The 56372-nt window shown below is 62.4% G+C and carries 54 protein-coding genes and 2 pseudogenes (1 of these 56 running past the window's edge); 31 read left to right on the plus strand and 25 right to left on the minus strand.

The window, feature by feature from the left end:
* Positions 1-54: 54 nt before the first annotated feature.
* Entirely contained in the window at positions 55-3624 is a 3570-nt protein-coding gene (locus EWV37_RS09105; RefSeq protein ID WP_129701192.1) for a DUF4011 domain-containing protein, read from the minus strand.
* Between the two features lie 235 nt (positions 3625-3859).
* Here EWV37_RS09105 and EWV37_RS09110 point away from each other — a divergent pair, with 235 nt between their 5' ends.
* From EWV37_RS09110 to EWV37_RS09125, 4 genes are all read left to right on the plus strand, one after another.
* A complete protein-coding gene (locus tag EWV37_RS09110; RefSeq protein WP_129701195.1) occupies positions 3860-5020 on the plus strand; it encodes a DUF6361 family protein in 1161 nt (386 codons plus the stop codon).
* An 85-nt stretch (positions 5021-5105) separates the two neighbouring features.
* Positions 5106-6839, plus strand: a complete 1734-nt coding sequence (locus tag EWV37_RS09115) for a phospholipase D family protein (RefSeq protein WP_129701197.1) — start codon at positions 5106-5108, stop codon at positions 6837-6839.
* Positions 6826-10008, plus strand: a complete 3183-nt coding sequence (locus EWV37_RS09120; RefSeq protein WP_129701199.1) for a DEAD/DEAH box helicase — start codon at positions 6826-6828, stop codon at positions 10006-10008. Before EWV37_RS09115 ends, EWV37_RS09120 begins: the two co-directional genes overlap by 14 nt.
* Positions 10009-10077: 69 nt before the next feature.
* Entirely contained in the window at positions 10078-11010 is a 933-nt protein-coding gene (locus EWV37_RS09125) for a DUF5655 domain-containing protein (RefSeq protein WP_129701200.1), read from the plus strand.
* A gap of 61 nt (positions 11011-11071) precedes the next feature.
* On the opposite strand, the gene EWV37_RS09130 is transcribed toward EWV37_RS09125, so the two are convergent.
* Positions 11072-11305: a helix-turn-helix domain-containing protein gene (locus EWV37_RS09130; protein WP_238663187.1), complete on the minus strand. Its 234-nt coding sequence runs from the start codon at positions 11303-11305 to the stop codon at positions 11072-11074.
* 119 nt (positions 11306-11424) lie between these two features.
* On the opposite strand from EWV37_RS09130, the gene EWV37_RS09135 reads away from it, so the two are divergent.
* From EWV37_RS09135 to galK, 3 genes are all read left to right on the plus strand, one after another.
* Complete coding sequence (locus tag EWV37_RS09135; protein WP_129701202.1) at positions 11425-11727, plus strand: hypothetical protein; 303 nt, start codon at positions 11425-11427, stop codon at positions 11725-11727.
* 109 nt (positions 11728-11836) lie between these two features.
* Positions 11837-12964, plus strand: coding sequence for a galactose-1-phosphate uridylyltransferase (gene galT, locus EWV37_RS09140; RefSeq protein WP_129701204.1), 1128 nt, complete (start codon positions 11837-11839; stop codon positions 12962-12964).
* Positions 12961-14319, plus strand: coding sequence for a galactokinase (gene galK, locus EWV37_RS09145; RefSeq protein WP_129701206.1), 1359 nt, complete (start codon positions 12961-12963; stop codon positions 14317-14319). The genes galT and galK overlap by 4 nt, the downstream gene beginning before the upstream one ends.
* Before the next feature lie 235 nt (positions 14320-14554).
* On the opposite strand, the gene EWV37_RS09150 is transcribed toward galK, so the two are convergent.
* Positions 14555-16447, minus strand: a complete 1893-nt coding sequence (locus EWV37_RS09150) for a glycoside hydrolase family 2 protein (RefSeq protein WP_129701207.1) — start codon at positions 16445-16447, stop codon at positions 14555-14557.
* Between the two features lie 142 nt (positions 16448-16589).
* On the opposite strand from EWV37_RS09150, the gene EWV37_RS09155 reads away from it, so the two are divergent.
* Positions 16590-17480, plus strand: a complete 891-nt coding sequence (locus EWV37_RS09155) for an aldo/keto reductase (RefSeq protein WP_129701208.1) — start codon at positions 16590-16592, stop codon at positions 17478-17480.
* A gap of 128 nt (positions 17481-17608) precedes the next feature.
* Here the strand turns inward: EWV37_RS09155 and EWV37_RS09160 are convergent, their stop codons facing one another.
* The 3 genes from EWV37_RS09160 to EWV37_RS09170 form a co-directional block, all read right to left on the minus strand.
* Entirely contained in the window at positions 17609-18406 is a 798-nt protein-coding gene (locus tag EWV37_RS09160; RefSeq protein WP_129701209.1) for an NADPH-dependent F420 reductase, read from the minus strand.
* A 94-nt stretch (positions 18407-18500) separates the two neighbouring features.
* Positions 18501-19250 (minus strand): NADPH-dependent F420 reductase, encoded by a 750-nt coding sequence (locus tag EWV37_RS09165; protein WP_129701210.1) that lies wholly within the window; start codon positions 19248-19250, stop codon positions 18501-18503.
* Positions 19251-19379: 129 nt separating this feature from the next.
* Positions 19380-20228, minus strand: coding sequence for an SDR family oxidoreductase (locus tag EWV37_RS09170; RefSeq protein WP_129701212.1), 849 nt, complete (start codon positions 20226-20228; stop codon positions 19380-19382).
* Positions 20229-20553: 325 nt separating this feature from the next.
* Here EWV37_RS09170 and EWV37_RS09175 point away from each other — a divergent pair, with 325 nt between their 5' ends.
* Positions 20554-21444 (plus strand): dihydrodipicolinate synthase family protein, encoded by an 891-nt coding sequence (locus tag EWV37_RS09175; RefSeq protein WP_129701214.1) that lies wholly within the window; start codon positions 20554-20556, stop codon positions 21442-21444.
* A 93-nt stretch (positions 21445-21537) separates the two neighbouring features.
* Entirely contained in the window at positions 21538-21954 is a 417-nt protein-coding gene (locus EWV37_RS09180) for a hypothetical protein (protein ID WP_016995724.1), read from the plus strand.
* On the opposite strand, the gene EWV37_RS09185 is transcribed toward EWV37_RS09180, so the two are convergent.
* The gene (locus tag EWV37_RS09185) at positions 21928-23625 is read right to left on the minus strand and encodes a thiamine pyrophosphate-binding protein (protein WP_129701216.1); all 1698 of its coding nucleotides are present in this window, start codon (positions 23623-23625) and stop codon (positions 21928-21930) included. The genes EWV37_RS09180 and EWV37_RS09185 overlap by 27 nt on opposite strands.
* Before the next feature lie 113 nt (positions 23626-23738).
* Here EWV37_RS09185 and EWV37_RS09190 point away from each other — a divergent pair, with 113 nt between their 5' ends.
* From EWV37_RS09190 to xdhC, 6 genes are all read left to right on the plus strand, one after another.
* On the plus strand, positions 23739-24086 hold the full coding sequence (locus EWV37_RS09190; protein ID WP_238663189.1) for a helix-turn-helix domain-containing protein: 348 nt from the start codon (positions 23739-23741) through the stop codon (positions 24084-24086).
* On the plus strand, positions 24086-24904 hold the full coding sequence (locus EWV37_RS09195; RefSeq protein ID WP_129701218.1) for an ImmA/IrrE family metallo-endopeptidase: 819 nt from the start codon (positions 24086-24088) through the stop codon (positions 24902-24904). Before EWV37_RS09190 ends, EWV37_RS09195 begins: the two co-directional genes overlap by 1 nt.
* Positions 24901-25515, plus strand: a complete 615-nt coding sequence (locus tag EWV37_RS09200) for a PIN domain-containing protein (RefSeq protein ID WP_095797112.1) — start codon at positions 24901-24903, stop codon at positions 25513-25515. Before EWV37_RS09195 ends, EWV37_RS09200 begins: the two co-directional genes overlap by 4 nt.
* 243 nt (positions 25516-25758) lie before the next feature.
* The gene (locus EWV37_RS09205; RefSeq protein ID WP_095797111.1) at positions 25759-27273 is read left to right on the plus strand and encodes a xanthine dehydrogenase small subunit; all 1515 of its coding nucleotides are present in this window, start codon (positions 25759-25761) and stop codon (positions 27271-27273) included.
* Entirely contained in the window at positions 27270-29816 is a 2547-nt protein-coding gene (xdhB, locus tag EWV37_RS09210) for a xanthine dehydrogenase molybdopterin binding subunit (RefSeq protein ID WP_129701220.1), read from the plus strand. The genes EWV37_RS09205 and xdhB overlap by 4 nt, the downstream gene beginning before the upstream one ends.
* Before the next feature lie 29 nt (positions 29817-29845).
* Positions 29846-30658 (plus strand): xanthine dehydrogenase accessory protein XdhC, encoded by an 813-nt coding sequence (gene xdhC / locus EWV37_RS09215; protein ID WP_129701222.1) that lies wholly within the window; start codon positions 29846-29848, stop codon positions 30656-30658.
* A gap of 92 nt (positions 30659-30750) precedes the next feature.
* Here xdhC and EWV37_RS09220 read toward each other — a convergent pair whose 3' ends face one another.
* Entirely contained in the window at positions 30751-31377 is a 627-nt protein-coding gene (locus tag EWV37_RS09220) for a hypothetical protein (RefSeq protein WP_129701224.1), read from the minus strand.
* Positions 31378-31591: 214 nt separating this feature from the next.
* Positions 31592-32035, minus strand: a complete 444-nt coding sequence (locus EWV37_RS09225; protein ID WP_095797106.1) for a MerR family transcriptional regulator — start codon at positions 32033-32035, stop codon at positions 31592-31594.
* A 92-nt stretch (positions 32036-32127) separates the two neighbouring features.
* Here EWV37_RS09225 and EWV37_RS09230 point away from each other — a divergent pair, with 92 nt between their 5' ends.
* From EWV37_RS09230 to EWV37_RS09255, 6 genes are all read left to right on the plus strand, one after another.
* Positions 32128-33150 carry a zinc-dependent alcohol dehydrogenase family protein gene (locus EWV37_RS09230; protein ID WP_031272401.1) on the plus strand — a complete coding sequence of 341 codons (1023 nt, stop codon included), beginning with the start codon at positions 32128-32130 and terminating at the stop codon, positions 33148-33150.
* Between the two features lie 17 nt (positions 33151-33167).
* Positions 33168-33743, plus strand: coding sequence for a DapH/DapD/GlmU-related protein (locus tag EWV37_RS09235; RefSeq protein WP_129701226.1), 576 nt, complete (start codon positions 33168-33170; stop codon positions 33741-33743).
* Positions 33744-33774: 31 nt separating this feature from the next.
* Positions 33775-34350, plus strand: coding sequence for a hypothetical protein (locus tag EWV37_RS09240; protein WP_129701228.1), 576 nt, complete (start codon positions 33775-33777; stop codon positions 34348-34350).
* A gap of 324 nt (positions 34351-34674) precedes the next feature.
* A complete protein-coding gene (locus EWV37_RS09245; protein WP_129701230.1) occupies positions 34675-35118 on the plus strand; it encodes a hypothetical protein in 444 nt (147 codons plus the stop codon).
* Positions 35115-35534: an NUDIX domain-containing protein gene (locus EWV37_RS09250; RefSeq protein ID WP_129701232.1), complete on the plus strand. Its 420-nt coding sequence runs from the start codon at positions 35115-35117 to the stop codon at positions 35532-35534. Before EWV37_RS09245 ends, EWV37_RS09250 begins: the two co-directional genes overlap by 4 nt.
* Positions 35535-35622: 88 nt before the next feature.
* Positions 35623-36363 (plus strand): SDR family NAD(P)-dependent oxidoreductase, encoded by a 741-nt coding sequence (locus tag EWV37_RS09255; RefSeq protein ID WP_165189354.1) that lies wholly within the window; start codon positions 35623-35625, stop codon positions 36361-36363.
* A 430-nt stretch (positions 36364-36793) separates the two neighbouring features.
* Here the strand turns inward: EWV37_RS09255 and EWV37_RS09260 are convergent, their stop codons facing one another.
* Complete coding sequence (locus EWV37_RS09260) at positions 36794-37744, minus strand: GIY-YIG nuclease family protein (RefSeq protein ID WP_129701236.1); 951 nt, start codon at positions 37742-37744, stop codon at positions 36794-36796.
* A gap of 325 nt (positions 37745-38069) precedes the next feature.
* Entirely contained in the window at positions 38070-38510 is a 441-nt protein-coding gene (locus EWV37_RS09265) for a VOC family protein (RefSeq protein WP_129701238.1), read from the minus strand.
* Between the two features lie 73 nt (positions 38511-38583).
* Between EWV37_RS09265 and EWV37_RS09270 the strand changes: the two genes are divergently transcribed.
* The 4 genes and pseudogenes from EWV37_RS09270 (at position 38584) to EWV37_RS15695 (ending at position 42188) form a co-directional block, all read left to right on the plus strand.
* Positions 38584-39531, plus strand: coding sequence for a quinone oxidoreductase family protein (locus EWV37_RS09270; protein ID WP_129701240.1), 948 nt, complete (start codon positions 38584-38586; stop codon positions 39529-39531).
* Positions 39532-39634: 103 nt separating this feature from the next.
* Complete coding sequence (locus EWV37_RS09275) at positions 39635-40546, plus strand: Cof-type HAD-IIB family hydrolase (protein WP_165189357.1); 912 nt, start codon at positions 39635-39637, stop codon at positions 40544-40546.
* 235 nt (positions 40547-40781) lie between these two features.
* A pseudogene (locus tag EWV37_RS15690) lies at positions 40782-41690 on the plus strand (YeeE/YedE family protein); the annotation flags it as partial.
* A gap of 264 nt (positions 41691-41954) precedes the next feature.
* A complete protein-coding gene (locus EWV37_RS15695) occupies positions 41955-42188 on the plus strand; it encodes a sulfurtransferase TusA family protein (RefSeq protein WP_238663201.1) in 234 nt (77 codons plus the stop codon).
* 244 nt (positions 42189-42432) lie between these two features.
* Here the strand turns inward: EWV37_RS15695 and EWV37_RS09285 are convergent, their stop codons facing one another.
* Entirely contained in the window at positions 42433-42627 is a 195-nt protein-coding gene (locus tag EWV37_RS09285) for a hypothetical protein (RefSeq protein WP_129701242.1), read from the minus strand.
* 58 nt (positions 42628-42685) lie between these two features.
* Here EWV37_RS09285 and EWV37_RS09290 point away from each other — a divergent pair, with 58 nt between their 5' ends.
* A complete protein-coding gene (locus EWV37_RS09290) occupies positions 42686-43330 on the plus strand; it encodes a CPBP family intramembrane glutamic endopeptidase (RefSeq protein WP_238663190.1) in 645 nt (214 codons plus the stop codon).
* 64 nt (positions 43331-43394) lie between these two features.
* Here the strand turns inward: EWV37_RS09290 and fmdA are convergent, their stop codons facing one another.
* The 10 genes and pseudogenes from fmdA to EWV37_RS09340 all read right to left on the minus strand — a co-directional run bounded on the left by fmdA (position 43395) and on the right by EWV37_RS09340 (position 51673).
* Positions 43395-44651 carry a formamidase gene (gene fmdA, locus EWV37_RS09295; protein WP_129701244.1) on the minus strand — a complete coding sequence of 419 codons (1257 nt, stop codon included), beginning with the start codon at positions 44649-44651 and terminating at the stop codon, positions 43395-43397.
* Positions 44652-44714: 63 nt separating this feature from the next.
* Positions 44715-45014, minus strand: a complete 300-nt coding sequence (locus EWV37_RS09300) for an FmdB family zinc ribbon protein (RefSeq protein ID WP_338032821.1) — start codon at positions 45012-45014, stop codon at positions 44715-44717.
* Positions 45015-45068: 54 nt separating this feature from the next.
* Complete coding sequence (locus EWV37_RS15700; RefSeq protein ID WP_238663203.1) at positions 45069-45590, minus strand: zinc-binding dehydrogenase; 522 nt, start codon at positions 45588-45590, stop codon at positions 45069-45071.
* 135 nt (positions 45591-45725) lie between these two features.
* Positions 45726-46013: pseudogene (locus EWV37_RS15705) on the minus strand (alcohol dehydrogenase catalytic domain-containing protein); the annotation flags it as partial.
* Positions 46014-46156: 143 nt separating this feature from the next.
* The gene (locus EWV37_RS09310) at positions 46157-47587 is read right to left on the minus strand and encodes an Nramp family divalent metal transporter (protein WP_129701248.1); all 1431 of its coding nucleotides are present in this window, start codon (positions 47585-47587) and stop codon (positions 46157-46159) included.
* Between the two features lie 243 nt (positions 47588-47830).
* Positions 47831-48847, minus strand: a complete 1017-nt coding sequence (locus EWV37_RS09315; protein WP_129701250.1) for an NADP-dependent oxidoreductase — start codon at positions 48845-48847, stop codon at positions 47831-47833.
* A 676-nt stretch (positions 48848-49523) separates the two neighbouring features.
* Positions 49524-49781 (minus strand): Txe/YoeB family addiction module toxin, encoded by a 258-nt coding sequence (locus tag EWV37_RS09325; RefSeq protein ID WP_095797089.1) that lies wholly within the window; start codon positions 49779-49781, stop codon positions 49524-49526.
* Positions 49782-49783: 2 nt separating this feature from the next.
* Positions 49784-50041 (minus strand): type II toxin-antitoxin system Phd/YefM family antitoxin, encoded by a 258-nt coding sequence (locus EWV37_RS09330; RefSeq protein ID WP_095797088.1) that lies wholly within the window; start codon positions 50039-50041, stop codon positions 49784-49786.
* Between the two features lie 82 nt (positions 50042-50123).
* Positions 50124-51071, minus strand: coding sequence for a DMT family transporter (locus EWV37_RS09335; RefSeq protein WP_129701254.1), 948 nt, complete (start codon positions 51069-51071; stop codon positions 50124-50126).
* On the minus strand, positions 51068-51673 hold the full coding sequence (locus EWV37_RS09340) for a TetR/AcrR family transcriptional regulator (RefSeq protein ID WP_129701256.1): 606 nt from the start codon (positions 51671-51673) through the stop codon (positions 51068-51070). Before EWV37_RS09340 ends, EWV37_RS09335 begins: the two co-directional genes overlap by 4 nt.
* A 286-nt stretch (positions 51674-51959) precedes the next feature.
* On the opposite strand from EWV37_RS09340, the gene EWV37_RS09345 reads away from it, so the two are divergent.
* On the plus strand, positions 51960-52580 hold the full coding sequence (locus tag EWV37_RS09345) for a ClpP family protease (protein WP_129701258.1): 621 nt from the start codon (positions 51960-51962) through the stop codon (positions 52578-52580).
* A complete protein-coding gene (locus EWV37_RS09350) occupies positions 52577-53173 on the plus strand; it encodes a ClpP family protease (protein ID WP_129701260.1) in 597 nt (198 codons plus the stop codon). The genes EWV37_RS09345 and EWV37_RS09350 overlap by 4 nt, the downstream gene beginning before the upstream one ends.
* A gap of 6 nt (positions 53174-53179) precedes the next feature.
* Here the strand turns inward: EWV37_RS09350 and EWV37_RS09355 are convergent, their stop codons facing one another.
* From EWV37_RS09355 to EWV37_RS09365, 3 genes are all read right to left on the minus strand, one after another.
* Complete coding sequence (locus EWV37_RS09355; protein ID WP_095797083.1) at positions 53180-53473, minus strand: helix-turn-helix domain-containing protein; 294 nt, start codon at positions 53471-53473, stop codon at positions 53180-53182.
* A gap of 140 nt (positions 53474-53613) precedes the next feature.
* Positions 53614-54060, minus strand: coding sequence for an SRPBCC domain-containing protein (locus EWV37_RS09360; protein WP_158222910.1), 447 nt, complete (start codon positions 54058-54060; stop codon positions 53614-53616).
* Positions 54061-54142: 82 nt separating this feature from the next.
* Entirely contained in the window at positions 54143-54913 is a 771-nt protein-coding gene (locus EWV37_RS09365; protein ID WP_129701263.1) for a formylglycine-generating enzyme family protein, read from the minus strand.
* Positions 54914-54938: 25 nt separating this feature from the next.
* On the opposite strand from EWV37_RS09365, the gene EWV37_RS09370 reads away from it, so the two are divergent.
* Positions 54939-55313: a mycothiol transferase gene (locus EWV37_RS09370; RefSeq protein WP_238663191.1), complete on the plus strand. Its 375-nt coding sequence runs from the start codon at positions 54939-54941 to the stop codon at positions 55311-55313.
* A 71-nt stretch (positions 55314-55384) separates the two neighbouring features.
* Positions 55385-56372: the 5' portion of an ATP-binding protein gene (locus tag EWV37_RS09375; RefSeq protein ID WP_095797079.1), read on the plus strand. 365 nt of this gene lie beyond the right edge of the window; 988 of the gene's 1353 nt are visible here — the first part of the coding sequence; its start codon is at positions 55385-55387; the stop codon falls past the right edge of the window.

Here is a 56372-nt window from a genome sequence, read left to right on the forward strand (position 1 = left end):
CCACGCGGAGCAGCCTGCTCGAGCATTGACATCAATTTCCAGATAGAAATCCCTCTACAAAACTCGGGGCTTGACAATGTATTGGTTCGCTCGAACGCTGGCCAGCCAGGTGTTTAGCTTGGCCCAGGATTCCATCTTGGGGTAGCGAAGGATCAGAGACTTGGTCTGCTCATCCAACTGGTCGTGCAATGCCAGGAAATTTCGAACGGCAGACAGTACTTGCGTGTAGTTTTCCCCCGCTTTGTCTGTTTCGTTCATCTGCGGTGGGCCAGCTAGCAGCCATGGATCGTCGACCGGGGCATGCGATCCGAGAGCGTCCAGTGCCGTTTCAACGCGCCGTGCTGTGGCCGCGGCACGATCGGTGGCTTCTTTGCTGCGGGATACGCGAGGCGGAACGGAAAGGTCAGAAGTGGATGGTTCTGACACATGGGTGGATAGCTCACGCCGTAGTGCGATGAAGTCTTGGTGAGCTTGCCAGACCGATAGCGGTTGGTTTCCGGTGCCGTGGAGTTTCTTGGGGTAGGACGCCAAGGAATCAATGGACTGTCGGAACTCGTCTTTGAGAGCCCGGAAGGAGGTGGAATTCCCCGAAGCCTCGGCCTCCCACGATTCGCGCAGCTGCCGACGCACGTCTCCCACGGACTGGTTTCGTCCGTGGAGTTGGAGAGTCAGCGGGGTCAGCCCAACTCGGTCCAGGCGGGTGCGCACAACCTCGAGGGCGGCCTGCTTCTCCGCAACGAAGAGGACCTTCTTACCCAAGCTGAGGCTATTGGCGATCATGTTGGTGATCGTCTGCGATTTACCCGTACCGGGAGGGCCTTCCAAAACGAAAGTACGTCCGGCACTCGCCCAGGTGATGGCCTCCAGTTGAGAGCCGTCTACGGGTACTGGGAGAGCCGCTTCAGCTTCCAAAGCTTCGCCCATTTTTGGTTCGGGGGCAGGGTCGGAGAACGTGTCGAACGGCGAATTGACCAGGTGGTCCACCACCGGGTTTTCCAGGAACTCTTCCCAGTGCTCACCCATGTCACGCCACATATCCACGGTGGAGAACTGAAGCATAGACAGCCGAACGTCGGGCTGCACGTGGAAGGAGACCTTTTGCCGCGCCAAGGTTGCCCGGACTTCCTTGAGCACACGCGGCATATCGATTCCGTGCTCGTCCTCCGGCGGTTCCTCGAGAACGGGGATGGTCAGGTTGAAGTCTGAACGAAGTTTCTCGATCAAACACCAGTTGGGCTCGGCTTTTGCGCCTTCCTCGATCGACAGGCGGAACCGCTGCTTCTTACGTCCTTCGAGTCGCACGGGCAGAAGGAAAAGGGGCGCGAGGGCTTCCTGGTCTGTAGAGGTCTTCCAGGACAGAGCGCCGAGAGTGACGAAGAGGTTATTCGCACCGGTTTCATCAATCGACGACTTGGCCTCGCGGCGGAGCTTATCCAGACGGTTTCCGTAGCCGGTGGTAGTCACCCCTGCATAGACGGTCTTCTCGGCTCGAAGGATGCGATCAAGGGCATCGTCGCCAAGCTTTCTGGCGGAGTCGTAACCTGCTGCTGCCCCGAGCTCGTCCAAATCATCTTCTGCTCGCAGCATGAGCTCAGAGTTTGACGCCAGCATGTCTTCGAAAGTTGCGAGAGACCTCTCCGGAACTGCAAGAGGCATAGCCGTCCGGCGCAGCTTCAACAGCGGATTGCGCAGCGACAAATCGAGGAGGGCCTGCCGCCACTTTCGAATTCTGGGCGGAAGGTTCTTCTCTTCGGATTCCCGGTAGCTTTCCGGCTCACCGGTGGCTTCCACCGTTTGAACAGGCAGCGGCGTGGGTGCGTCGCGCTCCATGACGAGCTCGACGACGTCGCCGGTCGCGTCTAGGCGAATGCGCGGAAGGGGACGCACACGACGGTGCGCTGCCGCGACGTCGAGCACGTAGTAAACATCCTCATCGAACCGGGCTGCCGTAGCCCGTTTCGCTGCTTCGAAGTCCATGGCCGGGGAGGACGTGAGAGCCGTGGTCTCAACCGGGATAAGCATTGAGCTTCGGAGAACATTGTCGATCATCCCCCGGTCAGACAGCGCGAGTTCCGCCAGTTGGTAATCCACGGTGAGGAAACCGGTAAAGGCGTGGCCCGGGGTGCGGATGATGACTGGGTTCAACCCCGCCTGCTCCAACGCGGCAGCGTACATGACGCTTAGATCAAGGCACGTGCCCAGCCTGTCGGAAATGACATCCTCAATCCGCCGTACCTTTTGCCCCGTGGTTTCGAAGGACGCGGGAGGGTTGATGTAGGTGATGTCGAGTTCTTGGAGGGCAACGTAAAGTGCCTGGGCAATCTGCCCGGCACGTTCAGAACCGGACTGGTAACCGTCTAAATCCGATGACCCGGTCCACTCGCGCAGGATCTCGCCAGCACGTTGGAGCGTGGGAACCAGAGCTTTGCTATTGGGTGTGACAAACGCGGCGAGTATTTCCGGAATCGAGCGTGCGTACCACTCATCGCGAGCCAGAAGAAGAATGGGACGTGTTTGGGTCTGGCGCTCGCCGTCGATTGTGACGTTGATTCGAAGTGAAGTCTGCGATGCCTCGTCGATGTCGGCGAACTGCCTGGCGGGAACGTGCCACGCCAGGTCGGATCCCTCAAGCTGCCTCATGACCGAAAGCCGGTCCTCGTCTACCTGGGGCAGGTGCAGCGTCGACAATCGGAAAGGATCGGCTTCGATGCGGTGCGATTCGTCACCCAAACTAATGACCACTTCGTTGAGTTCATGGTCTGCAGCTTGGTCATCGTGGAAGGCAGTAACTTTCACGATCGGACTGACCTGGTTGTGGACCAGCGCGAAATTGAGGGCATCACGGTAGATGACCTCGACTACGACGGGCCCTTGCTTGAAAACGGCGACGCTTGAATCGTGCGGTACCTCGTCCTCGTCCGTGAGCATGGAGATGAGGTCCGCTACATGGGGAGCTGCATCTTCCTCGCCGTCAAATTCACTGGAAACTTCCGGTGACTCAGGCTGGTGCTCCGGTTCAAACGTGGGTTCCGATGGCTCGGGCGTTTCCACGGCCGCTGGTTCGGCATCCCAGGTCGTGTACGACTCCGGGGCCACAGGAGGAGCATCGTTGACCTTCTGGGTTTCCTCGGCCGCTGCCGAAGTGATCGGCGCGAGAACAGGCGTCTCGGGGAGACCTTCCAGCACGTCGTCGAAATTGGAGTAGGCGCCGTCGGCAATTGCTTCAATGCGGAACGAGGCCTTCATGGCACCAATGCTCTCCAAGAGCATTTGCATGCTTTCTAGAGCGCTCTCAACGGTCGCGGAGCGAATGCTCGTGGTGGCGCTGGAAGCAAGGTTCAGGACCTTCAGGGCATCGTTGGCCCACTCGATGTCCGCTTTCGTGAACTGATCACCGAACTGCTCAGGGTGAAAAATGATGGTCTTCAGAAGCACCCGAGGGTCGTCCAGAGCATATTCGGTGTCGTAGCGACCAAGCCTCTTGAAGTCAGAGCGCGCAATGAGCTCCAGCCAGGACTGTGGGTCTCCCTCCACGGGCGAATGTCGCTCCACGAAAGGGCGCAATGCGAAGGCAAGAACAGTGCCAGCTTGAAGTGCGATTTCGTACGACTTTGACGCGCTCATCAGGGTTAGCTCTCCAGGGGGACTCGGGGTTTCTTGAGTCTATAGAGGACTCGACCGCCTGGCCCACGTGGAATCTACTGGTCCGTAATAACAGGTGATTGTTACCTCAACCGACGGCGGCCTCAAAGACGGAACCTTAGAGCTGAACTGAGATATAAAGGCCTTGAAGGGATCTAGGGAGCGGTAGTCGGGCTGATGTACACGCTACGGGTCTAAAGCAGGGGAGAGGCGCACCATGGTTGCTGCGATCACGTGGCTCGACGCGTCCAGCGAGGACCAGCGCCGGATGCAAGACATCATTCGGCTCTTCGAGCAGCGAGACAGCCGCGATGAGCTGGGGCTGTCCCAGTTCCGAGATGCCTTCTCGGACGGTCTTTTCCCCGGCACGTCCACACTGCACACTCGCGCGCGGTATTTCCTTTTCATCTCGTGGGCTTTTTCCATGGCGGGAGGCAAGCCGAATAGTTCAGATCGCGCTCGTAGGAATGAGTGGGCCACCATTGACGCCCTAAAAAGCGCCGAAGATAAGGCCGGATTGCTTGGCGCTGAAGCGGGTAGAGCTCTCAAGAGACTGCCCTCGAGCGTCTACTGGCCGGCCATGGCCACCTACGAGATCGTGTCTGATGCCCCAGATAACTCCGACCCGAACACACCCCATGTTTGGCATCCTGGTCTACCCGAACGACCAGAAGGATTCCCCAACAGCATCCCTGAGGGGTTTGCCATGGGATTTGAGGAAGCGTCCTGGCTGCGTGAACGGATGGTGTCGAATGCACCTGACCGGCTTCTTAACCATCTCCTGTTCAACCCTCCCGGCGAGGAGAGTAAAGCGCCGTGGGAGGACCCAGTTGCTCAGCGCGCTCAGGGAGAAGCGAAAAAGCGCCTGGATCTCGCCGCGACGTTCTCCGAGGTTATGCACGGCGCTCAGTTGCTGTACAACGTGATGCTCGCTGAAGAATACGAGTCCTACGGTCTTGAGGGTGCTAGCTATCCTGCCGACGGATACTCAGGCCGGCTGGCGGAGTGGGTAGAGCGCGTCAGCACGAGTTACCGTCCCTCGGAAGACCTCGCCTATGAAATTCGGGCGGAAGTGGATGGCATTCGATCCCGCCCGGTTAACCAGTTCTCCTTCACATTCGTTCGGGAGTGGTTCTCGCTGGTCGCGGACATGGGCCCGAGCGACGTCGTCAATCACCCCGGCGCCCGCGAACTCGTGACCCGGCGCGAAAAACTGGCCAAGGGAGCGCAAGCGCGGCTCGGCAACAAGAAGCGTCTCGCCACATGGGGCGGTGCCAGCGGTGCTGGCCGTCTGACCTACCGATGGACGCAGGTTCGTCGAATTCTCCTCGACATCCACGAGGGCTTGGCGCGCGAAGGAGGCGAAGCGGTTGCTTGAACCACAATCCCGCGCGGCCTTCGCCGAAGAACTCAAACCACCCCCGGGCTTCGACCTCTCCTACGCGGTAGGCACCACGTTCACGTTGGACCTGGCCACGGCGCTGAGCGTTCCGTTGTCTTTCGCCTCCCGACGAGTATCGGCCGCGGACGACAAACTGGGCATCCTCGAAAGCATCCGCCAGTTCACCGATCGCATTGACATCTTCTGCCAGGCCGGCGAAATGAGACTCGGCACCAATAGCGACCTGGTCGCATTACTCGAATCCATGATCCACCCCGTGGACCTCCGCAACCACGGCGGACTTTTCCACCCCAAGGTCTGGTTTCTGAAGTACCGCAATCTGAACGACAAGGACGACGTCGCATATCGCTTTCTCTGCGCGAGCCGGAACCTCACGGACGACCGTAGCTGGGACATCCTCCTCAGACTCGACGGCCGCCGGGTGGACACCCCTAACGCGGAGCTCCGAGCCCAGAACGAACCGCTTGCACGCCTGCTGCGCAGCTTGCCCGATTGGAGCATCAACCCGCTTGATCCGGCACGCGCAGGGCGCGTGAAGAGATTTGCCCGGTGGATCCGTGATGTGGAATGGGAGCAACTGGATGGCGCGGCCCCAACGTTCCACTTCTTCGACGGGACCGGCGCGTCAACGTTGGATATCCACGGGACTCGCGCCCTCGTCATTTCTCCGTTCATCAGCGACGACGGTCTGGCGCACATCCGTTCCAAGCTCAGCGGCGCCGTAGCCCTGCTTTCACGAGAAGAACAGATCGACCGTCTTTCACCGGAGAGCTTGGATGCGAAACTTCACACGTACGTCTTGAACAAGGCGGTGCTCGAGGGCGAAGAGGAGGACGCCGCCTCACGTCTCGTAGGTCTCCACGCCAAAGCTCTGGTGCTGAACGGCAACCGGAAAGCACGCGTGGTGGTTGGCTCGGCCAACGCCACTGGTGGGGCCTACTCGCGTAATGCAGAGATGATGGTTGAATTCGAGCTTTCTCGAGCCAAGTACGGGCTCGATGCCACGTGGGAGGCCTTAGGGGAGCTCAAGGAGCCTTATTTATCCGATGGCGGCAAAGAAACCCCTGAGCAGGAGAAGCTCGAGTACGAGCTCGATTCGGTGGGGCGTCAATTGGCGTCAGTCCGATTCTGGGTGCAGCGTGTTGACGAGAAACCGCATGGTGTTCAGGTGTGGGCGGATTCGGCGATCCAGGATGTCTTGCGGCGAGCCTCGCGGAAGGGCATTACTGTCCGATGGGAGATGCTGTCGAACCCGGCTGTGAGCAGTTATGAGTTCGCCGTGACGGAAGAGTCTGCGGGACTTTATGGCGGTTTGGACCTGACTGACATCAGTCCATTCCTACGGATAACTGTCACGGCCGAAAACGGCACCAAGCAGACCACCATTCTCCTAGCCGAAATGCTCGGCGATCTCGATGAGCGCCGGGATGCCATCATTGCTCGGCAGCTCACGGACACCAGAACCTTCATGCGATTGTTGGCGCTCATGCTGGAAATCTCAGGTCTCTGGATGGATGAACCCGTGAACAAAACCGGGGCGGGATTCCTCTTCAACGGATCCGGGCGGAATGATGAACCTGCCTTGATGGAAGCGATTGTCCGAGCCGTGGCGGGGAAGTCGCAGGGCCTGGAAGACGCGAAACGGATCATCGATATCATCCGCAAGAAGGATCAGGACGGAACTGGCGAGCCGATCCTCCCGCCTGGATTTGATGAGCTGTGGAAGAACGCCTGGAAAGCCCATCGTCTGCTTCAGAAGTTGAACAAGACGGGTAGCGCTGATGGTCAAGGTTGATGTTAACGGCGTGCTGGCTGGGCTTAAGAAGTTCCAGCGGGACACCGTGGAGCATGTCTTCGAGCAGCTCTACGGGGACTCCTCTGCCACGGGATCACATAAGTTTCTGGTCGCTGATGAGACGGGTCTGGGTAAGAGCATTGTCGCGCGCGGGCTGATCGCTAAGGTCATCGAGCACCTGTCAGCTGAAGAGTCCGCTGCCGATCACATCAACATCGTGTACATCTGCAGCAACATGGACCTCGCGGCGCAGAACTTAACCCGCCTGAACGTCACCGGGGACAGGCACGTGAGCATGACAACCAGGCTCACGTTGCTGGCGCGAGAGACTCACCGTCTTGCTTCCGAGGAGGGCGGCGCCAAGAAGGTTAATCTGATTTCTTTCACACCCGGTACGTCCTTTAGCCAGGGCGGGTGGAGACAAGGATCTGCCAAAGAGCGGGCGATGCTGGTCTTCTTCCTCGATTTGATCAGCAATAAGGACGATCCCGCCAAGAAGAACGCCACCCGGATCTTGCTCACGGGAAACGTGAAGAGTCCGGAGCGATTCGACCGAAACTACGTTCAGCCACTGATCGATTCAATTGGCGAGACCTATGATCAGCGAATCGAGAACCAGTTCCGCCGTCTCATCACCCGGGATGGAACGTTGGAGCAATTCGAGCGGCTCCGAGATGATCCCAGGCTCCGGGGTGGTGAGTGGAGCGATGAGTACTGGAACAGCGCTCAGAACGTCATGGGACGCTTACGCTCCGCGCTCGCCAAAGCCGGAGTGGAGGTCTTGGAACCGGACTTGATCATCTTGGACGAGTTTCAACGGTTCAAACATTTGCTGGATCCGGCATATGGCGAGGCGGCCGAGCTCGCGCACGAGCTCTTCGACCATCAAGACGCTCGCGTGCTGCTCTTGTCTGCCACGCCCTATAAACCATTTACGGGCTATGGGGAATCGGAGGACGACCACGTCCAAGACTTCTTGGGTACGCTCCGGTTCCTGCTCGGAAAGAAGCCTGGGCAATCAAGGCTTGAGGGCGGCATTGAAGGTAACCAGAACGACGTCGTTCTCCCTGTCCAACGGGCGCTGCGCACCTACCGCACGGCGTTGAGTAACCAGGCCGATGCCAAGGCTGAGGCGGATGACGTGCGCAGGCTGCTGTTGCCCGTGATGTCGCGAGCCGAGCGGCCGCCCATTGGGGAGCGAACGGACCTGGTCCAGGTGAAGTCGCTGGGTACCCCCAGCCCCAGTGCGGAGGACATCGCGGAGTGGGCGCGCCTGGCTGATTTGGGGCGATTAGTGGGTTCACGAGTTGAATTCGAGTACTGGAAATCGATTCCGTACTTCGCCAACTTCATGCTGGGTTACAAGGTGGACGAGAAGCTGAAGGAGGCGTTGGAAGGCTCCGAGGCAGACCGTGTTGCGACCGCGCTGGGAGAAGCACGGTCATTGGATGCGGCGGCCGTCGAGCGCTTCGAATCCGTGGATTACGGGAATGGTCACCTGCGGCAATTGGCCCAACGGACAGTGGGCCAGGGCTGGTGGAAGCTGCTGTGGGTGCCGCCCACCATGCCCTATTTGGAGCCGGGTGACGTCTACCGAAAGTTTGCGAAGAGGGAAGTGACCAAGCAGGTGGTCTTCTCCGCGTGGACCGGAGCACCCAAGGCGATTGCCTCGCTGCTCAGTTATGAAGCGGACCGCCGGGCAGCCGGAAATTTGGAGTACTTCAGGGCCTACACACCTGAGGCCAGGAAGCAGGCGGCGCCGCGTCTGAGGTACCGAATCACGGCGGACCGAGCGGCTGCAATGTCCACCCTCGCGATGTTCTGGCCGCATCCGGGAGTTGCGTTCAAGGCTGACGAGCTCGAGGTTGCCCGGGCTGCGGGTGGGCGCGTGTCGGCCCGCTCGTATGTGCAAAATTTCGGACCTCTGGGTGAGTCGTCCACTGGTCAGCCCTGGGAAACGTTCTTCTCTGTGCCGGGGTTCGTCCCGGAGGCGTTCACCGGTGATACCGCGGGGGAACTGGCCAGTCGGGTGGCCACTTTCCTCTCTGAAGAACATGCGGAGGATTCGACTGCTGGCAGCGGACGCACAAGCTTCATAGAACACGTAGACCAAGCGTTGCAGATCGGTCAGACGCTGACGACGCCGGGCGCTCACCTGGATCGCGCAGCCGCACGAATTGCGGCGTTTAGCCCCGGCAACATCGCGCTTAGAGCGTTGAGTGCTTTGTCTGATGGATCTCAGATCCCGGAAGAAGATCTGTGGGCGGCGGCGTTCTCCCTGGCCGAGGGATTGCGTACGTTATTCAACCGGCCCGAAACGATCGCATTGCTCGACACCCTGTACCCCTCCGAGCGGGTCTATTGGCGCAGTGTGCTGCGGTACTGCGCTGACGGAAATCTGCGCGCCGTCCTCGATGAATACCTTTATCAACTGCATAGTGAGACCGGGTTCGCACCGTTGAATTCCAGCGTGCTGATGTCTTTGGTCAGGCGGGCCGTGGATGCATTGACCTTGCGTTCCGTCAGGTACGTGGCTCACGCGACGGATGCGGAACGTACTCCCATCGCTTTCACCTCGGGGTTCGCGGTGAGATACGGATCGGAACTGGCGACCGATGAGAGCGGCGGAGTGCGCATGGGCGAAGTGCGCAACGCGTTCAATAGTCCCTTCGCGCCGTTTGTTCTGGCGACAACGAGCGTGGGGCAAGAAGGCATCGACTTCCACTGGTGGAGCCACGCACTGGTTCACTGGAATCTCCCGAGTAACCCGGTTGACTTCGAGCAGCGTGAGGGGCGGGTCAACCGATTTGGCGGGCATGCTGTACGGAAGAACATTGCTGAAGCGCACTGGGCGCACGTAGTGTCCTGCGGTGAGCCGCAGGCGTGGCGAGCGGCGATGAGGGTTGCCGAATCGACTGAAAACCGGCTCGGAGAGTTCTCCCCGTGGTGGATGTATCCAGGCAATGCACGCATCGAACGGGTGTTGGCGCAGTATCCGTTGAGCCATGACATCGCCCGATATGAACGACTGCGAACGGCGCTGACCCGGTACCGACTGACCTTGGGCCAGCCCAGGCAGGAGGACCTGATCCAGTTGCTGGCGCAGCGGGAGAAGGACCAGGAGGACATCGCGGTGATTAACCTGCGGGCGCCGGAATATGGGGTCTAGCCACTATCTTGGGGTATCGACCCAGAGGCGAAGTCGAGGACCTTCTAAGCGCTGTGCCACACTTCTAGCATGAGTGACCTCAAGCTGTTCTCAATAGCCGACAATGTAGCCACCGAGCTTGACTCACGGTCAATGGAGCTCGAGAAGAGGCTGCAGCAGCTGATCGAGGAGAACATGGAGACCATGTTCGGCGTTCGATTCCTGGTAAGCGAGCACTCCACAGGGAAGGTGCACCGGGGACGGATTGATTCCTTGGGGATTGATGAGAACAATTTTCCTGTCATCTTTGAGTACAAGCGGGCTAGTAACGAGAACGTGATCAACCAAGGACTCTTCTACCTGGATTGGCTAGTTGATCACCAGGGCGATTTTGAAAAAATTGTCTCTCTGAAATACGGGCGGGAAGCCTCAATGGAAGTGGACTGGAGCGCGCCAAGGCTCATCTGTATCGCCAGTGACTTCAATAGGTACGACGAGTACGCGGTCCGCCAGATAGATCGCAACGTGGAGTTAGTTCGGTACAAGGAGTTTGATGGCAACCTTGTCAGTATCGAACTTATTACTACGAGTTCTGCAGACCAAGGGGTGCGGAAGTCCCCCCAGACATCAACTTCCTGGAGCAACAGTTCTGTGAGGGGCGAGAAGGATAGAAGTGCACTGAATCAGCTGAATAAGGCGACCGCGGACCTCGCGGACTTATATAAAAAGTTTGAAGACTTTGCGCTGAATTTGGGGGATGATGTTGTCAAGAATGCCAGACAGGATTACTTTGCTTTTAGGCGAATGAAAAACTTTGCGTGCGTCGAAGTTCATTCCGTTTCAAACAATCTCCTAATCTATCTCAAGGTGAACCCGGATGACATTGATTTGGTTCCAGGATTCATGCGCGATGTTAGGAATATTGGCCATTTCGGGACTGGTGATTTGGAACTCCGGGTGACAACAACGTCTCCTTGGGACGTAGTCGAGTCACTGACTAAACAATCGTACGAGAACAGCTGACTAGCCAGACGTTTATCGCTAGGCGGGACCAACGACCTCGCGGGAAGGTGTACATAGTCGATCAGGAGATCTGACTTCCATTCCCTATCCGCACCTGGGTCTGATACTCCCTCGGCGTCTGCCCCAGAAACCGCTGGAACTCCCGCGCGAAGTGCGCCTGGTCCGAGAACCCATGAGCCGCGGCAACGGGCGAAAGACTTACCGCCGGATCCACTCGAATGTGCTCCGCTGCCTCCTGCAGACGCCGACGGCGGATCAGCGCATGCGGCGTCAGTCCGATGTAATGTTCCGCCACTATTTGGGGCCAATGCCGGAGTTATCCACAGATTGGCCAGGGCCGATGATTCGCGTTCGCTCAACGGCTTAGATCGAGGCAGGCGCATGAGGCGCCCGACAGAATCTATGGGGGTAATCGTGAATCGTGTACTTGAGAACTCGACAAAAACTTGCTCGGCCGGACGGGCTCGGGCCGCCGTTGCGGGGGCTGCGGCGTTGATCATGGGTGGACTGTTGGTGGGCTGCGGAGAGTCCTCGGCTGAAGAGAACTCGAGTCCCAGCCAGAGCGCCTCCTCGACCTCCAGCGAGTCGGCCAGCAGCACGCCCAGTCCGACGACGTCGCCCACTCGCGTTTCCAACCCCGACCACGACAACCTGGACCCTCGCGGCCCGTTGCCCGGATCGACCGCGTGGGAGCAGATGACGGAGAACGATCAGTGATCCTGCGCGGGCCGGGGTCGCGCGGCGTGTGAGACAGTGAACCCGACTAGCACCGTCGAGCAGGCAGGGATGTGCAATGGGAAGGGCCACAGACTCCACCTCTCAATCCATGAGTGACTCTACGGATGAAGGGCCCATCGAGCACCGGAGCCACCTCCTGGCCGACGGGCGCGAGGCCATATTCTTCAGCGACCGCGGCACCGCGCCCGTAGAGCACGTGATCGATACCCGTCCGCTGGGCGAGCGCTCCGGTCACGGTCAGGTGCGTTTTGATCGGCTGACGGGGGAGTGGGTCGCGGTGGCCGCTCACCGGCAGAGCCGCACGTATCTACCGCCGGCCGATGAGTGTCCGCTGTGCCCGTCGGTGGGCGGCAAGGCGTCGGAGATTCCGGCGGAGGACTTTCACGTAGTCGCGTTCGAGAACCGCTTCCCGTCGCTCGGCCCGGAGCTGGGGGAACTGCCGTCACCGGAAGGTGCGATGGGACGGGAACTGTGGGGAGCGCCGTCGTCCGCGTATGGCCGCTGCGAAGTGGTGGTCTACACGCCCGAGCACGAGGGCTCTTTCGGGACCCTGCCTTTCGAACGCGCCCGCACGGTGGTCGAGGCCTGGGCCCAGCGCACCGAGGCGCTGTCCGCCATGACGGGTATCCGCCACGTGTTCCCGTTCGAGAACCGCGGTGAACAGATCGGCGTGACCCTGCACCATCCGCACGGGCAGATCTACGCCTACCCGTATGCCGCACCAACCGCAGCCCGCCTGGCTGAGCGCTCGCGGGCGCACCTGGACACCACCGGCTGGCCGCTCATGGGCGAACTGCTGCGCGATGAAACCGAAGCTGGCGACCGCATGGTCCTGACCGGCGATCACTTCTCCGCCTACGTCCCCTACGCCGCTCGGTGGCCGTTGGAAGTGCACCTGGTCCCGCATCGACAGCTCCCCGATCTTGCGGCACTGACCGGCAACGAACGCGATGAACTTGCCGTGCTTTACCGCGATCTCGTGCAGCGCGTGGACCGGCTCTACTCGACCCCCACGCCCTACATCGCCGCATGGCACCAGACGCCGATCACCACTGCGGATCGCGAAGCCGGCTGGCTCCACCTCCAGCTGACCAGCCCCCGCCGAGCCGAGGACAAACTTAAATTCCTCGCCGGCTCCGAGGCCGCCATGGGCGCCTTCATCAACGACATCACCGCGGAACAGACCGCCGAACGCCTGAGGCAGGCTGCGTCATGAACCACCAGCCCACCCAGCATGACGAGCGCACCCGCGCCGAACGTCTCACCCACCGTTTCACCGAGCTCTTCGGCCACGCCCCGCACGGCATTTGGCGGGCCCCGGGCCGGGTGAATCTGATTGGCGAGCACACGGATTACAACGACGGGTTCGTGCTCCCATTCGCAATTGACCGTGCGGCCATGGTGGCGGTGCGGCTGAAACAGCCGTCCGACCCGAGGGCGGGAACCGCTGACTTAGCCTCCACCTACTCCCCGGACGGTGGCGAGTTTTCCCGAGCCACCTTCACCGTTTCGGAACTCACCCCTGGATCGGTCGACGGCTGGGCCGCCTACCCCGCCGGCGTCGTGTACGTCCTGGCCGGTCTGGGCGGCGCGGAAGTCCCCGGTTTCGAACTGCTCCTCGACTCCACCGTGCCCGTGGGCGCGGGCCTGTCCTCATCCCACGCGGTCGAAGTCGCCACGATCGTCGCCCTCAACGACCTCCTCGGCCTGGGCCTGAGCCACTCCGACCTCGCCCACCTTACCCAGCGCGCGGAGAACGAGTTCGTCGGCGCGCCCACCGGCATCATGGACCAGTCCGCGTCCCTCATGGGCCGTGCCGGCGGCGCGCTGTTCCTCGACTGCCGCACCCTCGAATCCGAGATCGTACCCCTACCCCTCGCCGAGCACGGCCTTAGCGTGCTCGTGATCGACACCAAGGTCGCCCACTCCCACGCCGACGGCGGATACGCCGCCCGCCGCACCTCGTGCGAACGCGCCGCGGCCACCTTGGGTGTCACCTCCCTGCGGGACATCCCCATCGGCGACGACGCCGCTCCCGCCACCATCTCGGCCACCGGTAGCGTTCCCGGCTCCGCGCCTAACACCGCCGCCGATGCCGCTCCTGCCACCGGTCCCGTCCCGGGCGCCCCACCCAACAAAGGGACCTCGAGAACGGACCTATCCGCACCCGGCCCCCTCGACGTCCTCGACGATGAAACCGCCCGCCGAGTCCGGCATGTGCTGAGCGAAAACGGCCGAGTGCTGGAGACGGTGCGGCGGCTGCGCCAAGGCGATCTGAGCGGCGTCGGCGAACTGATGACCGCCTCGCATGTCTCGCTGCGTGACGATTATGAAGTCTCCTGCCTCGAACTCGACCTCGCCGTCGACGCAGCCCTGAACACCGGGGCCATCGGCGCCCGAATGACAGGCGGCGGTTTCGGCGGCTCCGCGATCGCCCTCGTTCACAAGAGCCAGCTGGACCAGGTCCGAGACGCCGTCCTCAGAACCTTCGCCGACCACGAACTACAGACTCCGGACACCTTCACCGTCCTCCCGGCGGACGGTGCGCAAAGAATCGTGATGGGTGAGTAGCCGTTCAAGTCCGGATGCCGCCACGGCTGAAGTGAGTGACATTCTGGGCAGAGGTACGCAGCGAAACATGGGTTTCACGTGCGCATCTCTACCTCAAATGTCGGAGCCCGCAGGCCAACGGCACAGCGACCGAAGACGCGCCGTGATCGCGAGAGCCCAGTCATCCCTAAGCCGCCCAGAGCCGCTTCGAGTGGCTTGAAAGTGACCCAGATATTCGGGGTGGTCTAAAGCTGCCTCAATCCTCCCGCAACTCGTACGCCGAGGTGCGCTGCTGAACTCGCCGCAACCGATCGACGTCGAACTTCCGACTGCGGTCGAAGCTGTAGATCCCGTTCTTCTCCTGGAACACATCGGTGAGCTGCGTGTAGCAATAGCCGAACATGTTGGAGTCATCCAGCAGCACGTTGGTCAGCCCCTCGAAGCGTTCGTAGAACTCCTCTTTACTGCGCACGCGATCCCCGTAGCCCCAAGAATCGGACTGATCCTGGCCCGCGGATTCCGCATCAGCGCGAGAGGCTTCCTCCTCGTTCCACCAAATACCCCCGTACTCCGAAATGAAGAACGGCTGCCCGGCATGCGGCACCGAGTATTCCGGCCGCGCGTGGGGGAGGGCGATCTCACCCCCGTGATACCGGTTCACGTGCGGATCCCCGTGCGCCAGCCCGGCCTGCTCCGCGCGGAACGCCTCGGGATCCTGCTCGTAGGAATGCGAGTCGTAGACATCGGTCTCGCGAACCCGGTGCGAATACCCGGACGCATCGATCACCGGCCGGGTCGGATCCGCCAGCTTGGTGGCCCAGAACATAGCCTGGGTGACGTCGTCGAGCACGGTGATCCGGTCGTGCAGCACCTGGTGCGTCTCATTCAGCGGGCACCAGCCCACGATGGACGGGTGGTTCACGTCCCGCCGTACCGCCTCAATCCATTGCGCCACGAACGACGCATCCGGCTTCTGGTTGTGCCCCACCGGCCCCTGCCCGGACACACCCCAGTCCCCGAATTCTCCCCACACCAGGTATCCACGCAGGTCAGCGTGGAAAAGAAACCGCTCCTCGAAGACCTTTTGATGCAGGCGCGCGCCGTTGAAGCCCGCCGCCATGGACAGCTCGATGTCCTCGATGAGCGCCTGATCGCTCGGTGCCGTCATGAGCGATTCCGGCCAGTACCCCTGATCGAGCACGAGCCGCTGGAACACCCGGCGCCCGTTCAGTCGGAACGAAGTGCCGTCGATACTCACCGATCGCAGCGCCGCGTAGCTGCGCACCCGGTCGAGTTCCGCGCCGTCGGCCTCAGCGAGCACCGCGACTTCCACGCCATATAGTTGCGGGTCGCCCACGTCCCACAGCCGCACGTCCTCTTCGGTAATGCGGACGACGGCGCTCGGTGCCAGATCGTAGCCCGTCCGCACCGATTCTTCGGCGACCAACCGACCATCCGGATCGGACACGCGAACCCGCAGCACGCCGTCGGCGAGGTTGCGGGACAGCGGTGCCAGAACCGTGAGGGTCCGGGCCGCGACGTTGGGGGTGACCTGTAGCCGCTCGATAGAGACCGGTGGGACCCCTTCGAGCCAGACCGTCTGCCAGATCCCGGTGGTGCGCGTGTAGTGGCAGTGGGTGTTGGCGAACCACGTGGCCTGCTTGCCGCGGGCCTGGACCTCGCGGTGCAGGTCGCGGGCGCGGACTGTGATCTCCACGTCCTCGCCCGGGCCAACCACGCTCGAGAGGTCCGCGCTGAACGGAGTGAAGCCGCCGCGGTGACGGGCGACCTCCACCCCGTTGGCCCACACCGTGGCGTCGTAGTCGACGGCGCCGAAGTGCAGCACCGGACGCAGTCCATCCCACTCGGCCGGGACCGTGATCACCCGGCGGTACCAGACGGCCTCCAGGAAATCGGTGTCCCCGATCCCTGACAGTTCCGACTCCGGGGCGAACGGGACGGTGATCGTTCCGGCCAGCGGCCGCGAGACCAGCCCGCGGTCGATCCCGGAGTCACTGCGGTCGATCTCGAAATCCCACTGGCCATTGAGATTCACCCAGTGCTCCCGCACGAACTGCGGGCGAGGATGCTCCGGACGGGGAATCCCAGGCTCGGGTGAGGCGGGCGGGTCGAACGTGCTGATGGTCATGCGGGTCCTCCAAAACGCGTGGAATCCCAATTCTGAACGACACTCCGGCACAGATCCTGAATGCTGATTCCTCGGTGAGCACTGTATCCATCGGTCTTCAGGGGCTCCCTCAACCCCCTAACCGAGGCCTAGAGTCGAATTCATGAGCACTACACAGAACACGGACATCACACTCAACAATGGCGTTGTCATGCCTGCGATTGGCTTCGGCGTTTTTCAGACCCCACCGGAGGAGACCAAGACTGCTGTCGCTGAGGCCTTGAGAGTCGGTTACCGGCACATCGACACCGCCGCGGCATACAGCAACGAGCGCGGCGTGGGCGAAGCAATTGCCGAATCGGGCATCCCGCGGGACGACATCTTCATCGAAACCAAGATTTGGATCAGCGATTTTGGGTACGACGAGACCCTGCACGCCTTCGAAAAGGCCACCGGCAAGCTTGGGATCGACACGATCGACCTGCTGATTCTGCACCAGCCGCTCACCACCGAGTTCGACCGCACGATCCAGGCGTACAAGGCTCTCGAGAAGCTCTACGCGGACGGCAAGGTGCGCGCGATCGGCGTTAGCAACTTCATGGTCGAGGACCTGACCGAACTCTTCACCCAGACCGATGTCGTCCCCACGGTCAACCAGATCGAACTGCATCCGTACTTCCAGCAGGAAGAGGTTGTCGCGGTGGGGCGCGAGCACGGAGTTCTGCCGCAGGCTTGGTCACCGATAGGCGGCGTCGTGAATTACGAGGGTGGCGAGGGCAGCCCGCTGCAGGACCCCACGATCGGCGAGATTGCCACCGCCCACGGCAAGTCACCCGCCCAAGTCATGCTGCGCTGGCACTTCCAGAAGGGTGTGCAGGTCATCCCCAAGTCGGTGCACGAGGAGCGCATTGCGGAGAACTTCGACATCTTCGACTTCGAACTGACCGATAGTGAGATCGCGGCCATCGACGCCTTGGAGAAGGGCGTGCGCGGCGGCCCCGAACCCGCCTCCATGACGCTGGAGAAGTGGGGCAAGGCAATTCCCGAGGCGTAATCACTCGGAAAGCGGCACTCGTGGCGCGCCGACATCCTAGGCAGAGGACCGCAGCGAAAACCGGGTTCCGGGTGCGATCTAGTGCCACAGATGTCGGCGCGCCACCGTTTTCAGATTCAGGGAGCTGGTCAGCTGTAAATGATGCGGCTCAGCTGGGTTCCGTAGTCGGCATCCACGGTCAGCGTCTCGTCCTCCATGTGATCGAACAGCACGGCCACGAACATGTCGCGGCGGTGAGCAAGTTTCTCCTTGCGCGCCGCCTTTAGCGCCGCGGGGATCTGGTCCGCCGTGAGTTTCGTGCAGTACACCGGGGAGCCGGGCTGCTGACGCCAGGATTCGGCCAGGGATCCGGCATCCACGGGATCCAGGCCGGAGTCGTTGACGAGGGTCATCGCGATCTCCTTCGCGTGGGCGTCGTCGCCCGCCACCGGGATGGCGACGCGTTCGGGGTCTCCCGCTTCGCGCGCATCATCCGCGAGCACGCCCCAGCCGACGGCGTTCCAAGCCTTCACGATGGTGCGTCCACCCAGCTGCTCCACCACCCACTCGCTTTCCACCTGGCCATTCTCGATCGCCTCAATAGAGTCGTCCCGGTTGGGATAGTAGTTGGAGGTGTCGATCACTGCGGTCTGTTCCGGCAGCGACTGAACCAGCGGCGCGATCTTTGACATGGCGTTCAGGGGAATGGACAGGATCAGTGCGTCGACATCGCTCGCGGCCTCTTCCGCGGTCACCGCCTGTGCACCGGTGGCCAAGAGGTCGCTATCAATGGTTTCGGGTCCGCGAGAGTTAGCGATTTTGACCTCATGGCCCTTGGTGGGCAGGCGCTTGGCCAAGCTGGAGCCGATGTGGCCGGTTCCGATGAGTCCGATCTTCATGAGTGATGTTCTCCTAGCGTTGGTGTCTGTGCGTCGGTCTGCCGACATCCTGGGCAGAGGTTCGCAGTGAAAACCGGGTTTCGGGTGCGAACTCGAGCCACAAATGTCAGCGCGGCCTTCGTCGTCGAGATCTGACTACAGATCAGCCGTAGATGACGCGGTTCAACTGGGTCAGGTAGTGGTGATCGATGGTGAGTGAGGGGTCATCCGCACGGTCCATGATCACGCCGATAGCCAGGTCACGACGCGGCGGGATGCGGTCCTTCTCAGCCCTCGCGAGTGCGTCCACGACCTGGTCTGCGGACAGGCTCGTGTAGTACACGGGGGATCCGGGCTGCTGGCGCCAGGATTCGGCCAGCGAACCAGCGTCCACCGCGTCGAAACCGGTGTCCTCGACCAGGGAGCGGGCGATCTCTCCGGTGTGAGCGTCGTCGGCGGCCACGGGAATGGCGATGCGCTCGGGATCACCCGATTCACGCGCCTGATCCGCGAAGACGCCCGCTAGAACTGCGTTCCACGCCTTGGCAATCGTGCGTCCACCGAACTGCTCCACGACCCACTTGCTTTCGGTCTGGCCGTTGTTGATCGCCTCGATGGCGTCGTCGCGGTGGGGATAGTAGTTGGAAGTGTCGATCACCGCTGTCTCGTCGGGCAGCGCCTGGATGATCGGTGCCAGCTTGGGCATCGCGGCGAGCGGGATGGACAGAATGAGGGCGTCGACGTCGCTCGCGGCCTCTTCTGCCGTCACAGCCTGTGCGCCGTTGGCCAGCAAGTCTTCGTCGATGGTTTCGGGGCCGCGGGAGTTGGCGATTTTGACGTCGTGACCCTTGGCGGGCAGACGCTTGGCGAGTGTGGAGCCGATGCTGCCTACGCCGATGATTCCGATATTCATGGGTGGTTCCTCTCTGTGTGCGCTTGTGGGAGTACAAACGGAGAGGGTTTCCGGTTTATTCCAAGGCTGACTACTAACCGATGCGCAGGTCACGAGCTCAAGGGCTCACAAACTCAGAGGCTACCGGGCTCACTTCGTCTGCAGGAACTGCTCGAACGTCATGGGTGTCCGGCCCAGAACCCGTTGCACGTCGCCACTGACCTCGGAAAGGTCCCCCGAGGCGATGGCAGTGTAAGTAGAGACCCACGCGTCGTACTCCCACTGTTCAGCAGGCCAGGCGCGGCGGGATTCGTAAGCCTCTTCCACGGTTTCGTTGTGGAAAGTCACGGTGCGACCCTGTGCGGCGCTGATCGCGGTGGCCACTTCGGACAGGGTCAGCGCCCCGGGACCGGTCAGATCGTAGGTCTTGTCTGCGTGGCCCTCGGGGGCTTCGAGAATCCGGGTGGCGACAGCGGCGACGTCGTCCCGGGCGACCAAAGAGCAGCGGCCGTCGCCGGCCGGTCCGCGCAGCACGCCGTCCTCCCCGACAAAGTGAAGCATCACGTCCATGTAGAAGTTGTCTCGCAGCAGGGTCCACTGCATCCCAGACGATTTAATGAGGTCCTCTGCCTCTGCGTGGTCGCGCGCGTGAGTGAACACGGCGTCGTAGGCCGCGGCGAAGAACGAGGTGTAGACGATGTGCTTGACCCCTGCAGCGGCGGCGGCCTCGATGAAGATCCGATGTTCTTCCCGACGCGTGGCGCTCTCTTTACCGGAGACCATGAACAAGGTGTCGATGCCCTCCAGCGCTTCCCGGGCTGCCGCACCGTTGCCATATTCCGCGACGCGTGCCTCGGCCAACGGAAGTTCCGGTGCCCTGTTGAGATCGCGCACGATCAACCGCTGTGCCACGCCCTGTTCGGCAAGTCGACGGGCTACCAGTCCGCCGATGGCCCCCGTTGCTCCGGTGATGGCGACCGTTGCTGATGAGTTGCTCATGGTGCTCCTACTGCTAGCGGCATGCAAGGTGGGCATCAGCGTACTCCGGTGCGAATGTCCTCCGGTGCGCCCGCGATGGGCAGTGCCGGCACGGGGGATCTTCTGCAAAGGCGCGTCGTGTGTTTGGCTGCCCACATGGCGACGACGCCATCGGAGGAAGGGGGTGCCATGAACTCCAACGCGGTCTTGCAGAGGACCCCGGAAATATGGACCGGAGATTCGACCACCGGGAAAAGCGGGACCCCAACCCTGGTTCTGAGGGTTAGTGTCAGAGCAGCCAAGTGGACAACACTGCGCGTATTTGACCGCAACGAAAGGACCCCACATGTTCACCGGACTCAGCGCCTTCCCGCTCACACCGCTTCACGACGATCAGGTCGACGAGAAGGCCTTCATTGGCTTGGTTCAACGCCTTGCTGCCGCTGGCGTCGACTCGATCACCGCCCTCGGCTCCACTGGCTCCTACGCGTACCTCACTCGCGAAGAGCGCCAACGGGTCACCCAGCTAGCAGTTGAGCACGCGGGTGACGTCCCGGTGTTCGCGGGTATCGGCGCGCTGCGCACTTCCCAGGTTCTAGGCCACGCCGACGACGCGGCCCAAGCCGGCGCCTCTGCTCTCCTTCTCGCACCCATGAGCTACCAGGCCCTCACCGCCGATGACGTGTTCGAGCTGTTCCGCGCCGTCACCGAGCACACGGATCTGCCGGTCATCGTCTACGACAATCCGGGGACCACGCACTTCACGTTCACCACGGACCTCTATGCCCGTATCGCTCAGCTGCCGGGGATCGCGTCCATCAAAATCCCCGCGCTGCCTGCCAACAGCGCGGAGGCACACAAGAAGGTTCAGGAGATCCGAAGCATCATCCCCGAGAACGTGACCATTGGCATCTCGGGTGACCAGAGCGCCGTCGGCGGCCTGAAAGCCGGGTGCGATGTCTGGTATTCGGTGATCGGCGGGACCTTGCCGGAGCTGGCCGTGAAGCTGACTCGGCTCGCCCAGAATGGCGACGCGAACGAAGCCACCAAAGAATCCGCCCGCCTCGCCCCGCTGTGGGAGCTCAACGCGGAGTTCGGCAGTCTGCGCGTGGTGGCCGCAATTGCCGAGTACCTAGGCTTGGCACCGGAGAAGTGTCTGCCCCTGCCGATCCAGGGCCTGGATGAGGAGCAGCGCGCACGCGTGAAAACGGCGGTCGATCAGCTGGACCTCACCTGACCGAATTCGGGCGTAGCCTGAGGTTCAACTCGCACGAGTCCTTCAGCGGATCGTCACTGAAGAAGTCGTCCACGATCAGAGAGGATCACGGACATGGTCGAAGCGTGGATCGTGATCTTCTTCTACTTCGTGCTCGCCACCACCCTGTGGTCCGTGGTGACCTGGGCGTGGGTGTACCTGCGGAGCGCGCTGCGGGGACGGCGCGCGCAGAGAACAACAACGTCCCCGCAAGCCCAAACCGAGCGGCGCCCCGCCACCACCCAGAACCCACCAGGCGAACCGCCCACGTACAGCAAGAAAGCGAAGCGAATTGCCCTTGCCTACGGCGTGATCGACCTCCTGATCATCCTGCTGTGCGTGATCGCATACCTGACCGCGTCCGGCGAACTCGTCGGCGAACTGATTGCGTACGGCCTGATCATCACGCTCGTCCACGTGGGGTTGTGCTGGGCGCTGCAGTACTCCAAGCGGAAGAAGATGGCCTCAGAGCCGCTTCCCCGCATTCAATGACGCGGACATGAACTCGGCCACGACCTTCTGCGAGATGGCCACATCCAGGACGAAAACGCCTTCCTCATGCGTGGCCAGCCAGTCGGTGAGCACGGACAGTTCCGCCAGGCTGCGGACCTTGGCGCCGTCCGCGCCCATGGCCTTGCCCATCGCGGAGAAGTCCACCTCGTCGATGAGCATGGCCGTGGGATCCAGGCCCTTGGACGCGTACTGGTGCAGTTCGGCACCGTAAGCGGAGTCGTTGAGGACCACCACCACGCCGCGGCGGGTGGCGCGCACGAACGTTTCCAGATCCGCCAGGCCCATGAGCCCGCCGCCGTCGCCCGTGACGAACACCGTGGTGCGTTCAGGGCGAGCCACCGAGACTCCGGCCGCGGAGCCGAAGCCCAGCCTGATCGACTGGAACGCGGTGCCCACCAGCACCATCGCCTGAGGGTCCGGGACGGACAAGTACATGGGTGCCCAGCCGATGAAGTGTCCACCGTCCATGACCACGGAGCGCTCGGCGGGCAGGATTTCCTCGAGGGCTGAGACCACCGCGCGGGGGTTGAGCCGTCCGTCTGGGCCGAACTCGGTGGGGTCCTCCACTGGTTCGGCGGAGCGGAATTCTTCCCCGGCGACTTCGGGGACGGCGGCGCGCCAGGTGGCCGCGGCGTCGGCGGCCGAGATGCGGGCCAACAGGCCGGCGGTGGCGGGCCCCAGATCCGCGCGCACGTAGTCGGTGACCTGCGGGTGGGCCATGATGGCCTCGGGTTCGTTGTCGATGCGGATCACGCGTGCGTCCGGCGAGAAGAGCGTTCCGTACCGCGACTGGAAGGTGTTGAGACTCGCACCGGCGACCAGAACGACGTCGGCCTGTTGCGCCAGATCCAGGCGGTGCTCGCGCGTGAAGCCCCCGGCGATGCCCAGGTTCCAGGGCGAGTCCAACGCGTTGGTGGCCATCACGGAGGTCATGAACAGCGCCCCGAGACGATCGCCGAGCTCCTGGAGCGCACCGGCGGCGTCTCCGAGGAGCACCCCGCGGCCGGCCAGGATCAGTGGCCGCTCCGCGCCACGAAGAATAGATGCAATACGATCGAGTTCCTCGCCCGGTGCGACCCAGGACGGCTTGTTCGGCAGCGGCTCCAGCTCGGTCTGCGCGGTGAGCGGGGCGGTGGCGTGGTCGTAGGGGATCGCCACGATCACCGGCTGCACGGTCTGCTGCGCCAGATCGAAGGCCCGGTGGGTGATGGCCGCGGCATTGTCCGGGCCGGCCACCAGCGTGGTCACACCCACCGCCGACGCCGCTCCGGCCTGGTCGATATCGAACGGTCGCCTTCCGGTGGTGGGCGCGTCACCCACCACGAGTACCAGCGGAACGCGGGCCAGGCGCGCCTCCGCCAAGCCCGTGTAGGTGTTGGTGAACCCGGCGCCGTAGGTCACGGTGGCGGCTCCGATCCGACCGGTCGCACGGTGATACGCGTCGGCCATGGTCACGGCGGCCACCTCGTGACGAGCGGAGGTGAACGGGAACCCCTGATAGGTGAGATGACTGATCACGTGGGCATTGCCGTTACCCATGAGGCCGAACAGATGGTCGGAACGCTCGGCAATCACGTCAGCGACCGCCGTCGAAACGCTTGTTTTCTCGGCGGGTTGATCCGATGCGGGACGGTTCTGCTCGGTGGTCATGGCGTGTTCTTCTCCTGAGTCATGGGTGGAGCTACCTGCTCGTTGCCGGGGTTGCCCCGAATTCGTCCGCTCAAACGCAGGTATGAGTGGTAAGCTGAATCAAATTCAGAAAAGTGATTCAGGGGGTGGATGCAGTGAACGAAATGGTAGCGGCGATTGAGAGCGCCCGTGAAGCTGCCGGTCTGTCCCAGCGCGCTTTGGCCGACAGGGTAGGCCTCTCCCAGGCCACGCTGAACCGTATTCTGAGCGGTGAACGCGCAGTGAAGATGACTGAAGTGATCATGATTGCTGATGCCACTGGATGCACTGTCGCGCAGCTGGCTGGCAGCGGCGTTGCTGGGCGCGTGCAGTGTGCGGCTCGTGCGACGAATGGATCGAACATGGATTCCATGCGCCAACGGTTGCTGCATTTCATGGAGCTGGACGCATACCTTGACGATTACGCGATTCCTGCGGCGTAATGACTCCTTCACTCGAACAGCAAGCTCAACGGGCGGCGGATGAGTTCCGCCGGGAGCACCGACTTGGGGTGCAACCACTTGGCGATCTAGTGGCATTGATCGAGCAAACGACCGGGCATGACGTTGCGATTCTCGACGCAGACCCGGATGAGCACGGTCTGATCATGCGAGATCCGGAGCGCAACAAGGTGTTCATTGGAGTGGCACGCAGCCATAAGCCAATGCGTCAGCGAAGCTCACTGGCACACGAGCTGGCCCACCTGATCTTTCAGGACTGGTCGGATGAATTGGGCAAACGCTCACCGGAGGAAATCCGGGCTGATGCTTTTGCACGGCATCTGCTGGTGCCGCAGGAAGGGGTCAAGGAGTTTCTCGGAAGCGCACATGATGTCTCTAGGCAGACCCTTTCGGACGTTGTGCAGAGGTTCCTGGTGTCACCAGCCATTGCCGCGATTGCCATGAGGGAGGCCGGTTATGTGCCTTCAGGCCTGGCCTCAGAATGGGGTCGGACCCCCACGCCGCAGCTGGCAACGAGGTTCGGGTGGAGCGATCAATATGAGGCGCTTCAGGTCGACTCGAATCGGCTCCGTGCACCTCAGGGTCTCGTGTCGCGAGCGATCGCGGGCTACGCCGAGGGTGTCGTTAGCGCGCAAACGATCGCCACGCTGCGAGGAGTCCCGGCTGAGCGGATTGTGCATGAACTTGAGGGGATCGGAATAGTCCCGAGGGTTCCGGACGACAGGGAGTTCGAACCCGATGAACTTCCGGATATTGATGTGGATCTGAGCGGGCTGGAGGACGAAGGCAGATCGCCATGAGCCAGCGGCCGATCATGGATGCTGGTCCGGGACTCAACTTCTTCTCCCTGAACAAAGAGCGCTTGCTCTTTGCGACACTTGGGCCACTTGCAGTTCCAGAGATCGTTGAACACGAAATCGTGCGTAAAGCTCGTCAGGACCAACGGTTTAAACCCGCTGAACGTGTGCTGGGCAAGGTTCCACCACGGTTACTAGAAGTTCTCTCCGACGATGTCACTCCTGAGCTCGCCACGGCAGTGAATCGTATCGCTGGTGTTCCCATCGAAAGCCGCATGCGTTCGAGCAAAGATCTGGGCGAAACCATGGTGGTCGCTCACGCCGTCGTTGCTGCCGAGCGTGGGGATCGCGTCATCGTGCTCATCGATGACGGTGGAGGCCGGCGGGTGGCTGCGCGAGAAGCGGCACGCCTGCGGCGCCTGCGTGAGAGGCAAGCAGATATTGGCAGCATCGCGTTGATCAGCACGGGCCACGTTTTGAAGAAAGCCGCTGGCGGCGAGGACTTGCCAGACCGCAACTCCATGCGAGAGCTGTACGAAAGATTGCGTGCTCTAGATGATGGGCTGGCTCCGCTGGAGGGAACTGGTTTGATGGAACTGCCGTGTTGGTCGTAGCTGGGATGACTACACGAGGTTGTTGAACTCTGTTCAGACGAAGCACGTCTCCACTTCGTGCCTTGCACCCACCAAGTGACCTGCCTTACATTTGAGGCAGCCTACGGCGGGTCCGGATTCGGACTATCTACCGGGCGAGCAACCAAGAATCGCACTGATTCGGCGCCAGAGAGCTCCCGGTACAGCTGAGGACGGATCCACTCCACGTCGCAGTCAGTGGCTTGTCACGAGGAGTTCAGCGCCATGAGCGAGATCCGTTTAACCATCAACGGCCACGAACGCGGCTTCGCCGGCGTCAATCCCCACACCCGCTTGCTCGATTTCCTGCGCGACCAGGGTCTGACCGGTGCCAAGGAAGGCTGCGCGGAAGGCGAGTGCGGCGCCTGTGCAGTGCTGGTCGCACGGCCGGACGGCGATGATCGCACCCGCTGGACCTCCGTCAACGCGTGTCTGCCACCCGCCGTCGCCTTCGACGGGCAGGAAGTGGTCACCGCCGAAGGCCTCGGCACTGCACCCGGACCTCGCGGCCCCGGCCAACTCCATCCGGTGCAGCGCGAAATGGCCACCCGCGGCGGCTCCCAGTGCGGCTACTGCACCCCCGGCTTCGTGTGCGCGATGGCCGCGGAGTACTACCGCCCCGAACGCACGCCGTCCGATGACACCCACGGCGAAAAATCCGGCACGGAGGTCCAGGGCGAAGAACACTCCGCCGCTCACGAATGCGGACCCAACGGCTTTGACCTGCACTCCCTGAGCGGCAACCTCTGCCGCTGCACCGGCTACCGCCCCATCCGCGACGCCGCCTACGCCCTGGGTGAGCCCGAGGAAACGGACCTGCTGCGGCGTCGTCAAGAGCAGCCCGCCCCGAAACCGAGCTACACCCGGATCGATACGGCGACCACGCGCTTCGTGCGCCCCGCCACGCTCGACGAACTCTTCAACCACCTGGACGAGGCCCCTGACGTCCGATTGGTCGCAGGCGCCACCGACCTCGGCGTGGAGGTCAACATCCGCCACGTCCGCCCGCCGCTCGTGCTGGCCGTGGACCGCCTCGACGAGCTGCGCACCCTCAACGTCAGCGACGACCACATCGAAATCGGCGCCGCGCTGAGCCTGTCGGAGGTCGAACGAGGCCTGGCTGGCCGGGTGCCCCTGCTCGATCAACTCTTCCCGCAATTCGCGTCCCGCCTGATCCGCAACGCGGCCACGTTCGGCGGGAACCTGGGCACGGGCTCGCCCATCGGCGACTCCGCCCCGGTGCTCCTCGCGCTCGACACCTCCGTGGTGCTCGCCTCCAAGGGCAAGGAACGTGAGGTCCCGCTCGCCGAGTACTACACCGGCTACCGCGAAAGTGTGCGCCGTCCGGACGAAATCATCCGCGCCCTGCGCATCCCGCTGCCGCTCGCCAACCACGCCGCGTTCTACAAAATCGCCAAGCGCCGCTTCGACGACATCTCGAGCGTCGCCGTGGCCATCGCGATCCAGATCGACGACGCCGCCAGCATCACCTCCGCGCGCATCGGCCTGGGTGGCGTGGCCGCCACCCCGATCCGTGCACGTGAGGTCGAAGAAACCCTGATCGGACAGCCGTGGACCCGCGAAACTGCGGTCAATGCCGCGGCCGTGATGGCCCAGCAGGGCACCCCGATCGATGACATGCGGGCCAGCTCCCGCTACCGCTCGGCCATGCTCGAACAATCCCTGCTCAAGTTCTGGGCGCAGGAACAGCCCGCCCAGGCTCAGGAGGTCTCCCGATGAAATCCCTCGCAGAACGCCCCGAGAACCCGGTGGTCGGCGTTTCGGTCGCTCACGAACACGCAGCCGATCACGCCACGGGCACCGCGCTCTACACCGACGACCTCATCGTCCGCCACCAGAACGTGCTCCATGCCTGGCCGTTGCAGGCCCCGCACGCCCACGCCCGCGTGACGTCCCTGGACGTCGCCCCCGCCCTTGAGGTGCCCGGGGTGGTCCGGGTGTTGACGGCTGAGGACGTGCCGGGCGTCAACGACGCCGGCATCAAGCACGACGAACCCCTCTTCCCCAGCGAGGTCATGTTCTACGGCCACGCGGTGTGCTGGGTGCTTGGCGAAAGTCTGGAAGCAGCGCGCCTCGGCGCGGAAGCCATTGAGGTCCAGTACGAACCCTTGCCGTCCTTGATCACCGTCAGGGAAGCCATTGCCGCAGACAGTTTCCAGGGCCGCCAACCCACGGTGAGCCGCGGCGACGTCGAAATCGGCCTGGCCAACGGAACCCACCGTTTCAGTGGGGAGTTCGAGTTCGGCGGGCAGGAACACTTCTACCTGGAGACCCACGCGTCGTTGGCGTACGTGGACGAGGGTGGGCAGGTGTTCGTTCAGTGCAGCACGCAGCACCCCACCGAGACCCAGGAAATCGTCGCCCACGTGTTGGGACTGGACAACCATGACGTTACGGTGCAGTGCCTGCGCATGGGCGGGGGCTTCGGCGGTAAGGAAATGCAGCCGCACGGTTTCGCCGCGATTGCCGCGCTGGGGGCGACGCTGACCGGACGGCCCGTTCGGCTGCGGCTGACCCGCAATCAGGACATCACCCTTTCCGGCAAGCGCCACCCGTACCTCGCGGAATGGGACGTGGCCTTCGACGACGACGGCCGCCTCCAAGCACTGCGCGCCACCGTCACCAGCGACGGCGGCTGGAGCCTTGACCTCTCGGAGCCGGTGATGCAGCGGACACTGTGCCATATCGACAACGCCTATTGGATCCCTCACGTGGAGGTCAACGGGCGGATCGTGAAGACGAACAAGACCTCGCAGACCGCCTTCCGTGGGTTCGGCGGGCCGCAGGGCATGTTGGTGACCGAGGACATCCTGGGCCGCTGCGCACCGCTGCTCGGCCTGGATCCCACCGAACTACGCGCCCGCAACCTCTACGTCTCGGGGCAGAGCACGCCCTACGGTCAGCCGGTGCGGCACGCCGAGCGCTTGGCCGAGATTTGGAACCAGGTGCACCAGCGCGCGGACGTGCGCGAGCGGCGTCGTGACATCGAAGAATTCAACGCAACCCACACCGATACTCGCCGCGCGCTCGCGGTGACCCCGGTGAAGTTCGGCATCTCGTTCAACCTCACCGCGTTCAACCAGGCCGGCGCGCTCGTGCACGTCTACAAGGACGGCTCCGTGCTCATCAACCACGGCGGCACGGAGATGGGCCAGGGGCTGCACACCAAGATGCGACAGGTCGCGGCCACCGCACTGGGCGTGCCGCTGGAAACGGTTCGACTGGCGCCCACGCGCACGGACAAGGTGCCCAACACCTCCGCGACGGCGGCCAGTTCCGGCGCGGACCTCAACGGTGGGGCGGTCAAGAACGCATGCGAGCAGATACGCGATCGGCTGGCCGAGGTCGCCGCGCGCAAGTTCAACATCCATCCCGACGACGTGCGGTTCGTCGACGGCAAGGTTACCGGCATCGGTTTTCACGACCGGGACATGCCCTTCGCTGAACTCGTGCACGATGCCTATTTCCAGCGGATCTCCCTGTGGGCCGCCGGCTACTACCGCACCGAGGGGCTGCACTGGGACGCGGACCGGATGCAGGGCGAGCCGTTCAAGTACTTCTCGTACGGGGCGTCCGTGTCTGAGGTGGAGGTGGACGGGTTCACCGGTGCGTATCGGATGCTGCGGACGGACATCGTGCACGACGTGGGCGACAGCCTGTCCCCGCTGATCGACATCGGGCAGATCGAGGGTGGATTCGTGCAGGGCGCCGGCTGGCTCACGCTCGAGGAACTGCGCTGGGACGATTCCGACGGCCCCTCCCGAGGTCGCCTCACCACCCAGGCCGCGAGCACGTACAAGCTGCCGAGTTTCTCGGAGATGCCCGAAGAGTTCAACGTGCACCTGTTCGAGAAGGCGACCGAGAGCGGCGTTGTCTATGGCTCCAAGGCCGTGGGGGAGCCCCCGCTGATGTTGGCGTTCAGCGTGCGCGAGGCGTTGCGGCAGGCCGCGGCGGCGTTCGGGCCGGAGGGGCACAGTGTCGAGCTCGCCAGCCCGGCCACTCCCGAGGCCGTGTTCTGGGCAGTTCAGGACGCACGGCGGGCGCTCGCGGACGACGGCGCGAAGCGGCCGCTCGCTTCGGGCCGGGGTCGGTCAGACGACGGCGCTTCCCAGCCGCCGGCTTCTCGACGGGACCGAGCGGCGTCGTCGGCGACGGGCGTGTCTGCTGGCGAAGCGGCGTCGACCGAGGCGACTTCAGCGGAAGCTCGCTCGACGAGTGCCGCCGAGGACTCACCGGACGCCACCGCCGCAACCGCGCGCTGACGGCTGCGCATCTGACGTGGACTACTGACATGGACTGGTTGGACGCCCTGCAACACCTGCGCGAAGAGGGCGCCGCGGGTGTGCTCGTCACCATGACCGAGGTGCGCGGGCACGCCCCCAGGGCACCCGGGGCCAAGATGGTCGTGGGTGAGTCGCAGACTTGGGACACCGTGGGCGGCGGCAATCTGGAGGCGACCGTGATCGAGCGTGCCCGTGAGCTGCTGAGCTCGGGCGCCTCGGAGCCCGAAACCATGACGTTTTCGCTCAACGAGCACGCCACCGTGGAGCACGGCCGACAGTGCTGTGGCGGCGTGGTCACCGTGCTGCTCGAACCGCAGCAGGCGCGGCCGTCGGTCGCGATCTTCGGCGTGGGGCACGTGGGTTACGAGTTGGCGCGGGTGCTGTCCCGGTCCCCGCTTCAACTGCACTTGGTGGACAGCCGGGCCGATCAGTTGGACCCTGCCCGGTTCGCCGACGTCACCAACGGCACCGCTCAGGTCCGCCTCCGGCACAGCCCTGTGCCGGAATCCACGCTCGCCGAGCTGCCTGCCGGGGCGCACGTGCTGATCATGAGTCACGACCATTCAGAGGATTTCATTCTGTGCGATGCCGCCCTGCGCCGCGGCGACCTGGGCACGGTGGGGCTGATCGGGTCGTCCGCCAAATGGTCGCGTTTCCGCAAGCGGTTGCGCGACGAAGGTCACGACGACGCCGCCATCGACCAGATCTCGTGTCCCATCGGCGTGCCGGGGATCCCCGGTAAGGAGCCTGCGGCCATTGCGGTGAGTGTTGCCGCGGATCTGCTGCGGGTGTTCGAGGGAGCGCGGACGTCTGGTTCGTGAGGCGGTCCGTGACTCAGACAGCAGTCGGCCGTTGGGTGGTTCCGCGCTCGCTGAGGTGAGGCGCGAGGTGAAGGGGGAGAGCGGCGTCGTCGTCAGAAAAGTGGCGCCGAGGTGACGCTGAATCCCGAGCCTCGACGGGTGCTCCCGCTGGAGGGGAACGCGGTGGCGTTGAGGTAGATGACGCTGGTGCCGTAGCCCTGCACGGTTACTGTCCGGTACAGGGAAACGGCCGTGACCCGGGAGGAACTGGTGCTTTTGGAGTCCAGAACGTTATAGGGCGAGGCGAACGTGGTGCCGCACGCTTGAGTCCCGTTCAGTCCGCCTTGGCAGGTTCCGTCAGTGCGCCCCACGGTTCCGTTGGCCGCAACGGCCGTTCCGTTGGTGACGTCGTATGTGTTGCCGTTGGACAGCCTGAACCGTGACGTACCACCTCCGTTGCCAGAGTTGATCGACCCCGAGGTGACTCCGCATGCTGCGGCATCCGCGCTGATCTTGAAACCGAAGTCCAGATACACCCGCTTGTTGGAGACCAGATCACCCAGGGTTTCGTTGGTGATGTTGATGTAGGTAACCTCGAACGCAGCTGCGGGCAGGGGCTGTCCACTCACGAAGCGCTGGCATTGAGGCGAGGCGGCAATGGCCGGGGCGGCAGCGGAGACCATGACTACCGGTGCGGCCCAGACCGTGCCTTTCGCGAGGGTTCGGCGGGAAATCGTCATGGGGGACCTTCACAAATCGATGACATTCCATGAAAACACACGGATGCCGTTCGATAAACCCAGGTCGGGAAATGTGACCAGGCGCAATAGCTCCGCGTTTCCGGGTTTCTGCGTCTTGCCGCGTTTCTCCTTGGACCTGTCGGTCCGGCGCCGCGACTGAGACCGGGACTGGGACTGAGCGGGGCCGCGACCGGGGCTGGGCAGGGCTCTTCACTCAGACCTCGAGCCGGTCCCTATAACCCCGGATGCGCGCGGGAATCTGGTCCTCCGGGAGGTCAATGACGGCTTGCTCGGAGCCGAGGCTTGTGGCCGCTTCGTAGTACCAGCACTTGTACTCGACGATCTCCAGGGTGCGTTGGAGCTGTTCCATTTGTTCGAGTACCGAGGTCCGGCAGTTCTGGAACAGCTCCTGGCGCTGCTTGAGCGTCTCATCACCTTGCTGGTACCACTGCATGAATTGGCGAATCTCGCTGATGTGAAGCCCGGATTGCTTCAGGCAGTCGATGACTTTGAGGGCCTCGAGGTCCTTGTCTTCGAACGCTCGTCGTCCGCCGGCGCCGCGGGACAGCTCCGGGAGCAACCCCTCCTTGTCGTAGTAGCGCATGGTCGAGGCCGGAACACCCAGTAGTTCTGCGGTCTCTCCGATGGTGTAGGTCATGGCGTCTCCAAAAACTTTTGCCGGGTCCTTGACTTGAAGTGAACTTCAACTGTGACTATCAAACCACTGACCAAGATTTTGAGGAGAGCACCATGCGCGGAGTAGTACTGCACGGACCGGGCGACGTCCGGGTGGAAGAACGCGAAGATCCCACCATCCAGGAACCCACGGACGCGGTCATCAAGATCGTCGCCGCGTGCGTATGCGGTTCCGACTTGTGGCCCTACCGCGGCGCAGACCCCGCCGAGAACCAGCTCATGGGTCACGAATACGTGGGAGTGGTCGAGCAGATCGGTGACGACGTCAAGACCGTGAAGCCCGGAGATTTCGTGGTCGGCTCGTTCGTCATCTCGGACAACACGTGCCCCATCTGCACCAACGGGTACCAGTCCCGCTGTGTCAACGGCATTTTCGTCGATGGCCAGATTGGGACCCAGGCCGAGTACGCGCGCATTCCCTACGCCGACGGCACTCTGGTCGCCACCCCGGGCCAGCCCGACGACGATCTGATCCCCTCGTTGCTCGCCGCCTCTGACGTGCTGGGAACCGGATGGTTCGGAGCTGTGGCAGCCGAGGTGGGACCGGGCAAGTCTGTTGCGGTAGTCGGGGACGGCGCCGTCGGCCTCATGGCAGTGCTGGCCGCCAAGCAACTGGGAGCGGAGAAAATCATCGCGATGAGCCGTCACGAATCCCGCCAGAAGCTCGCCAAGGAATTCGGGGCCACGGACATCGTGGAGGAGCGTGGCGAGGCCGGCGTCGAGAAAATCAAGGAGCTCACCGACGGGCTGGGCGCGGACAGCGTGATCGAGGCTGTGGGCACCCAGGAATCCATGATGCAGGCTGTCCAGTCGACCCGGCCCGGCGGGCATGTGGGCTACGTGGGCGTCTCGCACGACGTCTTGCTCAACGGCCTGGAACTGTTCTTCGGGCTGGTGCACCTGCACGGCGGGCCCGCGCCGGTGCGGCGGTTCCTGCCCGAGTTGATCCAGCTGATCTGGGATCGCAAGATCGAACCGGGCAAGGTCTTTGACCTCGAACTTCCGCTCGACCGTGCCGCCGAGGGGTACCAGGCCATGGACGAACGTAAGGCCATCAAGGTGCTGCTCAAGCCCTGACGTTCAGGAGACGAATCATGGAACTCGACGATCTGCTCGACGCACTCAACGCCGGCGAAACTATTACCGGCGGCTCGCCATTGCACGCCGTGATGCACCGGGCCAGCCAGGACGCGCTGCGCGTGACCGCCGAGCTCAACGGCAGTTACCACGAACCCACGCGCGTGCTCGAGCTGCTGGCTCAGCTGATCGGCAAACCGGTGCACGAATCGGTGGCGCTCTTCCCGCCGTTCTACAGCGATTTCGGCAAGAACATCACCTTGGGTGAGCGGATCTTCATCAACTCCGGTTGCAAGTTCCAGGACCAGGGCGGGGTGGCCATCGGCGATGATTCACTGATCGGTCACAACGCTCTGCTCGCCACCCTCAACCACGACATGGACCCCGCCCGCCGCGCAGACATGCATCCCGCTCCCATTGTGATCGGCAAGCGCGTGTGGCTGGGATCGAACGTCACGGTCCTGCCCGGCGTCACGATTGGCGACGGCGCTGTGGTCGCCGCGGCCTCCGTGGTCACCAGGGACGTCCCCGCCAATTCCGTGGTGGTCGGTTCCCCGGCCAAGGTGGTGCGCTCGGTGCCAATGGAGGGCTGACTGCGCCGCGGGCAGGTTCTAGGGTGGATGTATGGCTGAGACGAAGATGACCAGTATGAACACTGTGTGGATTCAGGCGATCGCCGGCGGGGCATTCACCCTCATCCCAGCGCGGAAATACCCGGCATGGTTGCGTCACACTTTGACCTGGGGATCGACGGCGGGAATCTTCACGGTCATGGCGGTTCCGGGTGTCGCGTCGAAACTTCAGGAACTGACGACGGGTAAGACCGGTTCCGAGAAGGCTGCACCCAAGGACGTTGACGCCGAGACAGTGGGTGTCCCCAGTGACAGCGTCGAGGGCGTCGGCACCGGACAAGCTGGCACCGGGAAGGTCGATGGGTCGAAGCCGGACTTCCAGGAGGTAGACAGTAACCCGGTGGTGCGGATTGGTCTTGCCGCGGCTGTGGCTGCGTGTACCTATGGCGTGTTCCGGTTCTCGTTCTGGTTCGATGGAGCCGCCGAACGCGGCCTGCGCAAACTGCACGTTCCGTATCCTCGGGTGGTCATGGGTTTAGGAGTGGCCGCTTTATACGTGGTCACGGAGAAGTTCGATCGCAAATACGAGGCCCGTGCAGGCCAGTCATCGCAATCTGATCAACACTAGGACCTTCGCGGTGCGCATCACTGCACCCTGATCGACGTTCGGACCCTCGACCCTGCGGTGCCTGCACACGAATCGACGTAAGACCACAGCTGATCTGATCGATGCACCCTGGTCGACGTTAGAACCTTCATCGCTGCCACGCGTGCACCGTGATCGACGTAAAGACCCACCTCGCCGAGCGGCCTGCACCGTGGTCGACGCACCGACCTCAGGAATCGAATTCTGAGGCTCTACCGTCAACCAGTTTGCAGCGGCTCGGCTGTGAGGGTCGCAACGTCGATCCGATTGCGGGTCCGTTGCGCGGGTGAAGGGGATACTGGCTCAATGAGTGAATGGGGTGCAGTTCTGGACGCTGTTCAGCTGACGTTGAGCGGCGACAAAGAGCTGGGTGAACAAACGCTGCGGAGGTGCTGGTCTCAGACCATGCCGTCCGATCACGCGCAACGATGCGTCATTGCTCATTACCTGGCTGACCTGCAATCCGATGTCGCCACAGAGGTGGAGTGGGATGAGCGCGCTCTTGCTGAATTCGATGATGTTTCTGATACCGATCTCGCCCCGATCGGTGTTCCCAACGCCAAGGGATTCGCGCCGAGCCTGCACTTGAACGTGGGGGACGGTTACTTGCGGATGGGGCGGCTGGACGACGCTCGAAAACATCTCGAAGAAGGAGAATCAGCGCTGCTGGATGTGGAGCGTGATGGATATCTTCAATTCATCGGACAGGGTCTCCAACGACTGCGCCAACGATTGGAGGAGCACGCATGATCGATGCCGAGACCGGTTGGTATTTCGTCCACATCAGTGTGAAGGTCGCGATCTTCGACGGCACCAAGACACTCCTCGCGTTCAACTCCCGCGATGAGTGGGAACTCGTCGGCGGGTGGCCAACCGCCGATGATGAGTCCCTGGAAGAAACCGTCCGCCGGGAGACTCTCGAAGAAACCGGACTGGTTATAGAGGAACTGCACCTTGCACATGCAACACTCTTCGAACCCGTTCCGACCAAGAAGGTTGCCCTCGTTGTTTACGCAGCAGAGGCTTCATCGACTAACCACCTAGATCTGAGCGATGAACACATCACTCTGCAGTGGTTCGAGGTTGAAGACCTCCCGTTCAATCTTCCTGAGGCATACAGGAAGAGCATTCGTCTGGGTTTCCGAACGCTTTATCCGAATCCCTAGACCCAGTTCGATCATTACGGTGCGAACCGCTCTCGGTCGAGCCACGGCTCAATGGCCAGAATCCGATCGTGCCGCCTACCGTTGGGGTATGGATCCAGTACCGTTGACCACCCTCGATCTCCCTGACCAATCGGGTCGCACCTGGCTCATCACTGGCGCGACCAGCGGGATCGGCAGGGAGCTAGCGCTCGCGGTGGCTGCGGCTGGTGGGAGGGTAGTGGCACCGGCGCGGAATCGGGAGAAAGCGGCGTCGTTAGTGGCGGCCGCTGGGAAAGGCGCGGGGAGTGTCGAGACGCCGCACATGGATCTTGCGGACCTTGCTTCCGTGCACCGATTTGCGGAATCGTTGACGACCGACATTGACGTGCTCGTGAACAATGCCGGCGCTGTTTCTCCCCGCCGACGCGAGACAGCTGATGGGTTCGAGCTGCTGCTCGGTACCAACTTCCTGGGACCTTTCGCGCTGACCAACTTGGTGGCTGACCGGGTGCGTGAGCGAATCGTGATCACGGGGTCGGACTCGTACAAGGTGGGGCGAGTGGACCTGGATGATCCGCATTTCCGCTCACGCCGGTGGAACCCCATGAGTGCCTATGCCCAGTCCAAACTGTGCGACATGCTGTGGGCCCGGGCGCTACAGGAACGGCTCGGATCGCGCGTGCCGGTGACGCTCGCTCATCCCGGTTGGGCGGCGACAGGGATTCAGAACGTCACGGGTAGCAAACTGCTGGATCGGGCGATCGTCGCGGTCACCTCGCCGTTCTCACAGTCTGCAGAGGATGGCGCTTTGCCCTGGCCGAGGCTGCTGTGGGAGACCACCCACCGCTGAGCTATATCGGTCCGGACGGGTTCATGAAGTGGCGGGGTAAGCCGGAGGTTCAGGAGGTTTCGCGCCGCGGGCGTTCTGCCGTGGGGGCTGAAGAGGTGTGGGCGCTGGGCGTGCGTGAAACGGGTACGGATTTGGCGTGAGCCTTCCTTGCTGAACATTCCAGTCCCGAAAAATGCCTCATGAGGCCTCTGAAATGCACTTTTGCGGACTGGGATGTTGGAGACGGTATCCACCCGGAAGATCTGAGACATCCCCAGGCCACCGGCAAGATTTGAGGCACTCCCGAGCCGCCTTAGGGCGGCGGAAGTGGCTCCGGAGTGACTGGAATCTCCACTTTGAGGTGTACCTCAGGTTGCCTTGCCGGGGAGCCTTTGGGTACTGCGATAGTTACATCCAGATGTAACTATCGCAGTACTGTTCCGGGCAATCGTCAGAGGTCCATTGCGGCGAAGACTTCATCAGCGAAGGAGTCATTGTGGTGGCGCGCCAGAACCGATGACCCTTTGCGGAGCTGTCCCATGGCCAACTGGCGGGCGGCGTGCAAGACCTCGGGAATGTTGAGGATCAAGGGAGTGACGTCGGTGCCGGCAGCGAAGATTTGGTGAACTGGCCCGGCAGATCGGTAAGAGGTCGAGACCGCGGTTACCTGAGCCACCTCTTGTGGGATTTCTGGCATCACAGCCGTATTGATGAAGGTGTATGGCTCCCAAATGTTTTCGTCTTCCCAGTACTGTTCGCCCATGACCAGGACTTCCACGTTGTGGATGCTCAAAGTCATGAGTCGCCGGTTGGTCTTGTGTTTAGCAGTACTAGGAAGGGCCGTGAGGCTCCACTGCCTTCCCTCGGTTTCTTGAGGCCAAACGATCACTTGAGACACGTAGGTTGCCACCGAATTGAGAACCTTCGTGAATTCCGAGTGTTGACGGAGCTTCTCGAACTTGACCCTGGACTTGATCCGTCGCTGGGCCAGAGTGATGCGTTCAGGGTCCACCCCGGACGGTTCTGAACGCGCATCATGCTGCAACCATTCGGCTTGTGCCTGGGGATCAACGATGAGGTCCAATGGTGAGGGCCCTACTGGCTGGGACAACAAAGTCTTGTTGCGTAGTTGTCTCTTCTGTTCGACCCGTGACCGGATCGCAGCCCGTTCCTTCTCATCCAGCTCGTCGGGAATCGCTTCCGCGAATCTGACCGCCTCAATGTCATCCCACCGTCGGCGGTGGCTCGAGAATCTTGCTGGGAAATTCACCGTCTGCCCAACGTAGAGCTCTTCGTTGGTGAACGAGAGCTCATAGATCCCGCAGCTCAGCTTCTCCGGAATCACAGCCGATGTCGCGAATCCAGCGGGGGTCTTCCATTCGCGGAAATGTAGTTCAGTCATGCATAGCCTCTGAGGGGTCATATTAAACCCAGCGGAGTCATTGCACCGGCGAGATCTGAGACATCCCCAGGCGACCGGCGAGATTTGAGGCACTCCGGAGCCACTTTCGGACGGCGGAAGTGGCTCCGGAGTGCCTGGAAACCTGAGGGCCGCGGCCAGTGTGCAAGGCAACCGGGCGACGCTGCTCGACCGGTCACGCATGAGGCGTGGCCGGTGAACATTCCAGTCCTTAAAACTGCGCTGTGGGGCCGGTGAATTGCACTTCTACGGACTGAAATGTTGGCGGTTGCGAGATCTGAGACAGTCTCACGCCCCGCAGTGCACGTCAGCCGATCTGCTCCGCCAGTGCGACGATGATGCCGTCGGGACCACGGAGGTAGCAGAGGCGGTAGACGTTCTCGTAGTTGGCGACCTCGCCCAGAAGCTCGACGCCGTGGGTGCGCAGGCGAGCGATGGTGTCGTCGATGTCGTCGACCGCGAACATGATGCGGTGCAGCCCCACGGTGTTGGACGCCGGCGCGAGTGGTTCCGGCGTGATCAGCGCGGGGGAGTGGTAGGTGGTCAGCTCCACCCGCCCGTGCCCGTCAGGGGTGCGCATCATGGCGATCTCGCTACGAATCCCGTCAATACCAACGGTCTGATCTGCGAAGAGCCCCTCGATGAGTGTGCGCCCCTCCAGCTCCATGCCCAGCTCGGTGAAGAAGTCGACGGCGCCGTCCAGGTCCTTGACCACGATGGCCACGTTGTCCATCCGTTGGATACCCATGAGGCAAGCCTAGACCTCCCGCGCACACAACGTCCCGCAGGAATTCCTGTCGACCTGAGTCGTTAACGTAAGTATGCGAATCATTGGATTTACAGAATTCGGAGGGCCCGAGGTCCTCGACATCCACGACGTTCCGGAGCCTCATGCCGGGCCCGGGGAAGTTCGGATCGCCGTGAAGGCTGCAGCGGTCAATCCCACGGACACTGAGACGCGGCAGGGTAACGGCGCTCCCGCCCAGCTGCCCGCTCCGCACGTCCCGGGGATGGATGCGGCGGGTGTGATTGACGAGGTCGGCGAGCCCACGGCGGAGCTGGATACTTCCCCGTGGTCCGTGGGTGATCACGTCATGGCCATCGCGATCCCGTTGCGGGGCCACGGAGGCGCATACGTCGAATACCTGGTCGCGGATGCGGACTCTCTGGCTAGGATCCCCGAAGGCCGCTCGCTGGAAGAAGCCAGCACGTTGCCCATGAACGGGCTTACTGCCCTCCAAGCGTTGGAGAAACTGGACCTCGAACCCGGCCAGGTCTTGGGCGTGACCGGCGCGGCGGGCACCCTGGGTGGGTACGTCGTTCAGCTGGCCAAGCTCCAGGGCCTCACGGTGATCGCCGACGCCGCCCCAAAGGACCGTGAGTGCGTGGTCGCCTTGGGCGCTGATCATGTGGTGGAGCGGGGCGATGATTTCCCCGACAAGGTCCGCGAAATCTACCCGGACGGTGTGGACGGCTTGGTCGATGCCGCGGTGATGAACGAGCTCGCAGTGCCCGCCGTTCGCTCCGGGGGAGGCTTCGCCACGGTGCGTTTCTGGCAGGGGCCGGAGGACAGTGACTTGACCTTCCACGTTGTCTGGGTTGGTGATGAATACCATCACGGCAACAAGCTGGACGCGCTGCGCGAACTGGTGGAGAGCGGCGTCGTCACCCTGGAAGTGGCCGACACGTTGCCCGCCGAGCAGGCGACGGAAGCTCACCAGCGATTGCAGGAGGGCGGCGTGCGGGGTCGGCTGGTCCTGACGTTCTGAGCGCAAAGTCGGGGCCATTAGGGTTGAGCGGAGTCAGCAAGGGCTGGCTCCGCAACCCGTCCCGCGTGAGCAACTGCGGTAGACCGCAACAGGAGAACCAAGAATGCCCCCCGAGTATCAACTGGTCGCCTTCGACATGGACGGCACCCTGCTGGACAGTACCAAGGACCTGCAGCCGGGGACGCGGCGTGCTTTCGAGGCCATGCGCGCGGCCGGGACGCGCATCATGTTGGCCTCGGGCCGCCCGATTCCCGGGCTGAAGGGGCTCGCGAGCAAGCTGAACCTCGGGCAGGATCTGGTGCTCGCGGGAATGAACGGCTCGATCGTGGTGGATCAGGCCACGAACCGCGAAATCGCCCGCCATCCCATGCCGCTGAACATTGCTCGGGCGCTGATTGCCGTGGCCAAGAGGCATGACGTCTTGGTCATGATCCCGCACGACGACGAGCTGCTGGTCGAGGACCCATCCGACACCCACGCGCAGCATGAAGCCACCAGCAACAAACTGAGCATCCGCCACGTCGACGATCTGACCGAGCTGGACGTCAAACCGACCAAGGTGCTCCTCGTGGGCGAGCGGGACATCACCGATCCGCTGCTGGACGAGCTCAACCGGACATACGGTGACCAGGTAGAACTGGCCTACTCCTCGCCCTTGTACTTGGAAGCCACCGCCGCCGGCATCCACAAGGGTTCCGCCATCACCGACTACTGCGAGGCCGAAGGCATCCCGCTGTCCCGCGTCATGGCGTTCGGCGACAACGGCAACGACATCGGAATGCTGCGCACCGCGGGGCTCGGCGTCGCCATGGGCAACGGCATCCCCGAGGCCAAGGCAGCGGCCGACCTGGTGACCACCTCCCACGACGACGAAGGCATCGCCCGCGTCCTGTCCCGCTACTTCGACGTCGACACGAGCGACGTCCCGGGCCTCAGCGAGGCGCCCCATCCCGAAACCAACGAGACCGACGACGCCGCCCGCCCCACCAACCCAACGGGCCGCACCCTTACATAGCCCCGCCTCTCACCGCGACCAGAATCCCACGTGACTCCCATTACCCCCAGACCGTGGAAGAATCCTGAATGTGACGGTTTGTTACAACCCTCTCGACCCGGCGGAAACACCCCTGTTTACTTGATGGCGATCCTTCGGGCGCGACTCCGCGTTCCCAACTTCCTCATCTACTGAAAATCAGGTTCACCACATGATTCTTACCGGTCTGGTTGTCGGCGCCGTGCTGGGCATCGTGATGCAGCGCGGTCGCTTCTGTGTCACCGGCATGCTGCGGGACATCTTCCTGCAGAAGTCGTGGCGCACGTTCGCGGCGCTGCTCATCGTGATTTCCGTCCACGCTATTGGTCTCGCCGCTCTCACGAGCCTCGGCGTGATCGCCCCCGAATACAGCACGTTCGCCCCGGCGGCCGTGATCATCGGTGGCTTCCTGTTCGGCATCGGCATCATCCTGGCCGGTGGTTGCGCCTCCGGCACCTGGTACCGCTCGGGTGAAGGCCTGGTCGGTTCGTGGGTGGCCCTGGCCATGTACGCGCTGTCCGCCTCCGCTATGAAGGGCGGCATGCTGGATGGTTTCAACTCCTGGATGACCAGCTGGGACACCGGTCTCACCACCGTTCCCGCAGCACTCGGGATTTCCCCGTGGATCTTCGCGATCGCCCTGGCCGTCTTCACCGGCATCATGGTGCGCCGCTTCATGATCAAGGAAGCCAACAGCCCCAAGCCGGCCCGTCTCAACAACCGCCCGGCCTGGAAGCGCCCGCTGCACGTGTACAACGCCGCGTGGATGATCGGCCTGCTGGGCGTCATCGCGTGGCCGCTGTCCGCAGCCGCTGGCCGTAACGGCGGCCTGGGCATCACCACCCCGTCCGCTCACACCGTGGACTTCATCACCACCGGCGATGCCAAGTTCATGAACTGGGGCACCCTGCTCGTGCTGGGTCTGCTGGTCGGATCCTTCATCGCGGCCAAGGCCACCGGCGAGTTCCGCATCCGCGTGGCCGACGCTAAGACCACCGTGCGCGCCATCTTCGGCGGCATCCTGATGGGTGTCGGCGCAGCGTTGGCCGGCGGTTGCACCGTGGGCAACGGCATGGTCGAGACCAGCCTGTTCAGCTTCCAGGGCTGGATCGCATTGCTGTTCATTGCTTTGGGCGTTGGGGCGGGCACCAAGCTCTGGCTCAAGCCCTCCGCTGCGCAGCCCGCCGCCGAGGCTCAGGACACCGTGACCTACTCCACCGATGAGAGCCTGGACCACAACGTTCTCAACGAGAACCCGTCCGGTAACTCCATCGACGCGACCCCGTCCAAGAGCCCGCAGAACACCAACGCGTTCTCCGGTTTCGCCGCGGCGCCGTCCGCGCTGATGGTCAAGGATCCGTCCCTGTCGCCGTCCAAAAAGCTCAAGGATCTGGGCGACGGTTACTACGCCCTCGACTCGCTGGGTGCGGTCTGCCCGTTCCCGCTGATCGAGGCCAAGGACGTCATGAAGACCCTGCAGTCCGGCGACCACCTGGTCATCGACTTCGATTGCACCCAGGCCACCGAGGTCATCCCCCAGTGGGCCGCCACCGAGGGCCACGAGGTCACCGACTTCGTCGAAACCGGCGACGCCAGCTGGCAGATCACGGTCAAGAAGGGTTGATCTCACCTTCATAGAGATTGACGACGACGCCGCTCGCGACTTTCGCGGGCGGCGTCGCCTTTTTGTGCGGGTTGGGTGTGTGGTCGGACGGCGACATCTGGGGCCGAGGATCGCAGGCTGGCGGGGCGAAACGCTGCGGACCCGTGCCATAAATGTCGAGGCGAGTGAGAGAGCTCTGGTGGCCATGGTCGAAGTAGCACGAGGGTGCTAGTTTCGGATCCGTGACCTCGAACTTTGAGCGTGATCAACAACCGAAGCGTGTCACCGGAGCGCCTGCGACGACGGCCGCATGGGCACCGAAGTGGTTCGGCCGAGCATTGTTCGTGGCCTGTTCGATGGTGACCGTCGCGAGCATCGTCACGCTGATGGTGACTATGCCGGAAGGGACTACCGTCTCCGCGGACGCCAATGCACCCACGCTGTCGAACTGGGTGAACATTGGGCCCTCGTTAGTGGGTATTGCGTTGACCCTTGTGCTCCCATGGCGGGCGGCCCCCATGCCTGTGGTGCCTGTGAAGCGTGGTCGACTGCTGGTGACAACGGCCGCGCTTCCAGTGCTGCTGGCCGTCTTTGTCCTCGCCACGATTCTGCTGCCGTTACAGGGGGAGGGCTATATTCTCGGCAAGTTCGTGCTGCTGATGCTTCTCCCCGCCGTGCTGCTTCTGGTGGTGCGAGGGTCCGTGAGGATCGAAACCCGGCGCGGTGCGTGGCGATGGTGGGCGCCCGTGCTGGTTCTTGCAGTCTGGTTCTACTTGTCCGAGGTGGCACCGTGGAATCCGCCGTATGACCCGGGAGATGTCGATACGAGTCTCCTCATCACGGCCGCACTGGTCACAGCAATCACCGCAGGCATCGGTGAGGAACTGTTCTTCCGTCGATGGCTGCAGACTCGTTTGGAGGCGACCCTGGGAGCATGGGCGGGCATCGGCGTGACGTCTGTGCTGTTCGGGCTGATGCACCTGGGAAGCCACGGCACCGGGGACTTGTGGTTGGACGTTGCGCGAGTGATTGCCATTCAAGGATGTCTCGGGTGGTTCTTGGGCGTGCTGTGGTGGCGCTACCGAAACCTGACCATGGTGATCTTGGCTCATCTGATCATCAACGGGTGGGGTGTGCTCGTGTACTTGGTGGGGCAGGGCTAGGGAGAGCGGTGATGACCGCAATGATCGTGCCATCACCGCCCGCGCCCACGTGCTCGAATAAACGTCACCCCGGGTTCAGCGACTTGGGCGCTCCCATGCCGGGATCGATCTGGAAGGGTGCGGACGCGGAGGGGCGCACATCGAAGTCGAAGATCTCGGTCGGGATATAGACCGTGGCGCATGAGTTCGGAATGTCGACCACACCCGAGAAACGACCCTCGATCGGTGCCGCACCGAGTAGCAGATAGGCCTGTTCCTTGGAATAACCGAACTTGGACAGGTAGTCGATCGCGTGAAGGATCGCGCGTTGGTAGGAGAGCTGCGAATCCAGGTAGCGCTGCTCGCCGTCGAGCGTGACCGAGGTGCCGGAGAACGCAAGCCACTCCGAGTAAACCGGACCGTTGCGGCCCGGCATGAAGATGGCGTTCTCGCTGACGCCGTAAGTGTCCATGCCGTCCTTGATCACATCTACATGGATGTCGATGAAACCGCCCATCTCAATGCCACCGCAGAAGGTGATTTCACCGTCTCCCTGGGAGAAGTGCAGGTCGCCCATGGACAGATGCCCACCCGAGACGAAGACCGGATAGAACACCCGCGAACCCTTGGTGAAGTTCTTGATGTCCTGATTGCCGCCGTTCTCGCGCGGCGGGGCAGTACGAGCAGCTTCCGAAGCAACTCGGTCGAAGTCCGAGCCGCTGAGCGTACCCAGGATTGCCGAGTCGGGTTCCGGCGGCAGGGCGAGCGGAGGTACTCGGTTTGGCTCCGTGGCGATCAGATCGCCCTCTCGTTTGTTCCATTTCTTCAGCAGATCCGCCGATGGTGCTGTGCCCATCAAACCCGGGTGAGTAATCCCCGTGAATCGCACTCCGGGAATGTGTCTGGAGGTGCACTCGCCACCCTGGAAATCCCATACGGCCTTATAAGCATCGGGGAACTGGTCCACCAAAAAGCTGCCGCCGTTCTTCTGGGCGAAGATGCCGGTGTACCCCCAGCCCTGACCGGCCAGTGCACCCTGCTCCTGTGGGATGGGTCCAACGTCCAGAATGTCGACGATCAGGAGATCACCCGGCTCGGCGCCTTCGACGGCGAACGGCCCGGAGAGCGCATGCACCTTGTTCAGGGGTGCATCACGGATGTCGTCTGCGGAATCATCGTTCTTGATGGCGCCGTCGAACCACTCGCGACAGTCGATTCGGTAGCTCTCACCACGCTTGAGCGTTGCGATCGGCGGGATATCCGGGTGCCACCGGTTGTGCCCGATCTTCTCCTGCGATGTGAAGGGTTGGGATGAATCGAGTGGGAATATGACCTCTGGCATGACCTGCGTCCTTCCGGTTACCGGCCGTGACCAGTAGGGACGCGGCCGTGGAATCAAGGCGATTCAGGGCCGCGGCAGTTTGAGATGTCGCGGGTCGTTCGTTGTGGGTGTCGGGCGGCCGCGTCCTACGGGGCCACTCACGACGTCGGGTGTCTCCGCGGTCCGAGCGGCGCTATCGATAGCGCGCGCCCGGGGCGAGTTGAGCGTGGACAAATTGGCGGGCGAGAACAGTTTCCTGGCGTCCTCGCCGCAAACAGGGCACGGCTGTTTTTTCGGGGCGGTCGACATCGGATGAGTTGCTTCGAAGTCACCGCACTGCGTGCACCGGAACTCGTAGATGGGCATGAGACGCTCCCTCTGCATGTGATGTAAACCATACAGTGGGGCAGGGATGCCCGCTCCGGACAGCGAGCAGTTTTAGCTGAGCCGCAGCATCACCTTGCTGGAGCCGGAGGCACGGTCGGCAGCGATTCGAAATGCATCGCGTGCCTCAGCCAGGTTGAATTCATGGGTCATGAGGGGTGATACATCGACGTGCCCATCCATGAGTCTGATCGCCTCAGTGATCTCGTCGACGAATCGGTAAGAGCCGCGGTAGTCGATCTCTCGCGTCACGATATTCCCCAGGGCAGCACTGACCTCGCCAGCGGGAAGATTTCCGACCTGAACCAGCACACCCCCGCGCCGCACGGCCGCGATGACACCTCCGAGTGCTCGTGGGGCACCCGATGCTTCTATGGCGGCGTCGACGTCGCTCGGAAGCTTTTCGCCCTGGGCGACGTCCACGAGGTGGTCGGCGCCCATGCGTTCTGCGATCTCCAACGACGCTTGACTCAGATCTGCGGCGTAGATGTCCTTGGCACCTTGCGCCTTGGCTGCCGCTACGGCGAGTGCGCCAATGGGTCCGCACCCATTCACGAGTACGGATTTGTCAGCCACGGATCCGGCGCGATTGACCGCGTGAATCGCTACCCTGAAAGGTTCGGCCAAAGCACCTTCTTTGGTGCTGACGCCATCCGGGAGCGGTCTGATCTGGTCAGGCCGGACCAGCCGGAACTCGGAGAATGCGCCTTGCTCGTGCGGTTGGAAGGCCGCGGAGCCGAAGTAGCGAACCTCGGGCCAGAGATTGGTCCGATCTGCCACAGCGGGGATCATCGTGTGTTTTCCGGCGAGAGTCGCCGGATGAATGGAAACGCGCTGGCCGGTTCGGAGCGTGCCCAGATCGACCACGTTCCTGCCGAGCTCCACAATGTGTCCCGCGACTTCATGGCCCAAGATGAGGGGATCTTGAAGTACTGCGGTACCGGACACTCCGGATCGAACATAGGCCACGTCGGAACCGCAGATGCCGCCCCATTCCATAGCCACAAGAACATCGTCTGGGCCGCAGACCGGGCGATCTATTTCGTCGATGCGCAGGTCGTTGGCTTGGTGGACAACTACAGCTTTCACGTCATATCCCTTGAGAGTTTGAACGGTTATTTCAGGCCCGGTAGCTGAGACCTTTAGCCGAACAAGTTGGTGATCTGAGTCCAGACATCACGGAATGACAGAACCCCCACTGCGATGATCGACAGCGCGGAGATCAGCAGCATGACAGTAAAGAACGAGCCGTCCTTGACCCGGGGGTCCGTTTGGGTTCGAGACAGGTAAATGGTGGAAATTGCCACACCGATCAAGAACAAGGCATTCAGGATTCCGGCAATGATCACGAGCTCAAGGGGGTTGGCGGCGAATATGGCCAGGGTGCCCCACGTGATGGGGAGGACGACCATGATGATCTTCATCCACTTGTCACGAGTCACCATGTTGGTCCAGTCGAAGGCGCCGAATACAGCCAGGGTATTCGCTACCTGCCGGCCCAGGCTGGGGACGTTGGCCAGGATGGTCTTGAAGAGGGCCACTCCTGCCCCAATGAGGAAGAGAACTCCGCCCCACTGTCCGACGGCGGTTTCGAAAATGCTCGAGATCACGGTCATGACCTCGTTGCCCTTGGGTCGCAAGTCGGGCTGCGGATGCAGGACTGCGGCTCCCAGCATGTAGAACGCCATGGTGGAGATCGTGTAGATGATCCACGAAACCCAGGCGTCCAATTTCATGACACGGATCCATCCGCGTGCCCGATCAACCCAAGCCTGTGTCCCATCATTGGGTCCGGACCAGGCCGCATAACCCTTTTCAACCACCCAGTAGGTGTAGGCCGTGATTTCACCGGCACCCACACCCGTCATTCCGAACATTGCCAGAGCCACGCCCATGGCACCGGCGGCAACCTGGAAACGTAGCCCGTCTCCCAGGTCGCCCAGGCTCCAGCTGTATTCGGTGAATTGGATCAGGAACACCATGGCTACGGCGAAGAGCGTCACCAGCATGACGAGCACTGTGGAGATGTTTTCTACGATCTCGTACCGATTCGCCAGGTGGATCGCAATCGCGATCACTACCAGGATCGCAACCCAGAGGCTGATGGATATGAAGGAGAAGGGGTCTCCCCCGATGGGGAAAAGCATGGAGAACGCCAGTGCCGCCCCGCCAATGACGCCTGCTTGCCCAATCAGGAACTGTAAGAACATGAACAGTACGAGCCAGGCCATCCAACCCCGGCCCGCAATTTTCGGCGGCACCTGGTTGTACCCGGTAATGGCTGCCTTGCCGGTGGAAATGGACCAGCGAGCTAACTCAACCTGCACCCAGACCTTCACAAAGGTGGAAACCAGGACTAGCCAGAACAACATGAAGCCGACTTGCGCGCCCAGCGCGGTGGCGGTGAGTAGCTCACCGGAGCCAACAACGGCGGCACTTGTGATCATGCCCGGGCCGAGAAACTTGAGTCTCTGCCCAAATCTTGTGGGAGGCTCTTGGATGTGAGCCTGGTCCAGGATGTACGGGTCTTTGTGCTTGGCGAACGTGGTTTCCTGCCCCGTGGCAGCGCGCATGCCGACTCCTTCGACGACGAGTACGTGCCCTTCCGTGAACAAGAAAGTGGAAGCGCCCTGTGACTGTAGCCACACAACTTCGCCCAGGGTATCCAGTTGCCATAAGTTTCCGGGCGACGCCGCGCGCGACGTTTGTGGGCGGCGTCGCCTTGTGCAGAAGGCCCCTGTCATCTGTGGCTGAGCATCGCAGGCCGGTGCGCCGATTTCATGCGAAGCTCAGCCTCAGATGTCGAGGCGCGCGTATTACAACCGCACAACCATCTTTCCAGTGTTCGCGCCGCCGAGCAGGTCGATGAACGCCTGCGGCGCGTTTTCCAGTCCGTCGCGGAATGTCTCATCCGCCTGGAGAGTGCCGTCCTGTAGCCATTCGATGGCGTGCTTGTGGAACTCCTCGGCCAGGTCGTAGTGGTTGCCCACGATGAACCCGCGCAGATTCAGCTCCTTGCCGACCGCTAGGAACAAGTTGTTCGGGCCGGGCTCCGGCTCAGTGTTGTTGTACTGCGAAACGGCGCCGCACATCGCCACGCGCCCATACTTGCGCAGTGCCCCGATTGCCGCTTGAAGGTGATCGCCGCCCACGTTGTCGTAATACACGTCAATCCCGTCGGGCGCGGCCTTGGTCAGCGACTCGGCGACGTCCCCGTCCTTGTAGTTGAAGGCCTCGTCGAACCCCAGTTCCTTTATGCGGGCGATCTTCTCGGCGGAACCCGCAGACCCGATCACCTTGGACGCCCCCAGCGCCTTGGCGATCTGGCCGACAGCGGAGCCGACGGCGCCGGCAGCGCCCGAGACGAACACGACGTCACCCTTCTTGAACTTCGCGATCTCCGTGAGCCCCACGTAGGCGGTGAGGCCGGGCATTCCGAGGATGCCGAGGTACTTGGACGGGGAGGCGGCCTCGACGTCGACGACGGTCGCGGCGTCGTCGTCGACCACCGAGAATTCGCGCCATCCCAGCATGTGCGAGACGTGATCGCCCACCTTGATGCTGTCGGATTCGGACGCGATCACGGTGCCTACCGCGGTGCCTTCCAGTGGTTCGTCGATCTGGAACGGCGGGATGTAGGACTTGGCGTCGTTCATGCGGCCGCGCATGTACGGGTCAACGGACATCACTTCGTTCTGCACGAGAATCTGCCCGGACTTAAGGGTGGGGATCGCCGCTGTTTCGAGACGGAAGTTCTCGTCCGTGGGTGTTCCGTGCGGTCGCGAGGCCAGGACGATCTGGCGTGTTTCTGTGGGTGTTTCGGTAGTTGCCATGAAAATTCCCCCATAGGACTTGTTGGCGTTGATGCAGGGTGGTCTAACGGTGTGAGATGTTTCCACCCTGTGCTGGAAAGTTGGTGAACACAAGTTCCACTAGGGATGATATTGAAGAGCGGCTCCGCCGATATCGCTTGATGATCACGTCAGATCCTCGGGCGTGTCAGGAACTTGGCCTCGAAGGAATCGGGCCATGATGGTGGCCAAGATCAGGGCAATTACGAAGGCGAAAAGCAGCGTGAACCCAAGGCCTGGTGCGGAGGAGGCCGATGGAGAGAGCTGTGCTGGCCAGTAGGGCCCATTCGATGAATCGCATGTTTGTCCATGGTGGCATGTAGGAATTCGAACACGTTCGTATAAGAACCGACAATTGCCCCTTGCGCAGCGGGCGAGAGACTGATGGCATGGGGTATGGAGCCCGATCAACGAGCAGCGAATGTAGATGCTGAGCGCGGCATTCCTAGCGCGATCAGACCGTTTATCCCGGCTTTCCTCGTGGTCCTTCTGGGTATCGGAACGCTCATGCTGAGGGTCGCTGGAGCCATCAATGACACAGCTTCATCGATTGTCTTTGCAATCTTGATTGCTGCCGGTTTGCTCTTCTACGTTCTCATCAACCGAGGAATCGACCCGAAGTAGCGGAGATCGAGATTCGCTTTCAAGGAGTCGCGGGCTACCCGTAGTGATACCTGCATGTGGCAATCAAGACGTCGTCGTTAGTCACCTTGTATACGAGACGATGCTCTTCCGTGATTCTGCGCGACCAGTAGCCAGCAAAGTCATAGCGCAAGGGCTCGGGTTTCCCGATATCCTCATTGCCATTTCGCACGATGTCTTGGATGAGAAGATTAATCCGTTTGAGGATCTTCCGGTCTTGACGTTGCCACCATAAGTACTCATCCCAGGCCGACTCGGACCAGACAAGTCTCATGATTAGTTCTCATTCAGAAGTTCGTGTGATGTGCCGCGTCCAGCCTCCAGCTCCTCCATGGAATTAAGAAGTCGTCGAGCGTTCTCAGGGGAACGCATTAGGTAGGCCGTCTCTTTCAGGGAGTTGTACTCATCCAACGAGACAATCACGACCGGCTCATGGCCAGAACGAGTCACAATGACCTCCTCCCGGTCATCGATGACTGAATCCAAGACTTCCGCATAGCGAGCCCGTGACTCCGAATAATTCATAGTCTTCATGGAACACCTCCGTACAAAAAAATGTACGCCCCATGTCGAGGGTGACGATTCGCCCGGGGGCTCCGTTTCCCCAGCATCGAGGTCAGAGCCGCGGTGCGGCGACTGCAGGGTCTTCGCGCGATGGGGCGGCCGGAGCGGCGTCGTCGGAGTTGGTGGGCGCTACGCCCAGGACTACTAGGGCGACGGCGAGAACTGCAAGACCTGCCCAGCCGAGGGTCGTGAGTTGCTCGCCCACCACGACGACCGCCAGGAGCGCCGCGACGGCGGGCTCGATCAGGGTGAGTGTCGTGGCGGTGCTGGGGCGAACACGTTTGAGCCCGAGTCCGAATAGGTAGTAGCCGAGGAACATCGGTATCAGCGCCATGTATGCGGCCACGGTGAACGATTCGGTTGAAGCGAGCAGGGGTGCGCCGGTGAGCAAGAGGACGGGTATCAAGAGCGCTCCACCGAACCCGAAGACGGCGCCCATTGCTGCCGCGCGTCCAATCTCACGAGAGATCAGGCGGTGGACCACCCAGGAATACAGGGCATAGGTGATGCCGGCGATCAGACCAAGTCCGATGCCGAAGAGTGTGTCCGAGGCTGACGCCGTTGGTTGATCGGCCTTGGCCACACACAACATCGCACTACCTGCGATGCCCAGGGCAGCCGCCATCATCCACCAGCCACTCAACGGTTTGCGCTCCAGGATGAGCTCTAGGATTCCAGAGGCCAGCGGCGCCGAGGCCAGCGAGACCACCGTGCCGATGGCCACGCCCGCCAAGTGCATTGAGCTGTAGAACGCGAGCGGGTAAATGGCCACGGCCACGGCTCCCGCGGCGATCAGACCCGTGTGTGAGCGTAAATCTTGGCGGGCGCGTTTCAGGGAGGGGAGGGCGATGGCGGCCTGGAGCAATCCACCGATGCCAAGGGCGGCCGCGCCGATGGCGAGCGGGCCTGCGTCCGGAGCGAAGGTCGCCGCTGTCCCGGTGGTGCCCCACAAAAAGGCGGTGACCAGAATGGCGACTACGCCGCTCGTCGTTCCCTTCATCGGGTTCGGTTCAGATCTGCGAGCATGCCGACGGCGATCGCCCGGGCTCGGCGCAGTCGGCTCGGTTCGCCCTCCAAGCCAGATCGGGCCATGGCTCCTTCGAGGAGGTAGCTCAAGTGTTCGCCCACTTCAGCGGCGGAATCGTTGTCGGTCAGGAGGCGTAGCTGTTCGACCAGCAGCCCCTCCACGTACTCCTTGTGGCGGCGCACGATCTCCCGGCCGGGATCGCCGACGGGAAGTTCCGCAGCAGCATTGAGAAGGCCACAGCCTCGAAAGCCGTGTTCGTACCCGGTGCTCGCGTGGTCGATGTAGGCGTCGAATACCGCGAGGATCTGTTCCTGGGGCGTGCTGACCTTAGCTGCACGAGCTCGATACAGCGCGAGCCACTCTTGATGCCTGGCCTCAACGTAGGCCTCGACGAGATCCGCTTTGGAGGAAAAGTTGTTGTACAGGCTCATCTTCGCCACCCCGGCCTGCGCGGTGATCCGGTCAATGCCGGTGGCGTTGATGCCGTCCGCATAGAACCGTTGAGCGGCTGCGTGGAGGATCCGGTGACGAGCCGACGGTTTCCGGGCTGCAGAGTGTGATGGCTGGGGTGTCATGAACGTCTCCTTCATAATAGGTAGACCAGTCTACCTATTATGTAGATCCGGTCACTAGAGTGGGCCACAGTGCGGGCTAGTTCGGACATCCGGGGCAGAGCTTCGCGCGCTGGTGGAGGCCGACGCCATTTCGGGCAGAGGATCGTAGAAAAACCCATAGCTGGCGGGCGAACCACTGCCACAAATGTTCAGCGCTCGTGGTGACGGACCGGCCACGCTGCTGTGAGCAGCGCTGCCCACGGCAGCACCAGGGCCGGGCGGCCATGAGAGCGGACAAGCTTGACGCATGACTGAAACTACTGCTGCTCCGGCCGGGAGCACGCTTGACGAAGAAATGTACCGGCAACTGTTCGAGCGTCGGATCCTGCTCCTCGGGGAGCCATTGGAGGGGTGGAACTCGAACCGTCTCTGCAATGGGCTCATCCTTTTAGCGGCCAAGGATCCCCGAGCAGACATCACGTTGCTCATCAACTCCCCGGGTGGCTCGGTGCCCGGAATGCTCGCGATTCGCGACTGCATGCGGGCCATCCCGTGCGACGTTGCCACGATCAATCTCGGAATGGCCTACAGCGCCGGGCAATTCCTCTTGTCCTCTGGCGCCCCTGGTAAGCGTTACGCGATGGAACATTCCAAGGTGCTGCTCCATCAGGGTTCATCGGGGATAGCCGGTACGGCCATGGACATCGCAATCCAAGCTGACGACCTCCGTCACACCCGTGACACTGTTCTTTCGCTGGTCGCCCAGGACACCGGTCAAGACCGCGATGTGATCGAACAGGACTCAAGGCGTGACCGGTGGTTCGATGCCCAAGAGGCTCTTGAATACGGGTTCATCGACCATGTGGTCACGGGGCTGGACGACCTTGTGTCGAACCTCGAACCTTCCACGGCAGGAAAAGGCTCATGAGCACTTACACCATCCCCTACGTCACCACCCATAGCCCGCAGGGAGACCGCACGGTCGACGTGTACTCGAGACTTCTTGAAGAGCGGATCGTTTACCTGGGCACGGCGATTGATGATGGCGTGGCCAACGCAATCATCGCTCAGCTCATCCACCTGGAAGCAGATAAGCCCGACCAGCCCATTCAGCTCTACATCAACTCACCGGGCGGTTCGATCCCAGCCATGCTGGCGATCTACGATGCCATGAATTACGTGCGATGCGACGTGTACACCACGTGCGTGGGAGAGGCCGGGTCCACCGCCGCAGTCATTCTTGCCGGGGGAACACCCGGTGGGAGATCTATGCTGCCCCACGGGCGCGTGGTCATTCACGCTCCCGCCGCGGAAGGGCGCGGAGCGGTCCCCGACCTCATTCTCGAAGCCGATGAAATTGAACGTGTGCGCACGATGCTCGAAGAAATCCTGGCCCGGCACACGCAGAAAACTCGGGAACAGATCCGGAAGGACACGGAACGCGACCTCATCCTCACCGCCGAGAAGGCGTTGGAGTACGGGGTCATCGACGAGATTGTCGGGCAGCGCCCTCGTCATTGAGGTGGATCAGGCCGCGAGGCACAGCGAACCGCGATCAACATTGGACGCGGCACGACGTGCGACCTCACCAACGGTCAGGTCCAGTGCGCCCGCCACGGCACTGAAGATCTCGGACGAAGGGTCTTTTCGACCCCGCTCGATCTCCGAGAGGTACTGCGGCGCAACCCCTGCGCGACTCGCGACATCTGCAATACGTTCGCCCCGGTCGAGGCGCTCCTCACGAAGCGTCTCACCCACGGACTCCCGCCAGAGCAGGTCTGACGAGGCTTCAGGTGCCGGAAACTTCACTACGTCGCCCATGTGTCCACGCTACGCCTCATACATGGACTCATGTCACTGCCGTGAGCTTAATTCGGGGCCTTCAAACCGACGCCGCCCCGACCGGTGATTCGCCGGTGCGGGCACCGGCTTTGGGCCGGTCATCCATCCACTTCGTACCGCTACTCACTCAGAAACTCCGCCAACTGCGCGAGTGCTTTGGTGTGACCGTTCCGGTGACCATCGATCATGTCCTGACCCACGAACGAGGCCACTTGATCAACGATGGTGACCAGGGCGCCGTCGTCGTGGGGTTCGAAGGTCCAGGTGACCAGCGCGGTCGCGAGGAGCGTGCCGTCGGTCGTGACCGTGTCGGTGTGGACGACCAACTCGCGCGGAAGGATCTGGACGTACCCGATCTCGCCCGCGACATTGAGATCGCCGGACGGGCCGCAGCGGTACGAGGCGCGGCCTCCGGGGCGGAAGTCATCGGTGGAGTAGACCAACCCGTCGCCCTTGGGGACGCTCCACTTCGACCGTGAGGACGTGTCCTGGAAGGCCGCCCACACAGTGTCCAGGGGTGCTGAAATGACCTGAGTGATGTGAAGGGTCTGATGCGTGACGCTCATGGGAAGCTCCAGAGCTTGTGGGGTTGGGAGTCCAGTCAAGCACCGTGGCACCCGCAAGGAAAGGAGACGTTCGTCGACCCGATCAGAGCTGGTTCGTCGGAAAGTCCTTGAGCGGTGTCCAGCCGAACGGAACGGGTCCGCGGGGCTTCGCACGAGCGCGGTCCTCGACATCGGACCACCCCTGTGCGTCGGTGGCACCGGGATCGCCGACGGCGCCGCGGGCCGGTCGAAAGCCGACGTCGTCAATGACGGCATCCGGCGCGCTTCCCCGTCGAACGGATGCCCGGCAGCTCCACGAAGGATCAGCCCAGCCCCCGCCCCGAAGGCTTCGGTAACCCCGGTATCGCGCGGGATCCGTCAGGTCCCAGCACCATTCCCACACGTTTCCGAGCATGTCGTAGAGGCCGAAGTCATTGGGCTGTTTGGTGGCCACGGGCTGAGGTGAGTCGACGCCGTCGGTCTCGGTCCAGGAAATCTCCGCGAGGGGGCCGTACGTTGGGCCGGTCGTTCCCGCGCGGCATGCGAATTCCCATTCGGCGTCGGTGGGTAGGCGATAGCCGTCCGCGGCTGGATTCCAGAACGCCCAGTCATCGGTGATCGTGTACGCGGGCGAGAGGCATTTCGCTTCCGATGCCGCATTGCACCACCTGATCGCGTCGAACCAGGTCACGGGCGCGGCGGGTTCATTCGCATTCGAATTGCCCGCCTCCCCAGCGTATTGCCCGACCGTTACGGGAGTCTCGGCGAGCTGGAATGCCTCAAGGACGACGTCGCGCACGGCTCCGGCCCGCGCGTTCTTGAGTGTGATGCTGCCCGCTGGAACGTGACGGAAGGTAATCTCGGACGGGGTCATGAATGACAGCCTTCCATGAACCCTGATGAGGCAGCTTGTCCTCAACGAACCATCGAGAACCGAACCGCCTGCAGTCAGGGAGGTTCTCTGGGCTGAAGATGGCATCGAGCCCTGGGAATCCGTGGATTGGGAGGCGTCACCGGATTGGGAGTTCGACACCGCCATTCACGACGACCCGGCCGATCTCGTCGAGAACTGGCAGACGAGTGTCTCACTGGCCCGGGGGAACGCCGAACGTGCCTACACGGAGGGCGGCCTAGACACCAGAAGCAAAACCACACGCCACGGCGAAACCCACAACCTCCGCTGGATCCTGACCCACATGATCGAGGAGTACGCCCGCCACAACGGACACGTGGACCTGAGCAGGGAATCCATCGACGGGCTCACGGGGGAGTAAAAGCAGCCGGCCGAGGCCCCGTGTCATGATGAAGCCCTCCAACTCACCAACCGGAACGAAGGAGTTCTCGGGTGACTACGTGGCATATCAGAGATTTCCACCCCGCTGACATGGACTCGATTCTGCGCCTGTGGGAGAGTTCCCGCTTGTCCGGCGTGGAACCCGTTTACGCCCTGTCGGAAGTCCTGGCGTCATGCCAGGAGGACCAAGCCGTGGTCGCCGTGGACGACGACGTGGTGGTCGGCGCGGCCGTCGCACGCGCTGCGCATGACCAAGGTTGGATCGTGTTCTTCGGCGTGGACAGCCAGTGGCTCGACCAGGGCATCGGCAGTGCGCTGTTGGCCGCCGTCGAAAGCAAACTCGCGCCACTTGGTCTCACCAGGCTCTCCATCCTGGTGCCTGATTCCGAGCGTCGCGTGGAGGCTTTGGGGGACGCTGGCTACCTGGACAAGAAACACCTTCGCTACTTCGAGCGGGAAATCCCCATCCAGCGCCAAGAAATCGGACTGCTCCACGCGCTCGGCGGTCGGCTGCTGTCGCGAAACCTGTGGAACAACATGGGTGGCATGCAGCGGGAGAAGGAAATGCTCGAACGGCGTCTGGTGCTGCCGCTAGCCGATCCAGATCTCGCCCAGCAATACGGCGTGGTGCCGCCCCGGGCGGTCATGCTGTTCGGGCCTCCCGGCACCGGCAAGACGACCTTCGCCAAGGCCATTGCCTCTCGCCTGGAATGGCCGTTCGTTGAGGTCTTCCCGTCCCGTCTCGCCGCCGATCCCAAGGGCCTGGCCGGTGCCTTGCGTGAGATCTTCCTGGAAATCTCGCAGCTGGAACACGCGGTCGTCTTCATCGACGAGGTCGAGGAAATTGCCGCGCAACGCAAGGGCGATCCGCCGTCGCCGCTGCAGGGGGTGACCAACGAGCTACTCAAAATCATTCCCGCATTCCGCGACCGCCCCGGCCGACTGCTGGTTTGCGCCACCAACTTCATTCGCACGTTGGATTCGGCCTTCCTGCGCCATGGCCGTTTCGACTACGTCATCCCGATTGGCCTGCCCGACG

Source organism: Kocuria carniphila (assembly GCF_004136555.1).
Lineage (GTDB): Bacteria > Actinomycetota > Actinomycetes > Actinomycetales > Micrococcaceae > Kocuria > Kocuria carniphila.

Bases quoted from the DNA above. Each gene is read 5' to 3' on its own strand.
- EWV37_RS09105 (WP_129701192.1), bottom strand. From the start codon at position 3,624: ATGAGCGCGTCAAAGTCGTACGAAATCGCACTTCAAGCTGGCACTGTT.
- EWV37_RS09110 (WP_129701195.1), top strand. From the start codon at position 3,860: ATGGTTGCTGCGATCACGTGGCTCGACGCGTCCAGCGAGGACCAGCGC.
- EWV37_RS09120 (WP_129701199.1), top strand. From the start codon at position 6,826: ATGGTCAAGGTTGATGTTAACGGCGTGCTGGCTGGGCTTAAGAAGTTC.
- EWV37_RS09125 (WP_129701200.1), top strand. From the start codon at position 10,078: ATGAGTGACCTCAAGCTGTTCTCAATAGCCGACAATGTAGCCACCGAG.
- galT (WP_129701204.1), top strand. From the start codon at position 11,837: ATGAGTGACTCTACGGATGAAGGGCCCATCGAGCACCGGAGCCACCTC.
- galK (WP_129701206.1), top strand. From the start codon at position 12,961: ATGAACCACCAGCCCACCCAGCATGACGAGCGCACCCGCGCCGAACGT.
- EWV37_RS09150 (WP_129701207.1), bottom strand. From the start codon at position 16,447: ATGACCATCAGCACGTTCGACCCGCCCGCCTCACCCGAGCCTGGGATT.
- EWV37_RS09155 (WP_129701208.1), top strand. From the start codon at position 16,590: ATGAGCACTACACAGAACACGGACATCACACTCAACAATGGCGTTGTC.
- EWV37_RS09160 (WP_129701209.1), bottom strand. From the start codon at position 18,406: ATGTCGGCAGACCGACGCACAGACACCAACGCTAGGAGAACATCACTC.
- EWV37_RS09165 (WP_129701210.1), bottom strand. From the start codon at position 19,250: ATGAATATCGGAATCATCGGCGTAGGCAGCATCGGCTCCACACTCGCC.
- EWV37_RS09170 (WP_129701212.1), bottom strand. From the start codon at position 20,228: ATGAGCAACTCATCAGCAACGGTCGCCATCACCGGAGCAACGGGGGCC.
- EWV37_RS09175 (WP_129701214.1), top strand. From the start codon at position 20,554: ATGTTCACCGGACTCAGCGCCTTCCCGCTCACACCGCTTCACGACGAT.
- EWV37_RS09180 (WP_016995724.1), top strand. From the start codon at position 21,538: ATGGTCGAAGCGTGGATCGTGATCTTCTTCTACTTCGTGCTCGCCACC.
- EWV37_RS09185 (WP_129701216.1), bottom strand. From the start codon at position 23,625: ATGACCACCGAGCAGAACCGTCCCGCATCGGATCAACCCGCCGAGAAA.
- EWV37_RS09195 (WP_129701218.1), top strand. From the start codon at position 24,086: ATGACTCCTTCACTCGAACAGCAAGCTCAACGGGCGGCGGATGAGTTC.
- EWV37_RS09200 (WP_095797112.1), top strand. From the start codon at position 24,901: ATGAGCCAGCGGCCGATCATGGATGCTGGTCCGGGACTCAACTTCTTC.
- EWV37_RS09205 (WP_095797111.1), top strand. From the start codon at position 25,759: ATGAGCGAGATCCGTTTAACCATCAACGGCCACGAACGCGGCTTCGCC.
- xdhB (WP_129701220.1), top strand. From the start codon at position 27,270: ATGAAATCCCTCGCAGAACGCCCCGAGAACCCGGTGGTCGGCGTTTCG.
- xdhC (WP_129701222.1), top strand. From the start codon at position 29,846: ATGGACTGGTTGGACGCCCTGCAACACCTGCGCGAAGAGGGCGCCGCG.
- EWV37_RS09220 (WP_129701224.1), bottom strand. From the start codon at position 31,377: ATGACGATTTCCCGCCGAACCCTCGCGAAAGGCACGGTCTGGGCCGCA.
- EWV37_RS09225 (WP_095797106.1), bottom strand. From the start codon at position 32,035: ATGACCTACACCATCGGAGAGACCGCAGAACTACTGGGTGTTCCGGCC.
- EWV37_RS09230 (WP_031272401.1), top strand. From the start codon at position 32,128: ATGCGCGGAGTAGTACTGCACGGACCGGGCGACGTCCGGGTGGAAGAA.
- EWV37_RS09235 (WP_129701226.1), top strand. From the start codon at position 33,168: ATGGAACTCGACGATCTGCTCGACGCACTCAACGCCGGCGAAACTATT.
- EWV37_RS09240 (WP_129701228.1), top strand. From the start codon at position 33,775: ATGGCTGAGACGAAGATGACCAGTATGAACACTGTGTGGATTCAGGCG.
- EWV37_RS09245 (WP_129701230.1), top strand. From the start codon at position 34,675: ATGAGTGAATGGGGTGCAGTTCTGGACGCTGTTCAGCTGACGTTGAGC.
- EWV37_RS09250 (WP_129701232.1), top strand. From the start codon at position 35,115: ATGATCGATGCCGAGACCGGTTGGTATTTCGTCCACATCAGTGTGAAG.
- EWV37_RS09255 (WP_165189354.1), top strand. From the start codon at position 35,623: ATGGATCCAGTACCGTTGACCACCCTCGATCTCCCTGACCAATCGGGT.
- EWV37_RS09260 (WP_129701236.1), bottom strand. From the start codon at position 37,744: ATGACTGAACTACATTTCCGCGAATGGAAGACCCCCGCTGGATTCGCG.
- EWV37_RS09265 (WP_129701238.1), bottom strand. From the start codon at position 38,510: ATGGGTATCCAACGGATGGACAACGTGGCCATCGTGGTCAAGGACCTG.
- EWV37_RS09270 (WP_129701240.1), top strand. From the start codon at position 38,584: ATGCGAATCATTGGATTTACAGAATTCGGAGGGCCCGAGGTCCTCGAC.
- EWV37_RS09275 (WP_165189357.1), top strand. From the start codon at position 39,635: ATGCCCCCCGAGTATCAACTGGTCGCCTTCGACATGGACGGCACCCTG.
- EWV37_RS09285 (WP_129701242.1), bottom strand. From the start codon at position 42,627: ATGTTCACCCAGTTCGACAGCGTGGGTGCATTGGCGTCCGCGGAGACG.
- EWV37_RS09290 (WP_238663190.1), top strand. From the start codon at position 42,686: ATGCCTGTGGTGCCTGTGAAGCGTGGTCGACTGCTGGTGACAACGGCC.
- fmdA (WP_129701244.1), bottom strand. From the start codon at position 44,651: ATGCCAGAGGTCATATTCCCACTCGATTCATCCCAACCCTTCACATCG.
- EWV37_RS09300 (WP_338032821.1), bottom strand. From the start codon at position 45,014: ATGCAGAGGGAGCGTCTCATGCCCATCTACGAGTTCCGGTGCACGCAG.
- EWV37_RS09310 (WP_129701248.1), bottom strand. From the start codon at position 47,587: ATGCGCGCTGCCACGGGGCAGGAAACCACGTTCGCCAAGCACAAAGAC.
- EWV37_RS09315 (WP_129701250.1), bottom strand. From the start codon at position 48,847: ATGGCAACTACCGAAACACCCACAGAAACACGCCAGATCGTCCTGGCC.
- EWV37_RS09325 (WP_095797089.1), bottom strand. From the start codon at position 49,781: ATGAGACTTGTCTGGTCCGAGTCGGCCTGGGATGAGTACTTATGGTGG.
- EWV37_RS09330 (WP_095797088.1), bottom strand. From the start codon at position 50,041: ATGAAGACTATGAATTATTCGGAGTCACGGGCTCGCTATGCGGAAGTC.
- EWV37_RS09335 (WP_129701254.1), bottom strand. From the start codon at position 51,071: ATGAAGGGAACGACGAGCGGCGTAGTCGCCATTCTGGTCACCGCCTTT.
- EWV37_RS09340 (WP_129701256.1), bottom strand. From the start codon at position 51,673: ATGACACCCCAGCCATCACACTCTGCAGCCCGGAAACCGTCGGCTCGT.
- EWV37_RS09345 (WP_129701258.1), top strand. From the start codon at position 51,960: ATGACTGAAACTACTGCTGCTCCGGCCGGGAGCACGCTTGACGAAGAA.
- EWV37_RS09350 (WP_129701260.1), top strand. From the start codon at position 52,577: ATGAGCACTTACACCATCCCCTACGTCACCACCCATAGCCCGCAGGGA.
- EWV37_RS09355 (WP_095797083.1), bottom strand. From the start codon at position 53,473: ATGGGCGACGTAGTGAAGTTTCCGGCACCTGAAGCCTCGTCAGACCTG.
- EWV37_RS09360 (WP_158222910.1), bottom strand. From the start codon at position 54,060: ATGAGCGTCACGCATCAGACCCTTCACATCACTCAGGTCATTTCAGCA.
- EWV37_RS09365 (WP_129701263.1), bottom strand. From the start codon at position 54,913: ATGACCCCGTCCGAGATTACCTTCCGTCACGTTCCAGCGGGCAGCATC.
- EWV37_RS09370 (WP_238663191.1), top strand. From the start codon at position 54,939: ATGAGGCAGCTTGTCCTCAACGAACCATCGAGAACCGAACCGCCTGCA.